Genomic DNA, 55095 nt, shown 5'->3' with positions numbered 1-55095 from the left:
CATTGGCCGCAACCTGGTGATGCCCTTGCTGTCGGAGGGCACCAGGATCATCGAATGCCGGCGATGCTGCGGCTCCTTGTCCGATCCGGTCCTAACCATGACGATATAGATGGCGCAGCGCGGATCGCCGGCGCCCGAGGCCCACCATTTTTCGCCGTTCAGCACATAGTCGCCGCCCTGCCGCTCGCAGCGCATCGAAATATTCGTCGCATCCGAGGAGGCGACGTCCGGCTCGGTCATCAAATAGGCCGAACGGATTTTTCCGTCGAGCAGCGGAGCCAGCCACTCGTCCTTCTGCACCTGCGTGCCGTAGCGCTCCAGCACCTCCATGTTGCCGGTGTCGGGCGCCGAGCAGTTGAAGGTCTCGGCGCCGAGATGCGCCTTGCCCATCTCCTCGGCCAGATAGGCGTATTCGACGGTGGAAAGGCCGTAGCCACGCTTGGAATCGGTCAGCCAGAAGTTCCACAGCCCGCGCTCCCGCGCCGTCTTCTTCAGTCCTTCGAGGATTTCGGTCTGTCTCGTCGTATAGCTCCAGCGGTCGCCGCTCTTGCCGACCTCGGCGAGGAACTCTTCGCCGAGCGGCGCGATCTCGTCGCGCACCATCGCCGCCACCCGCCGGTGGATTGGCTTCAGCCGCTCGGTCATGCCGAGATTCATATCCGCCATCGCTTCCAGCCTTTCCGAAGATAAATCTTTACCCGTGGCAAGGATGACCGTACTTCGGCTAGCCTTGTCAACGCGAGTCCTTGGGCGAGTCCTTGGGCGAGTCCCCGGCCGGGCGGAATGCAGAGGAATGCGATGAGCTATCTGGACAAGCTGTTCTCGGTCACCGGCAAGACCGCGCTGGTGACGGGTGCGGCGACCGGTATCGGCCGCATGGTGGCGACCGGGCTGGTGCGTGCCGGCGCTCATGTGATGATCGCCTCGCGCAAGGGCGAGGATTGCGCAAAAGTCGCCAACGAATTGAATGCGCTCGGCGGCTCCGGCCATGCCGAGGGCTTTGCCGGCGACGTGTCCAGCGAAGCCGGCATCGCGGCACTTGTCGCCGAGGTCAAAGCGCGCACGGAGCGCCTGCACATCCTGGTCAACAATGCCGGCATTTCCTGGGGCGCGCCGCTGCAGGAGTTCCCTTACCACGCCTGGGCCAAGGTGTTCGGCGTCAACGTCACCGCCGTCTTCCACCTGACCAGGGAGCTGCTGCCGCTGCTCGACGCCGCCGCGGGAGACGACGATCCGGCCCGCGTGATCAATCTGGGCTCGGTGATGGGCACCCAGCCGCTGGCCGACGATGCCTATTCCTACGCTGCTTCCAAGGCGGCGGTGCATCATTTGACACGCACGCTGGCGATCGAGTTCGCCGCTCGCCGCATCACCGTCAACGCCTTTGCCCCGGGTCCTTTCCAGAGCCGGATGACGGCGTTTGCCACCGCGACCGAGGAGCAGGCGAAACATGTCGGTAACCATGTTCCGCTCGGCCGCATCGGCGTGGCGGATGACATTGCCGGCGCAACGCTTTATTTGTGCAGCCGTGCCGGCAGCTATGTCACCGGCGCCATCCTGCCGATCGACGGCGGCCAGTCGGTGCAGCATGGAATGACTTTGTTCAAGGAATAAGGCGCCCGATTCAAGGAATGCAATCCGGGCGGGGTGCGGAGGACATCAGCGTGGAACCGATCAGTCTCGATACGCTTCTGGCAAGCGTCGGCAAGGAGGTCGGCGTCTCGCCCTGGCGAACGGTGACGCAGCGCATGATCGACCAGTTCGCCGATGCGACCGACGACCACCAGTTCATCCATTGCGATCCGGAGCGCGCCGAGCGCGAGACGCCGTTCGGCGGCACCATCGCGCACGGTTTCCTGTCGCTGTCGCTTCTGTCGGCGATGACCTTCGAGACCATGCCGCCACTCGAAAACACCAAGATGGGCGTCAACCACGGCTTCGATACGCTGCGTTTCCTGGCGCCGGTGAAGACCGGTTCGCGCATCCGCACCCGTTTCGTGCTGGCGGACGTCAAGGTGAGGCCGTCCGGCTGGGTGCAGACGGCGCATGACGTGACCATCGAGATCGAAGGATCGAAGAAGCCGGCGCTGACCGCGCGCTGGCTGACCCTGACGCTGATCGAGCGCCAGCCCGAGACCGCATGAGCGGCGACGCCAATATCCTGGATCCAGAGACGCTTGCGCCGTATCTCGAAGCGCATATCCCGGGTTTTGCCGGGCTGTCCGGGATCGAGAAATTCAAGTCCGGACAATCCAATCCGACTTATCTGCTCACCGCCAAAAGCGGTCGCTATGTGCTGCGCGCCAAGCCACCGGGGCAGCTGTTGAAATCCGCTCATCAGGTCGACCGCGAGTTCCGGGTGATGCAAGCGCTTGCCGGAACCGCTGTTCCGGTGCCGCGCATGCTGCATCTGTCAGGCGAGGAATCGCCGATCGGCCGCATGTTCTATGTCATGGAGTATCTCGACGGCCGCATCTTCTGGGATCCCTCGCTACCGGACGCCTCCGGCAATGACGAGCGCGCCGCGATCTACGATGCCATGAATGCCACGCTTGCCGCCTTGCACGACGTCGATGTGGACACCGTCGGCCTTGGCGATTTCGGCAGGCCCGGCAGCTATTTCGAGCGCCAGCTCGCCCGCTGGACCAGCCAGTACCGTGCTTCGGAAACCGAAACCATCGCCGGCATGGACCGGCTGATTGCTTGGCTCGAAACGCATATGCCGGCCGATGACGGCCGCGTCTCGCTGGTGCATGGCGACTACCGGCTGGACAACATGATGTTCGCGCCGGACGCGCCGAAAGTCATCGCGGTGCTCGACTGGGAGTTGTCGACACTCGGCCACCCCTTCGCCGACCTCGCCTATCAATGCATGCAATGGCGTCTGCCGCATGCCTCAGGCTTTCGCGGCCTCGGCGGTGTCGATCGCGCTGCCGCCGGCTTGCCTTCCGAGCAGGCTTATGTCGCCGCCTACTGCCGAAGGCGCGGCATCGAGGAGATTGGCAACTGGACCTTCTTCCTGGCTTTCTCCTTCTTCCGGCTGGCGGCAATCTGCCAGGGCGTCTATCGCCGCGCGCTGGACGGCAACGCCTCCAATCCGGAAAAGGCAAAGACCTACGGCCAGGCGGTAAAACTGCTCGCCGCGCTCGCGGTGGAACTGATCGACAAGAACAGCTGAAGACGGGAGAGCTGAGCGATGGGCCGTTTCGATGGGATGACGGTGCTGATCACCGGTGCGACCGGCGGTCTCGGCAGCGGCGCGGCAAAGGCTTTCGCCGCCGAAGGCGCGCGGTTGGTGCTCTCCGATCTCGACGAGAATGCGCTGAACGCTTTCGCCTCGACGCTTGACACCGAGACGGCGGTGCTTGCCGGCAACATTGCCGAGGAGAAACTCTCCGAGGATCTGGTGAAGCTTGCCGTGGAAAAATTCGGCCGGCTCGATATCGCCGTCAACAATGCCGGCATCGTGCACAGCTTCGTACGCCTGCCGCAGGTGACCTCACAAGAGGCGCGCCGCGTGGTGGAGGTCGACCTGCTCGGCGTCTTCTATGCCATGAAGCACCAGATCCCGCGGATGGAACGCCAGTTCAGGGAAAGCGGCGCGGGCGGCGTCATCGTCAACATCGCCTCGGTCGCCGGCCTCTCGGGCGCACCGAAGCTTTCGGTCTATGCCGCCGCGAAGCACGGCGTCGTCGGGCTGACGCGCTCGGCGGCCGTGGAATATGCCAGCAAAGGGATACGCATCAACGCTGTCTGCCCGGCGCATACACGCACGGCGATGGTCGACGGCTTCGTCCGTTTCACCGGCGCGCCCGAAGCCGAAGCGCTTGCCGAGCTCACGCGCGGCGTGCCGATGAAGCGTGTCGGCGAGGTCGACGAGATCACGACCGGCGTCCTGTTCCTCGCCGACCCGGCCAATTCCTTCATGACCGGCCACACGCTGGCGCTCGACGGCGGCATCGGTGCCATTTGAGCAACTCCAAGAAAAGAGCTGCGTTAAAACAGAGAGTTGGAGCGAACGTAGCGGAACCGGATCGCTCTCTTGTCCGTTTCCGTACAGCGTATATAATTTCGTCAGGCAACCAACGATAAAAGGCAGGCGGACATTGGCGCTGAGCGTTCAGAAACGCCGCGAAAAACAGAAGGCAGAGCTTCGCTCGGAACTGGTCGCCGCAGCTCACAAGCTGGTGCAGGAGGAGGGCTATGAGGGCCTGACCATCCGCAAGCTTGCCAAGCGCGTCGGCTATGCGCCGATGTCGGTTTATTCCTATTTCGCCGACAAGCAGGACATCCTGTTCGCGCTCGCCGAGGACGCCTTCGAGATGCTCGCCCGGCGCATCGAGGAGCATCCCGCCGACGACCCGATCGAGGCGCTGCAGGCAGTGATGACCGAATACGCCGCGTTTGGCCTCGGCAATCCCAACGAATACCGCACCGTCTTCATGACCGAGAAGACCAAGCTGCCGGAGGGGCGCAGCTACGAGGACATGGAAGAGGGCAATCCGGCCATGAAGGTGCTGATCAAACGCGTCGAGGCCTGTGTTGCCGCCGGCAAGCTCAAGGGCGACCCGCGCGCCATCGCCACTATGCTGTGGACCGTCGGCCACGGCACGATCTCGCTCTTGATCACTTTTCCCTTCTACCCGTTCGGCGACGCGCAGGCCTATGTGAAGCGCATGTGCGATTTCACGCTGGCGGGACTGTCGGCGCGCGACGTTCCTCCCCTCACCGGCACACCAATCGACTGCTGATCCCCTTCGCCGGCATTGTGTCGTCGGTCGCTTGATGTGCGAGCCCAAATTCCTACGTTCAAAAAAAGTTGTCGTACGCGTACAAATTTGTTCTTGAATTCCGCCTCCATTAACCGTATCTGTACGTTGTATCGTACATGTACGAAAAAGGTTGACAGGAGACGGAAATGAAGAAGACCATCCTTGCCCTCGCCACCGTGCTGGCTTTCTCGGGCGCTGCTTTCGCCGGTGCGAACCAGTCGGTCAAGCATGCCCCGGCTGCCTGCACCCAGACCAATGTGGTTCTTGATTGCACCGCGACCGGCTCGGTCGAAAAGGCTGACACCGCAAAGACCCAGACCAAGAGCCCACGGCTTGGCATCGACGTCAGCCCGTGGTTCGTGCCCGGTCTCTAAAGTCTTTGATTTGATGCATGTCGTTGTCCCGGAACCGCTGCACACTTCTTGGGCAACATGCAATTAAGTGCTACCGGCAACACCTCGAACGAAAAGGGCGGCACTTGGCCGCCCTTTTCGTTTGCCTGCGGGCCATGAGCGATCCACCCAAGCCTATTTCTTACGCGACTTCATTCCCGGCACGGTTTTGGCCTTGCCGGGCTTTGCCGGTCCGCCGGAAATGGATGTTCCGGTGATCGACACCGGATCGCTGGCCGGGAATGTGTCCTCGAGCCCCTCCTCGAGTTCTTCTTCCTCGATCTCGTGACGCCGCTCCTGCTCCAGCGAGCGGACAGCCGCTGTCTTCTTTGGAGACTTCGGCGCGGATTTGGACGGCATCGGCGTTCTCCTCGCAGACCGCGGAAACGGCGCCGACTGGCGATGGTTCCGGCAGCGCCCTCTCGGACAGTCAGCCGCCGGAAATTCAGTTCGCCGCGTCGCTCGCCGCTTCCGACAGCAAAGTAAAGACATAGTCCGAGAAGGAACGCCAGCACTCCACCCGGAAGGAATCCGCGGCTGTGCGCAACAGCACGATCTCGGATTTGCCCAGAATGGTGCGCGAGGCCGCTCCGACCGGAAATGCGTCGAGCGACAGGTCCTGCGGACAACCCGAATTGACCGTCACCGTAGCCGCTGGTCCCACAACCGAAATCCCGACATTGCGGTGCGAGATGCCGACCGCCGAATGCAGCACTGTCACCTTGGCGCAGTCGGCGAGCGGATCGTTGCCCGCCTCGTCGATGATCATCCATTCGTCCGGCCCGAGCCACAGCGCCGTGCGCCCGTCCTTCGTGGCCGAGCTCTTCGGCTTGACCGGCAGCGTTACGCCGAGCGCCTTGGAAAGCGCTGCGAGCGAAGCCTGCGGCGCGCGCAGCGAAACGCGCTCGGCCGGCGGCAGCATCTCGACTTTCACGCCCGGCGCCGACAGCGTGCGGCCAGCCAGTGCGGGACGCCGCTCGACGGAAGCGGAGGCGACGGCGGCTTTTGTCTTGGCGGCGGCCTTAGCCATTGAGGCGCTCTCCCTTCTCGTCGACGAACACCATGCCGGTGACCTCCACCTCGATCGTGCCGTTCGGCATCGGCACATAGAGCGTCTGGCCCATGCGGTCGCGGCCGCCGGCGACAAGCGCCAGCGCGATCGAGCGGCCGCAATTCTCCGACCAATAGCTGGAGGTGACGTGGCCGATCATCTTCATCGGGATCGCCTGCTTCGGATCCTCGACGATCTGCGCGCCCTCCTCCAGCACCACCTTCGGATCCTTGGTCTTCAAGCCCACGAGCTGCTTGCGGCCCTTGGCCACAAGGTCCGGCCGGGTCAGGCCGCGAATGCCGACAAAGTCGGTCTTCTTCTTGCCGACCGCCCAGTCGAGCCCGGCATCGTTCGGCGTCACCGTGCCGTCGGTGTCCTGGCCGACGATGATGTAGCCCTTCTCGGCGCGCAGCACGTGCATCGACTCGGTGCCGTAGGCGGTCGCGCCATGCTTCTGGCCTTCGGCCCACAGCGCTTCCCAGACAGCCTCGCCATAGTCGGCCGGCACATTGACCTCGAAGCCGCGCTCGCCGGTGAAGGACATGCGGAACAGTCTTGTCGGCACGCCACAGATCTTGCCTTCGCGCACCGACATATGCGGCATCGCCTCGTCCGACATGTCGATGCCTTCGACCAGCGGCGCGATGATCTCGCGCGACTTCGGTCCCTGGACGGCGATGACCGCCCACTGCTCGGTGATCGAAGTCAGCCAGACATTGAGATGCGGGAATTCGGTCTGGAGGTAATCCTCCATGTGGTTCATGACGCGCGGCGCGCCGCCGGTCGTCGTCGTCACATGGAAGCGGTCGGGCGCCAGTCTGCCGACGACGCCGTCGTCATAGATGAAGCCATCCTCGCGCAGCATGATGCCATAGCGGCAGCGGCCGGTTTCCAGCTTCTCCCAGGGATTGGTGTAGAGCAGCTCCATGAACTTCGCCGCGTCCGGCCCGACCACCTCGATCTTGCCGAGCGTCGAGGCATCGAACAGGCCGCCCACTTTTCGCACCGTCACGCATTCGCGGTCGACGGCGGCATGCATGTCCTCGCCGGCCTTGGGGAAATACCAGGCGCGCTTCCAGTGGCCGACATCCTCGAACACAGCACCGTGCGAAGCCGCCCAGCCATGTGTTGCCGTGCGCCGGGTCGGATCGAACAGGGCGCCGCGCGCATGCCCGACGATCGAGCCGAAGGTCACCGGCGTATAGGGCGCGCGGAAGGTGGTGAGGCCGACCTGCGGGATCGGCTTGCCGAGCGTCTCGGCGGCGATCGCGAGGCCGTGCATGTTCGACGTCTTGCCCTGGTCGGTCGCCATGCCGTTGGTGGTGAAGCGCTTGACATGCTCGATCGAGTGCATGCCTTCATGCACCGCCTGGCGGATGTCCTTGGCTGTGACGTCGTTCTGGAAATCGACGAAAGCCTTAACCCTTGTGTCCGGCCCGGCGCCGGGCGCCGCGCCCAGCATGCCGCGCGAACAGCTTTCGCCGGCATCGACCTTCGGCTTCGCGCCCTTGCCGGTCTTGACGCTGGAATCCTTGCCGCCGGCCTCCTTCGCCGCCTTGGCGCCGGCCGCATAAGCCTCGTCGACCGAAGCCGCCAGTCCGTCGGTGCCGTTGCAGGCCCCGACCGAGACGCAGTCCTGCGCATAGGTGCCGGGCACGAAGCGCTTGGTCTCGTCGTTGAAGGCGACCTTGCCGCGCGACTGCGAGAACAGGTGCACCGACGGCGTCCAGCCGGCCGACATCAGGATGGCGTCAACCGGGATGGTCCGTTCGCCGCCGCCATTCTTCGGTTGCACGGTCATCGAGGATACGCGCAGCTTGCCGCCGGCGCTGACCACCGCGCGGCCGAAATTGATCTCGATGCCGAGACCCCTCGCCTCGTCGATCACCGGCCCGGCCGGGTTGTCGCGCAGGTCGATGATGGCCGCGATATTGACGCCGGCCTTCTTGAGGTCGATCGCGGTGGCATAGGCGGAATCGTTGGCCGTGTAGACGCCGACATTCCTGCCGACCGCCACGCCGTAGTGGTTGAGATAGGTGCGCGCCGCCGAAGCGAGCATCACGCCGGGACGATCGTTGTTGGCGAACACCATGTGCCGCTCGATGGCGCCGGTCGCGATGACGACGCGATTGGCGCGGATCTGCCACAGGCGCTCGCGCGCCAGCTCGCGGCCCGGGCTCTTGAGATGGTCGCTGACCCGCTCGACCAGGCCGACAAAATTCTGCGCGTAATAGCCAAAGGCAGTCGTGCGCGAGAGTACGCGCACATTGTCCATCGCCTTGAGCCTCGCGATCGCCGCCTGCGCCCAGGCATAGCCGGTCTCGCCATCGATCCTGGCGCCACTTTCGAAGCGCAGGCTGCCGCCGAATTCGGCCTGCTCATCGGCGAGGATGACCCGCGCGCCCGTTTCGGCCGCGGCAAGTGCGGCCGCGATGCCGGCAGCGCCGCCGCCCAGCACCAGCACCTCGCAATGGGCATAGCGCGCGGCATAGTGATCCGGATCCGGCTTGTCGGGAGAGACGCCAAGACCGGCCGCGGCGCGGATCTTCGGCTCGTAAAGGTTCTTCCAGGCTGACTTCGGCCACATGAAGGTCTTGTAGTAGAAGCCGGCCGAAAACAGCGGCGAGGCGATGTCGTTGACCGCGCCGACGTCGAAGGCGAGCGACGGCCAGCGGTTCTGCGAATTGGCGGTCAGCCCGTCATAAAGCTCCTGGACCGTGGCCCGCACATTGGGCGTCTTGCGTGCATCGTCGCGCACGATCTGCACCAGCGCGTTGGGTTCCTCCGCCCCGGCCGACAAGAAGCCGCGCGGCCGGTGATATTTGAACGAGCGGCCGACCAGGTGCACGCCGTTGGCGAGCAGCGCCGACGCAAGTGTGTCGCCCTCGATGCCGGTATAGGACTTGTCGTCGAAGCTGAACGAAGCGGTCTTCGCCTGGCTGAGGCGACCGGCGCCGGAAATGCGGAACGCGGCGTTCATTTCGAGGCTCCAGGCAACTTCGCGGGCTTCGGCTCGCCGGCCTTGTAGGTCATGACGAACTTGTCGGTGACGGTGTCGCGCACCGCGTTGAAGAAGCGCGCGCAGCCATGGATATGCCGCCAGCGCTCATAGATGACGCCCTTCGGGTTCGCGCGGATGAAGAAGAATTTCTCGAAATCGTCGTCGCTCTCGCCGGCCATGTTGGCCGAGCGCGCGATATGCGCCTCGCCGGCATTGCGGAACTCGAGTTCCGGGCGCTCTTCCTCGCAATAGGGGCAGCGGATGAGAAGCATCTGGGTGATCCTAAAACTTGCCGTGACCGACGCGCGCGCCGGCCGGTTTATCGCAAAGCGGTTGAGCCATCGTCAGTGCGCCACCGCCGCCGCGGCCGCTTCGTCGATAAGACGGCCGGTGCGGAAGCGCTCGAGCGTGAAGGGCGCGTTGATCGGATGCGGCTCGTCCTTCGCGATCGTGTGCGCGAAGACATTGCCCGAGCCGGGCGTCGCCTTGAAGCCGCCGGTGCCCCAGCCGCAATTGACGTAGAGGCCTTGGACCGGCGTCTTCGCCAGGATCGGCGAACGGTCTGGCGTCACGTCGACGATGCCGCCCCAGGAGCGCAGCATCTTCATGCGCGTGAAGATCGGGAACATCTCGCAGATGGCGTCCAGCGTGTGCTGCAATATGTGCAGGCCGCCGGTCTGCGAGTAGGAGACATACTGGTCGGTGCCGGCGCCGATCACCAGTTCGCCCTTGTCCGACTGCGAAATATAGGCGTGCACCGTGTTCGACATCACCACGCAGGGCACGACCGGCTTGACCGGTTCCGACACCAGCGCCTGCAGCGGATAGCTTTCGAGCGGCATGCGCACGCCGGCCATGTTCATGATCACCGAGGAATGGCCGGCCGCAACCACGCCGACCTTCTTGGCGCCGATGAAGCCGCGTGTCGTCTCCACGCCGCTGACCGCGCCATTGGCCGCGCGCTTGATGCCGGTGACCTCGCAATTCTGGATGATGTGCACGCCACGCGCCGAGGCGCCGCGCGCATAGCCCCAGGCGACCGCGTCATGGCGCGCCGTGCCGCCGCGCCGCTGCAATGCCGCGCCCATCACCGGATAGCGCGCTTCCCTGGAAATGTTGAGCGGCGGGCAGAATTCCTTCGCCTGCTCCGGCGTCAGCCATTCATTGTCGATGCCGTTGAGGCGGTTGGCATGGATGTGGCGCTTGAAAACCTGGACGTCATGGACGTTGTGCGCCAGCATCATGACGCCGCGCGGCGAATACATGACATTGTAGTTGAGTTCCTGGCTGAGCCCATCCCAGAGCTTCAGCGCATGGTCGTAGATGCCGGCGCTTTCGTCATAAAGGTAGTTGGAGCGGATGATGGTGGTGTTGCGGCCGGTGTTGCCGCCGCCGAGCCAGCCCTTTTCCAGCACCGCGATGTTGGTGATGCCGTGCTCGCTCGCCAAATAATAGGCCGTCGCCAGGCCATGCCCGCCGGCGCCGACGATGACGACGTCGTATTCCTTCTTCGGCTCGGGCGATGTCCACTGCTCTTCCCAGCCCTTGTGGCCGCGCATCGCCTCTCGGGCAATGGCGAATACCGAGTATTTCTTCACGTTCCAGCCTCGCGCCAATAGCTTTCGCGGATTTGCGGCCGGGCATCCCTGCCCCGGCTTGCGAGGTGTATCACTAGCGAAACCGCGCTGCCATCCTTGCGCTGTTTGCGACGGCGCTTGCCGTTTTGCGCCGCAGTCAAAACGAGGCATCCGGTCTGGCTTCGGTGGCTGTCTTCGGCGACACTCCTGTCGCGTGACGCAAGAGGACAATGATGGGTAACGCCTGGTGGAATCTGACCCTGCGCTTTCTGCTCGAGCTTTCCGCGTTGCTTGGCCTCTGCATGGCCGGCTGGAGCTACCCGGCCGGGTACGGGCGCTGGGCCCTCGCAATCGCCTTGCCGCTCGCTGCGGCTGTGTCGTGGGGCACCTTCGCCGTGCTCAATGATCCGAGCCGATCGGGCCGGGCTCCGGTGCCGGTGCCGGGGGCCGTCAGGCTGGTGCTGGAACTTGTCGTGCTGTTTGGCGGTGCCGCCGGATTCTATCTGGCCGGCCATGCCGCCGCGGGCATTGTCATGGCGCTGCTGATCGCCCTCAGCTACACCTTCTCATGGGACCGACTGGGTTGGCTGTTGCGGCAGTAGACCGACCGCGGTCTTTGCCGGTTTCGGGTGGCCGCGGCCATCGTCATTTGCGACCTCACTTCCAACCGCCGTCGAGTCCGCATGGCGCGGCCGGAAGAGATCGCCCGCTCGGCGCTCTATCTGGCCTCTGACGCGTCGAGCTTCACCACCGGCATGGCGCTGTTTGCCGATGGCGGCGTCTCGATCAACCGGACGTGAACAGATTGGCGGGGCGCCAGCATGCCCGCCAATCCAAAACTTCGCTACGCGGCCTTGCATTCCGGTCGGATTTGACGATCTTGATTGCCCGTCGAAATCGGACCGGAACGATGCTGCTGATCAGAACCTATGTTGCCCAGAGCGCCATCGAGGGCGTCGGCGTCTTCGCCGCCGACCCTGTCCGGAAAGGCGCTTCGATCTGGCGCCTCGATCCCGACTTCGACCGGCTGATCCCGACGGAAAAATATGAAGCCGCAGGCCCGCATCTGAGGGAACTGCTCGACCGCTATGCCTATCCGAGCCCGGACAAGCCCGGCTTCATGGTCTATGAGGTCGACAATGGCCGCTTCATGAACCACTCCGAGCGGCCGAATACGGATTTCTCGCAATATGGCGGCGCCATAGCCATTCGCGACATCGCGGCCGGCGAGGAAATCACCTGCGACTATGGCGAGTTTTTCGAGGACTTTGCGCGCCTCCATTTGGCCACCGCGTAAGGCAAACAAACGTTCAGGCGCAGCCCTCCGGTTTTTGATCGCGCTTTTCCGCAATCGACGGTGGACATCCCAAGCTGATTCTGCTATCAGCCGCCACAATTCGCGGTGCAGCTCGCCGCGGAGGCATGTCAGCTATTGCTGTTTGCCTACGATTTCAAACCCGAAGACAGGATTGCCCGTGCAGGTACTCGTCCGCGACAACAACGTTGATCAGGCGCTTCGCGCGCTGAAGAAGAAGATGCAGCGCGAAGGTATTTTCCGCGAAATGAAGATGCGCGGTCACTACGAGAAGCCGTCGGAGAAGCGTGCCCGCGAGAAGGCGGAAGCCGTGCGCCGCGCCCGCAAGCTGGCCCGCAAGCGCGCCCAGCGCGAAGGCCTGCTGCCGATGACCCCGCGCCCGGCTCCGGCTGGTGCTGCCGGCGCATCGCGCTCGCCGCGCTCATAACGCCTATTTTTCGTCCTTTTCGAAGGATACCGAAGGTGGCGCGATGCGGAATCGCCGCCACCTTTTTGTTTATGCATAGGAGCCGGTTCGGAGAGGGAACGGACTGACGGCGCTGCGGCAGTGAGGACAAAGATGAACGCAATTTCCGTGGAGCGCAGAACCGCTTTTCGCGGCTTCGCCCTGACGGCGGCCCTGCTTTCGGGTCTGACGCTTGCAGCATGCCAGACGGCCCCGACGGGTGAGTTCAACTCGATCGACAAGGCGCAAGGGTCGAGCGAGAACATCTCCTCGCTTTCGGCGGTCATCCAGCGCAATCCGCAGGATCCCGAGGGCTACAACGTGCGCGGCTCGGCCTATGGCCGCGGCGGCCAGTACCAGGCGGCGCTCAAGGATTTCAACCAGGCCATCCAGCTCAACCCGAACTTCTACCAGGCCTATTCCAACCGCGCGCTCATCCAGCGCTTCCTGGGCAATCAGGAAGCCGCTTTAGCCGACTACAACCGGTCGATCCAGATCAACGCCAACTACGACGCAGCCTATATCGGCCGCGGCAATCTCTACCGCAAGGCGGGCCGCACCCAGGATGCCTTCACCGACTTCCAGAAGGCGATCCAGCTCGACACCACGGACGCTCGCGCCTACCACAATCGCGGCCTGATCTATCAGAGCCAGGGTCAGCACAAATTCGCCATCGAGGATTTCTCGACCGCGATCTCGCTGGCGCCGGACGCCGCCGAGCCCTACAACGGCCGCGGCCTCTCGTATCTGGCGACAGGCGACGAGGACAACGCCTTCAGCGACTTCAACATGGCCATCAAGCTCGACGGCAAGAATGCCGAGGCCTGGGCCAACCAGGCGCTGATCTACGAAAAGCGCGGTGACAAGGTAAGGGCCGCCAAGTCCTACCGCGAGGCTGTCCACCTCGACCCGAACTACCAGCCGGCCAAGGACGGCCTGTCGCGCACCGGCAGCAACGCCAGCTGATTGCGAGGCTGATGCCACGAGCGTGTTGCATAACGCTCGGCGGCCGTCGGCAACCGCAGTGTTGCGGTGCGGAGACGCCGATAGCGATCCGTTAACCGCCCAGGGCAATGCATCAACCTTTGCCATGTTCGCGCCAAGTTTTCGGCGGAACGCTCCGCGCACCTCGACCGTTTCAAGCCGGGGCCAAGTTTTCGCGAAAGGACCTTTCCAATGATCAAAACACTTGCCTGTGCCGCTGCCGCTGTTGCCGCCACGGTCCTCGCTTCTCCGGTCAGCGCCGGCAGGCTCCAGCTCGGCACGCTCGATTGCACCATCGACGGCGGCATCGGCTACGTCATCACGTCGAACAAGGGCGTCTCCTGCACCTTCCGCCCGTTTCACCACGGGCCGGACGAGCGGTATACCGGCATGATCTCCAAGCTCGGCGTCGATCTCGGCCAAACGCATCAGGGCCAGCTCGTCTGGGCGGTGCTTGCCGCAACCCCTCATCACGAGGCGGGCGACCTCGCTGGTAGCTATTACGGCGTCAATGCCGAGGCGAGCGTGGTAACCGGCGGCGGCGCCAATCTCCTGGTTGGCGGCCTGAACGGCGCCTTCATGCTGGAGCCGCTCAGCGTCCAGGCGCAGACCGGCGTCAACCTGGCCGTCGCGGTGGCGTCGCTGGATCTGGTCCACTCCTACAAGTAAGGCACGGCCAGCAACGACATCCGCTCCCTATACGCGCGGCCCGGAACAGGACATTGTAGCCGTTCCGGGCCGCATTCTTTTTGGGGGAGCACTATGTCGAGGTTCATCGCCGCAGCCGCCCTCGCGATCGCGGCTCTGGCAGGAGATGCTCGAGCGGAGACCGGTGGTTTCGAGCTCGGTGTGCTGGATTGCGCCATCGGCGGCGGCACCGGTTTCGTCTTCGGCTCCAGCAAGGATCTGAGCTGCACCTTCACGCCCGCCGACAAGACCTTCGCGCCGGAAGCCTATTTCGGCGCCGTCAACAAATACGGCCTCGACATCGGCACCACCACCCAGAGCGTGATGCGCTGGCTGGTGCTGACGCCCATGAACAACATCTATGCCCCAGGCGCGCTGGCCGGAGACTATGTCGGCGCCAGCGCCGAAGTGACCGCCGCGGTCGGCGCCGGCGCCAACCTGCTGGTCGGCGGCACCGGCAACGCCTTCACCCTGCAGCCGCTCAGCGTCCAGACCCAGACTGGTCTCAACATCGCCATCGGCGTCAGCCAGTTCCAGCTGCGCAGCAGCGCAAATTGACTTTTCCACCAGCACCGATCGGCTAGCCCGCCGCGAACACGAAAAAGCCTCTTGAGCTCAACCGCTCTTGAGGTTCTACAAGCCCTGCCGAACTGGATCTGGCGCCCATTCGCAATGCGGATGAGGCTGCGAATCGCAAGCAGGAGATCGACGTGACGGCAACAGGTGGCGACAAGACGGGCGGCAACAATGTGGCACCGAATAAGGTAGATTGGCGGGCGCTATGGGCCAGCGGCGACCTGGCGCGGTTCTGCTTCATCAGCCTCGGCATCTTGCTCCACGCCACCAACGAAACGATGATCGCAACCGTCATGCCGGCGATGGTCGGCGACCTTGCCGGCGTCCAGTTCGTCGGCTGGTCGCTGGCCGTCTACGAACTCGGCGCCATCGTCGCGGGTGCCGCCGCCGGCCGGCTGGTCAGCTACGTCGCGCTGCGCACCAACATGATGGCGGCTGCCCTGCTTTACGCCGCGGGGGCGCTGGTCTGCGCCACGGCGCCCTCGATGCCGGTCTTCCTAACGGGACGGCTGATCGAAGGCCTGGGTGGCGGCGCGTTGGTGTCGCTCGCTTTCGTTTCGGTCGAGCGGCTGTTCCCGCGCAACATCTGGCCGCAGCTTTTCGGCATCATGTCGGCGATCTGGGGCGTCGCAGCCTTCAGCGGCCCGATGCTCGGCGCGATCATGGTCGACTTTTTGTCCTGGCGCTGGGCCTTCGGCGTCTTCACGCTTGGCGGCGCGGCAATGGCTCTGGCAAGCTTTGCTGTGCTCAGCACGCCACAGGCGAAGCGACCGCAGGTCAGTGCCGGCACGGCGCCGTCCTTTCCCTTCGTCGCGCTGGGCTGCCTTGCAGTCAGCATCGTGCTGATCGCCGCGGCCGGCGTCGACATCGCCCTGCTGCGCTCGTCGCTGTTCATACTGCTCGGCCTTGCCGGTCTTGCGCTGTTCTTCCGCGTCGATGCGCTGAAGCCGCGCTCGCGCTTGTTTCCCTCGCAACTCTTCTCCTGGAACTCACCGCTCGGCAGCGGCATGATCATGGTTGCCGCCTTTTCCGTGGCGACCTGCACCTTCGCCATCTACGGGCCGTTGCTGCTCACCACACTGCACGATATCCCGATCCTGACGACGGGCTACATCATCGCTGCCGAATCGATCGCCTGGTCGATTCTGTCGATAGCCGTCGCCAATGCGCCGCTGGAACGTGAACGACTGATCATCGTCATCGGCGCGCTGATGATCGCCGCCGGCCTTGCCGGCTTCGCCTATGCAATTCCAACCGGTTCGATACCGCTGATCCTGCTCTGCGCTCTGTTGCAGGGCGGCGGCTTCGGTGTGGCCTGGCCGTTCCTGACCCGCGTCATCGTCGCCTCGGCCAGCGACGGCGAGCAGACCATCGCCTCGGCGGCGGTGCCGACCATGCAGCGCATTGGCTATGCGGTGGGCGCAGCACTTGCCGGCATCATCGCCAATGCCTGCGGCTTCTCGGAAGGGCTGACCCGCGAAGCTGCGGCCAATGTCGCCGGCTGGCTGTTCCTGGCTTTCGTGCCGCTTGGAATTGTTGGATGCTTGGCGGCGCTCAGAATCGCGCTGCCGCCGACACGGCCACAGGAAGCTGCCAGTTAAACGACGATCGACTGCAGTCGCTCCACGATGAGCGCGGCGAGCCGCGCCGCCACCTCTTCCTTGTCCATTTCCGGCCATTCCTCGACGCCGGTCCTGGAGACGATGCGCACCTTGTTGCGGTCGCCGCCCATCACACCGGCCGGACCAATGCCGCTTTCGTGCGAAACGTCGTTGGCAACGATGAAGTCGGCGCCCTTTTTCTTGAGCTTCGCCTCGGCATTGGCGATGAGGTCCTGTGTCTCGGCGGCGAAGCCGACAACGAGGCCCGGCCTCTTGGCATGATGGCCAATGCCGGCCAGGATGTCCGGGTTCTCGACCATCTGCAGCGAAGGCGGCCCCTCGCCCGCAACCTTCTTGATCTTCTCGCCGGCGGCGTTCGCCGTGCGCCAGTCGGCGACCGCCGCGACGAACACGGCGGCATCCGCCGGCAGCAGCTTCTCGACCGCTTCCTTCATCTGGGCGGCCGTTTCCACATGAGTGGTCGCGACACCGGCCGGATCGGCGATGGTGACCGGACCGGAGACGAGCAGCACATCGGCGCCGAGCTTTGCAAGTGCGGCCGCGATGGCATGGCCCTGCTTGCCCGAGGAACGGTTGGCAATGTAGCGCACCGGGTCGATCGGCTCATGCGTCGGCCCCGATGTGACGATGATCCTGCGGCCGGCCAACGGCTTCGGCTTCACGTCGAGCATGGCCTCAATCGCGGCGACGATCTCCAGCGGCTCGGCCATGCGGCCCTCGCCCGCCTCGTTGCTTTCGGCCATCTCGCCTTTGGCTGGACCGACAAAGGCGATGCCGTCCTTCTGCAAGGTCGCCCGGTTGCGCCGCGCCGCCGGATGCGACCACATTTTGGGGTTCATCGCCGGCGCCATCAGCACCTTCTTGTCGGTGGCCAGAAGCACGGTCGAGGCAAGGTCGTTGGCATGGCCGTTGGCGAGCTTCGCCATCAGGTCGGCGGTGGCCGGCGCCACGACCAGGAGGTCGGCCTCGCGCGACAGCCTTATATGGCCGACATCGTGCTCGTCACTGCGGTCGAACAGCTCGGTGAAGACATGATCCGCAGAAAGCGCGCCGACCGACAGCGTGGTGACGAATTCTTGCGCGGCAGCCGTCATCACAACCCGAACAGAAGCGCCGCGTTCGCGCAGCCGCCGGATCAGGTCGAGCGCCTTGTAGGCTGCGATGCCGCCACCGATGATGAGCAGGATGCGCTTGCCGGAGAGGGCCATCCCAAAGACCAGTTCCTTGCCCTTTGTCATTCCGACCTCAGCGCCGGCTTGATATCGGTATGGATGAAGTTGTCACCCTTGAAGAGCAGCGGCAGATTGCGCGTCTTGGCCAGCGCGTAGGCGAAACAATCGCCCATATTCAGGGCGGCGCGATGACGAGATCCTCGACCATATCGGGAATAAGCAAGTCGTGCAGCTTCAAGCTGCGTCGAATCGAACGGAACAACGGTAAGCTCGAGGCGGTCGACAAGGACCTGTAGCTCGGCAGCGCTGATCCCACCGCTTGACTGACAGGCGACGCAATGCGCCTCCAAGAGCGTCGCAGCGCTTATCAGCGCGGCAGACGATGTACCGAAGACATCGATAAACTCACCGGCGTCCGCCTCCGCTCCAATGATGGCGATTAGCGCTGACGTATCGACCGCGACCGTCATAGAAGCCCCTCGTCCCACATTTGATCCGTAAGCGCCTTGAGATCGAATGGACGTTCAGGTTTCCGCCCAAGCGCCAGGATTTCGTCACGAGAAGCTTTCAGCCGCCACCCTGCGGTCCGCAGCTTGGCTTGAGGGATAGTTGCCTCACGCAAGACATCTCGGGCCTCCTGTTCCATCGAGACACCGCGTGCCGCGGCGCGCTGGCGCAGGACCTGTTTCACGCCGTCATCTAGATTACGGATTGTGATGGTGCTCATGACGCTGCTCCTTGGCTTTCAATATAGGCAAGGCAATTAATGACTGCAATGCTAGCATTGCAGTCATTGCATGCGGCTAGAGCAACTTCCACGCAATGTAGATCAAAGTCAGCGCGATCACCCACAGAGCCACCCGGCCGGAGCGGGTGTGGCGCGCTTCGGCTTTGCCGATGGCGCGGGCGGTCGCTTCGTCGAAACGCAGGCCTTTCTCTGCCATAAGGTCGATCTCGCGCGACAGCCGGTCGGTGCGGACGGCGAGGTCCGGCGCCTGCCTTGCCAGTGCCAACAACGCCTTGGCGCCGTCGCGCGCATCGGTGAGCAGCCCGCGCGGACCGAGATTGCCGGCGATCCAATCGCCGACCACCGGCTCCGCCGTCTTCCACATGTTGAAGGCCGGATCGAGCGTGCGCGCAACGCCTTCGACGACGACCATGGTCTTCTGCAGCAGGATCAGTTCCGGCCGCGTCGCCATGTCGAAGAGTTCCGTAACCTCGAACAGCAGCGTCAAGAGCTTCGCCATCGAGATGGTCTCGGCCGACTGGCCGTGGATCGGCTCGCCGATGGCGCGGATCGCCTGCGCGAAGGCCGAGACATTGTGCTGGCGCGGCACGTAGCCCGCCTCGAAATGCACCTCGGCGACGCGCAGGTAGTCGCGCACGATGAAGCCGTAGAGTATCTCGGCGAGGAAGCGCCGCTCCTTCTTGCCGAGCCGCCCGGCAATGCCGAGATCGACGGCAACGATGGTGCCGCTCGCCTCGACGAACAGGTTTCCCGGATGCATGTCGGCGTGGAAGAAGCCGTCGCGCAGCGTGTGCCGCAGGAACGACTGGATGAGATTGGCGGCAATTGCCTTGAGGTCGTGACCGGCGGCGGCAAGGCCGGCGAGATCGTTCATCTTGATGCCGTCGATCCACTCCATGGTGAGCACGTCGCGGCCGGTCCGTTCCCAGTCGACCGCGGGCACGCGAAAACCCGGATCGTCCTTGGTGTTCTCGCCTAGTTCCGAAAGCGCCGCCGCCTCGAGCCTCAGATCCATCTCGACCTTGGTGGTCTGCGCCAGCGTCTGGGTCACCTCGACCGGGCGTAGCCGGCGTGACGAGGGGATGTATCTCTCCTGCAGGTGGGCGGCGAGGAAATAGCTTTCGAGATCCTGGAAGAAGCGGCGCCGCACGCCGGGCCGGATGACCTTCACTGCCACGCGCGACGTCGTTCCCTCACAAGCCACATCGGCGCCGTGCACCTGCGCGATCGAGGCGGCGGCAACGGGATCTCCAAAGCTGGCATAGAGATCGTCTATCCTGCGCCCGAGCGAGGCCTCGATCGCGTGAACCGCCTCCGCCTTCGGGAAGGTGTGCATCTTGTCCTGCAAGAGCGCGAGGTCGAGCGCCATGTCGTTGCCGACGACATCGGGCCGCGTTGCCAGGAACTGGCCGAGCTTGACGTAGGAAGGTCCGAGCCGCACCACGGCCCGCGCCAGCCTGTCGCCACGCTGATAGCTCAGCGCCCGGCGGCGGGTAAAAAGCCGCGCCACGCGCCAGCCGAATTTCGGCATGCCGGACAGTTCTTCGCCCGGCAATGCCGCGACGACGCCCTCGCGGACCAGTACCCAACCGGCCCGGGCGAGCCTGAAGGCGGCGCCGACGCTGCTCATTGCCAAGCCTTATTCAAAAGGGCCTGCTTCAAGGGGTCCTGCCTCAAAGCTTCCAGCCGGAATGAAGGGCGGCGATACCGCCCGAATAGTTGCGGAAAGTGACGCGGCCAAAGCCGGCGCGGGTAATCATCGCTGCGAAATTCTGCTGGTTGGGAAACTTGCGGATGGATTCGACGAGATAGGAATAGGGCTCGCCGTCGCCTGTCACCGCCTTGCCGATCTTGGGGATCGCGTTGAACGACCAGGTCTCATAGACCTTGTCGAGCAACGGCATATCGACCTCGGAGAATTCGAGGCATAGCAGCCGCCCGCCGCGCTTCAGCACACGATAGGCTTCGGCAAGCGCGACCTCGATGCGCGGCACGTTGCGGATACCGAACGCGATCGTATAGGCGTCGAAACTACCGTCCTCGAAAGGCAGCGCCTCGGCATTGGCCTCGACGAAGTCGGTGTTTGCCGCAAGGCCCTGCTTGTCGGCGCGGTCGCGGCCGACGGCCAGCATGGAGCCGTTGATGTCGAGCACCGTGGCATGGGCTTGGCGCTGGCTGGCCTCGACGATGCGGAAGGCGATATCGCCGGTGCCGCCGGCGACATCGAGCACCTTCCAGCCCGGACGTTTCGGCGGGTTGAGCCAAGCAACCATCGCGTCCTTCCACAACCGATGCAACCCCGCCGACATCAGATCGTTCATGAGGTCGTATCGATTGGCCACCTTATGGAAGACGTCGTTGACGAGGGGCTGCTTCTCGCCTTCCCCGACCTTCCTGAAACCATAGGAGGTTTCCATGCCGCCCGCGGCCGTGGTTCTCTCAACTGACATTATTTTGATCCGTCATAAAACCGGCGGGACCATAGCCGATCGATGGTGCCGACGCTATTGTCCAGGGCGCGGTTTTCGGCCGCGCTTTCAAAACCCGGTCGAGAAAGGTCCTGCATGATTTTCCGGCCAGAATCTGTGCGAGAGCAGCATACCGGACGAGATGACCGCATGATTTTGAAGGCCGAACTGCACTGCCACATCGAAGGGGCGGCGGCGCCCGAGCTTGTCGTCAGCCAGGCCCGCAGATACGGCAAGGATCCATCGCCCTATATCCGCGACGGCTCTTTCGTCTGGCGCGATTTCACCTCGTTTCTCGCCGCCTACGATTTCGCTTCCGACCTGTTTCGCACGGAAGAGGACTATGCGCGCCTCGCCGACTACTATCTGACCAGCCTCGCTCGTGACGGCGCCATCTATTCCGAGGTCTTCACCTCGCCGGACCATGCGAAAAAGGCCGGCCTGTCGCCGAAAGCCTATACGGATGCGCTGGGCGAAGGCATGGCCCGCGCCAAGGCCAAGACCGGAATCGAGGGCCGTATGATCGTCACCGGCGTGCGCCATGTCGGGGTCGAGGCGATCGAGCAGGCAGCACGCTTTGCGGCGCGTTGCGGGCATCCGCTGGTGACCGGTTTCGGGGTCGCGGGCGATGAGCGCATCGGCGATTTCGAGGATTATGTGCGCGCTTTCGAGATCGCGCGCGAAGCCGGCCTCGGCATCACCATCCATGCCGGCGAGCTGATGGGCTGGGAAAGTGTCAAGGCGGCCCTCGACCACATCCGCCCTTCGCGCATCGGCCATGGCGTTCGCGCCATCGAGAACCCGGACCTCGTCCGCCGCATCGCCGCCGAAGGCGTGGTGCTGGAATGCTGCCCGGGTTCCAACATCGCTCTAAAAGTGTTCGACAGCTTCGCCGACCATCCCTTTCCGGCGCTGCGCGCCGCCGGCTGCAAGGTGACGCTCAACTCCGACGACCCGCCCTATTTCTGGACCTCGCTGAAGCGGGAATACGATATCGCCGCCGAGCATTTTGCGATGAACGACAAGGCGCTCGCCGGGATCACCAGAACGGCCATCGAGGCGGCCTTTGTGGACAAGAGGACCAAGGCGATGCTGCTAGGCCGGTTGGATGCGAAGATGCGGTGAGTGAGTAGGGAGTAGTCGGGAGTCAGTAGTTATGGATTGGCCGAGCGCGCATAGATCGGTTGAAGGCCGGCGCTTTCCCGGGGCGAGGACTCGCAAATCGGCTCACTATTCACTACTCACTACTGACTATTCACTACCCACTGCGAACCAGTCGGAGCACATCATGCAGGGCGTCACCGTCGTCGACCATCCCCTTGTCCAGCACAAGCTGACCATCATGCGCAAGAAGGAGACCTCTACGGCCGGCTTCCGGCGGCTGCTGCGCGAGATTTCACTCCTGCTTGGCTATGAGGTGACCCGCAACCTCGAACTGACCACGACCATGATCGAGACGCCGATCGAGGAGATGGAGGCGCCGACGCTGGAAGGCAAGAAGCTGGTCTTCGCCTCGGTGCTGCGCGCCGGCAACGGCCTGCTCGAAGGCCTGCTCGACCTGGTGCCGGCGGCACGCGTCGCGCATATCGGCCTCTACCGCGACCATGAGACTTTGGAAGCCGTCGAGTATTTCTTCAAGGCTCCGAGCGATCTTGCCGACCGTCTGGTGATCGTCGTCGATCCGATGCTGGCGACCGCCAATTCGGCGATCGCCGCGATCGACAAGCTGAAGGGCCGCGGCGCCACCAACATCCGCTTCCTCTGCCTGCTCGCCGCCCCTGAAGGCATCGAGCGCTTCACCAAGGCGCATCCGGATGTGCCGATCTTCACCGCCTCCATCGACCGCCAGCTGAACGACAAGGGCTACATCATGCCCGGCCTCGGCGACGCCGGCGACCGCATGTACGGGACAAAGTGAGTGCGGCCGTTTACCGCGCGTTTACACAACCGCGCGGTTCCGGCGCACGTTAAAGTTCAAAATACCATGCCGGCCTAAGGATGCAGCCTTCAGGAGCAATTCCAGGAAAAGCGTAAGGCGGTTTCCGTTCGGAATTGCTCCAAAACAAAGAGATAGAGCGGTTCAACGTTTCCTTGAAACGATGAAACGCTCTAAGGGGCATCCATGCTGCGCAAGCTTCTCATCCTGGGCATCTTTGCCGGAACCTCGGCCTCGATTCCGATCGTCTATCAGGCTAACCCGCATCTGGTGGACGGCCTGCTGAAATCCACTGTCGCTACGCAGCCGGCTGCGCCGAAAGCCGAGCCGCAGGTCAATCTCGCTTCGGTGCCGGACAAGCCGGCGCCGCCGATGCCGCTCGGCCGCCAGGTGCTGGTCAATGCCGACGGGCGCGGCCACTTCACATCGCAGTTCAAACTCAACGGCCGGCAGATCGACGGCATGATCGACACCGGCGCGACGCTGGTCGCCATCAACACCTCGACCGCGCGCAGGATCGGCATCTCGCTCAATCCGTCCGATTTCAATCGTCAGGTGAACACCGCCAACGGCACGATCAAGGCCGCCGTGGTGACGGTCGATCACCTGCAGATCGGCAAGATCGCGATCGACAACGTCCAGGCGATGGTGCTCGACGACAGGGCGCTGCAGGTCAATCTGATCGGCATGAGCTTCCTGCAGCGGTTGCAGAAATACCAGGTCCAGGACGGCGCGCTGCTGCTCGTTCAGTAGCGTCCACATAAGCAATTCCAGGAGAAGTGTGCAGCGGTTAGGCTCGGCGCCTTCGCCGTAGCCTTCCGTCCGGAATTGCGTCAAAAGCAAAAGATAGAGCAGTTCACCGTTTCCTCGAAACGATGAACAGCTCTAACGCGGCAATATTCGCCTGAGCACGGTCTTCTCAGCGGGCGGCTTCGACGCGCCGAGCGTGTAGGCGGCACGCACGGCAACCGCTGTCGCTTCGGCTTGCGCGTCGGTGCGGGCATGGACCAGCGCCAATGCCTCGCCTGCGCGCACCTCGGCACCGACCGGCAACAGTCGGGTCAAACCGACGGCGTGATCGATTTTGTCGTCCGGATGGGAACGCCCGCCGCCGAGCGTGACGACGGCAAGCCCGATATCGCGCGTGGCAATGCCGGTCACAAACCCGTCCTGCTCCGCTTTCACGGCCAGTTCGACCGCCGCTTTCGGCAAATACTTTTCCGGATTCTCGATGAAATCGCCCGGGCCGCCAAGCACGGACACCATCCGCGCGAAGACGGCGGCCGCCCGGCCGCCGGCAAGCGCTTCGGTGGCGCGCCTGATACCGTCCTGGTTGGACGAGACGATCCCCGCCGACTGCAGCATCTCGGCGGCCAGCGCCAGCGTCACATCCTCCAGCCGACGGTCGCGATAGCGGCCGGTGAGGAAATCGACGGCATTCTTCACTTCGACCGCGTTGCCGGCGGCCGAAGCCAGCGGCTCGTTCATGCCGGTCACCAGCGCGGACGCGCTCAAGCCGGCGCCATTGGCGACCTCGACCAGGCTGTTCGCCAGGCCGACCGCATCGCGCGACTTTTCCATGAAGGCGCCGTTGCCGACCTTGACGTCGAGCACCAGCGAGCCCAAGCCCGCTGCGAGCTTCTTCGACAGGATCGAGGCGGTGATCAGCGGTATCGATTCGACCGTCCCGGTCACGTCGCGGATCGCGTAGAGCCTGCGATCGGCCGGCGCCAGATCGGCGGTCTGGCCGATGATGGCGCAGCCCGTTTCGAGCACCGTCTTGCGAAAAAGCGCCACGTCCGGCTGGCTGGCATAGCCGGGAATGGCATCCATCTTGTCCAGCGTGCCGCCGGTGTGGCCGAGGCCGCGGCCCGAGATCATCGGCACACAGGCGCCGCAGGCGGCGACGATCGGCGCCAGCATCAGCGAGACATTGTCGCCGACGCCGCCCGTCGAATGCTTGTCGGTGACCGGGCCTGGCAGGTCTGACCAGTCGAGCACATCGCCGGAATCGCGCATGGCGATCGTCAGCGCCACTGCTTCCTCGCGGTTCATGCCGTTGAGGAACACGGCCATCGCGAAAGCGCCGACCTGGCTCTCGGAGATGGCGCCCGCCATCAGCCCTTTGACGAAAGCCGCGATCTCGTCGGTCGAGAGCCTGTGGCCGTCGCGCTTGCGGCGGATGATCTCCTGCGGCAGCATCAGTCGGGTAAGCCGTCCTGAAAGACGCGCCGCAGGACCGTCGCCAGCCGCGCGCCGCCGACCGGCGCCATGTCCTTGGTTTCCTGATGCGAGAGCTCCGCTCCGGTCATGCCGGCCGCCAGGTTGGTGATGACCGAGCAGGCGGCGACCTTGAGCCCGAGGAAGCGCGCGAGGATGACTTCCGGCACCGTCGACATGCCGACCGCCGTCGCTCCCATGACGCGCGCCATGCGGATCTCGGCCGGCGTCTCGAAGCATGGTCCGGAGAACCACATATAGACGCCCTGATGCAACGCCGTGCCGGTCGCTTTCGCCGCCTTCTCGATCGCGCCGCGCAAGCCGGCATCGTATGCCTCGGTGAGACCGACGAAGCGGCGGTCGCTCGGCTCGCCGATCAGCGGGTTGGAGCCGGAGAAATTGATGTGGTCGGTGATCAGCATCACCGAGCCCGGCCCCATTTGCGGATCGACCGAGCCGGCGGCATTGGTGAGGATCAGGTGCGAAATGCCGATGCCGGCAAGCACCTCGAGCGCCGGACGCATCGCAGCGGCATTGCCATGCTCGTAATAATGCGCGCGGCCGGACAGCATCAGCACCGGCGTGCCGGCAAAATGTCCGGCAACCACCTCGCCGGCGTGGCCACTGACGCCGCTTCGCGGAAAGCCGGGCAGCTCGGCATAGGAGATGCGCCTGGCATCCTTGACCTGGTCGACCAGCCCGCCAAGGCCCGAACCCAGCACGAGCGCCGCAGTCGGCGCCAACCCGTCCAGCTTCTCGACCAGATGATCCAGCGCTTCCTTCATTTCAGCCCGCTCTTCATTTCAAGATGTCGCCTCTGAAGCCGTAAGGCAGCATGTCGCCCACGGTCACGGTTTCGGCCACGCCGGTGTCGTCGCAAAGATAGAGCTTTGTATCCGGCCGGCAGAATTCCGCCAGCCGCTGCCGGCAGCCGCCGCAAGGCGAGCATTTGGCCATGTGTTCGGCAATCACCGCGATCTCCACGATCTTGCCGCCGCCGCCCATGATGTAGTGGCCGAGCGCCGTCGTCTCGGCGCACCAGCCTTCGGGATAGGACGCCACCTCGATGTTGGCGCCGGTGAAGACGCGCCCGTCCTCGGTGCGCAACGCGGCACCCACCGGAAACTTCGAATAGGGCGCATAGGCCTTGGCCATCGCCGTCTTCGCCGCTTCGAACAGATCATGCGACATCCGGTTCTTCTCTCCCACGATCTTGTTCAAATGCCGGTCGCCGCTAGACGAAAATCCCGCCTTAGCGTTCCTTCACGTAAGGCACGCCGCCGGCGCGCGGCGGAATAGCCTTGCCGATGAAGCCCGCGAGCAGGATGACGGTCAGCACATAGGGCAGCGCCTGCATGAATTGCACCGGCACCTTGCCGATGACCGGCAGCGGCGAGCCCTGCAGGCGGATCGCCGCCGCATCGAGGAAGCCGAACAGAAGGCAGGCGAACATGGCGTTGACGGGCTTCCACTTGGCGAAGATCAGCGCGGCCAGCGCGATATAGCCCTTGCCGGCGGTCATGTCCTTCACGAAGCCGCCATTCTGGACCATGGAGAGGTACGCTCCGGCAACGCCGGTGAGGATGCCGGTGCATATGAGCGCGCGATAGCGCAGCCAGGCGACCGAGATGCCGGCGGTGTCGACGGCGGCCGGATTTTCGCCGACGGCGCGCATCCTGAGCCCGAAGCGGGTGCGAAACAGCACCCACCAGGTGAACGGCACCATGGCGAAGGCGAAATAGACCAGGATCGAGTGGCCGGAAATCAGCTCGGCGTAGATCGGGCCGATGATCGGCACATCTTTTATCGCGTCGGCGCCGGGCCAGGTGATCGCCTCGAACCGCTCGCCAGGCTGCAGCGCCGGCGTGCGCCCGCCTTGGCTGAACCAGGCCTGGCCAAGGATGATGGTCGATCCGGCGGCGACGAAATTGATCGCCACGCCGGACACGATCTGGTTGCCGCGATGGGTGATCGAGGCAAAGCCATGCACCAGGGCGAACGCGACCGAGATCAGGATCGCCGTGCCGAGGCCGATCAGCGCCGAATGGAAGACGGCGGCCGCGGAAGCACCGGCAAAGGCGCCGACCAGCATCTTGCCTTCCAGCCCGATGTCGAAGATGCCGGCCCGCTCCGAATAAAGGCCCGCCAGGCAGGCGAGCAGCAACGGCACCGAAAGGCGGATGGTCGAATCCAGCACCTGGATGATTGCGTAGAAAATGTCCATCTCAGGCCCCCGTCCCCTTGACCGCCTGCATGCCGACCGACTTCGGGCTGAACGAGGCGAAAAGCGTCTGGATGTATGGCCTGAACATATGCTCCAGCGCGCCGGCGAAGAGAATGACCAGGCCTTGGATGATGACGATCATGTCGCGGCTGATTGCCGGCATCTCGAAGGCAAGTTCGGCGCCGCCCTGGTAGAGCATGCCGAACAGGATCGCCGCCAGCACGATGCCGATCGGATGCAGCCTGCCCATCAGCGCGACCGCGATGCCGACATAGCCGGCGCCGGAAACGAAATCGATCGCTACATTGTGCTGGTCGCCCATCACCGGGTTGAGCGCCATCATGCCGGCCAATGCTCCTGAGATCATCATCGCGGTGATGATGATGCGGGTTTCCGAAATGCCGGCGTAACGCGCCGCCTTCGGGCTGTGGCCGTAGGTGCGCATTTCGTAACCAAGCCTGGTGCGCCAGATCAAAAGCCAGACCAGGAAGGCCATGACCAGCGCCAGCAGGAAGCAGATGTTGAGCGGCGCCGAGCGGATCTTGGCGCCGAACAATTCGATCACCCAGTTGAGCTTCGGCAGTTCCGCGCCGGCGAGGAAATTGCGCGTCTGCGGCGCCTGCGACCCGGCCGGCTTCAGCGGACCGACCAGCAGATAGACCATCACCGAGGCGGCGATGAAGTTGAACATGATGGTGGTGATGACGATGTGCGAGCCGCGCTTGGCCTGCAGATAGGCCGGGATCAGGCCCCAAAGCGCGCCGAACGCCGCCGCGGCGACGATCGCGATTGGAAAGATCGCCCACCAGGGCAGCACGCTGTCGAAGCTCAGGCAAACGAGCGCGATGCCGAGGCCGCCTATATAGGCCTGGCCCTCGGTGCCGATGTTGAACAGGCTGCAATGCGCCGCCACCGCCACCGACAGCCCGGTGAAGATGAAGGTCGTGGCATAGAACAGGGTGAAGGCGATGCCCGTGCCCTTGCCGAAGGCGCCCTCGACCAGGATGACGGCGGCGCGGAACGGGTTTTCCCCGACCAGCATGACGACGAAGCCGGCGACGATGAAGGCAACCGACAGGTTGATCAGCGGGATCAGTCCATAATCGGCCCAGGCCGGCAGCTTGGCATAGGGCGTGCTCATTGCGCGGCCTCCTGGTGCTCGACGCCGGCCATCAGGAGGCCGAGCTCGCCTTCGGTCGCGTCCGGGCTGCGCTCGCCGACGACACGGCCGGCAAACATCACCAGGATGCGATCGGACAGCGAGCGGATCTCGTCGAGCTCGACCGATACCACCAGCACGGCCTTGCCCTGGTCGCGCATGGCGATCAGCCGCTTGTGGATGAATTCGATGGCGCCGACATCGACGCCGCGCGTCGGCTGGCCGACGATCAGCACGCCGGGGTCTTGTTCCATTTCCCGCGCCAGCACGATCTTCTGCTGGTTGCCGCCGGAGAAATTGGCGGTCTTGAGGCGCGGATTGCCGGGGCGGATGTCGTATTTCTCGATCTTGTCCTTCGCGTCGGCCATGATGGCATCGACGTTGAGGAACGGCCCCTTCAGGTAGCGCTCGTCGTCGTGATAGCCGAGGATCGAATTCTCGTTCTCCTCGAAGGCGAGCACCAGCCCGACATGGTGGCGATCCTCGGGCACATGGGCAAGTCCGCGGTCGCGCAATTCGCCGGGATCGGCCTTGCCGGTGAGATCGACCGGCTTGCCTTCGAGCATCACCTCGCCGGAAACCGCGTGCCTGATGCCGGAGATCGCCTCCAGCAGCTCGGACTGGCCATTACCGGCAACGCCGGCGATACCGACGATCTCACCGCTGCGCACGTCGAAGGAGACGTTGTCGACCATGGTGACGCCGCGGGAATCCTTGACCGTCAGGTTCTTGACCGAGAGTTTTATCGCGCCGGCTTCGGACTCGCCCTTCTCGACCCGCAGAAGCACGCGCCGGCCGACCATCAGTTCGGCCAATTCGCCGACCGTGGTTTCCTTTGTCGTCCTGGTGGCCACCATCGTGCCTTGGCGCATCACCGACACCGTATCGGTGATGGCCATGATCTCGCGCAGCTTGTGCGTGATCAGGACAATCGTTTTTCCCTGGTCCTTCAGTTGCTTGAGGATGCGGAAGAGATGATCGGCCTCGGCCGGCGTCAGCACGCCCGTCGGCTCGTCGAGGATCAGTATCTCGGCGCCGCGATAGAGCGCCTTGAGGATTTCGACGCGCTGCTGCAGGCCAACCGCCAGTTCCTCGATGATGGCATCGGGTTCGACCTCGAGGCCGTATTCGCGCTCCAGCCGGTCGAGCTCCGAGCGCGCCTTGGCGATGCTGCTCTTCAGCAGCGCATCGCTTTCGGCGCCGAGGATGATGTTCTCCAGCACCGTGAAATTGTCGACCAGCATGAAGTGCTGGTGCACCATGCCGATCCCGAGCGCGATGGCATCATTGGAAGTGTGGATGGTAACCGGCTTGCCGCCGACGCGGATTTCGCCGCTGTCGGCCTGGTAGAAGCCGTAGAGAATCGACATCAGCGTCGACTTGCCGGCGCCATTCTCGCCGACAATGCCATGGATAGTGCCGCGGGCAACTTCCAGGTTGATGTCACGGTTGGCGCGCACGGCGCCAAAGCTCTTGTTGATGCCTATGAGCTCGATTGCGGCTTGCGCCATGCAGCCTGTTCCCACTGTTATTTTTTTATCGCTTGGTCAAAATGCCTAGCATGATGCCCCGCTTATGCCAATCGGCCGTTCACTCTCGACAAATCCCCGCACGCTTGTCAATTTCGAACGTGGCCGGGAGCTTCACATTCGCTAAAGCGCGTCGCATCCGAAGGTCTCATGCGACGCGCTTTAGGTTGTTGTTTTATGCATGTCATTGGCCCAAAACCGCTGCGCATTTTTGGGCGACATGCATTAATATGGCGAAGCTGCAATTCGCATCATGGCGCTGGGAGCGAGCACTCGGATGAATACGCCCGCCGACCGGTTGACGACGCTGGAAATCCGCGCCGCCGAGCAGGAAAAGACCATAGAGGAGCTGTCCGGCCAGATCGCCGAGCAGTGGAAGGTGATCGAGCGCATGGAGCGTAAGCTCGCAGCGCTCACCGACCGGTTCCTGGAATTGGAGGAGCAGGCCGCCCCCGACGTGCCGGTGACCAAGCCGCCGCACTGGTGAGGAGCATGGGAGACGATAGCCATGTCCAGTGAAGCGACCGTGTCGCCAGGGCCGGCAATTATGTCTTCGGCCTGATGAACGACAGGGAACGCGCCCGCGCCGAGCGCGACCTCGAGATCGATCCCGCCTTTCGCGACACGGTGCTGCGGCTCGCCGAGCGCTTGCGCGCCCTTGATCCCGCGGCGCCCGAAGGACACGACAATCGCTGGGGGTTGATCACGCAACGCCTTGCCGAATTACCGCAGATGCAGACGCGCCTTGCCGGCATTGCCGCCCCCGAGGCCGAACCGCCGCCGTTGATGATCCACCGGCTCGAGCGCAGGCCCTATGGCCTCGGCCTGCATTCGCTCGGCGGCAGGCTTGGTTTTGTCATCGCGCTTGCCCTGCTGGCCGCGTTTGCGCTCGGCTATATCGCCGGCACGCTATAGGTCACGCGACATCAGAAGCATCGGCCCGCCGTCCTGCTCGAAAGTCTCGACTGCCGACCAGCCAAGCGCCTCGTAGAACCCGCGCGCTTGCCATGTGTAGAGGTAGAGTGTGCCGACACCAGCCGAGACGGCTTGGGCTTCGACGGTTCTGACCAGCGCCGAGCCGACACCGCCGCCGCGATGTGCTTGCTCGACGATCAGCCCGGCCAGCCATGGCGTCAGACTGTGCGGCGAATTGATTTCCTTGCGGACGAGAAGGCAGCTCCCGATCGGCTGGCCACGGTCGCGGGCGACGAAGGCTGCCTCAAATCCATCGCCGGCAACCAGTTCGCGAAGCCCGGCCATGTCTTCGTCGAGTGTCCGGCCAGTGCCTTCGAAGAAGGCCTCTAGGCGAAGCCGCGCGATCACCTCGATGTCGCCTTCGGCCATGGCTTCGATTGTCGGCCGCATCCCGTCTCCAAAACAAAACCGCCGGGCGTTGGCCCGGCGGTTCAAACTTTGCTTCAGCTGCCGATCAATAGCGGCAAGCCCGATCAATAGGGGCAGGCATTGTCGGTAGTGTAGTCGTGCACCTGGACCTTGCCGGAGATGATGTCGGCCTTGGCCTTTTCGACGGCCGCCTTCATGTCGTCGGTCACCAGCGCCTTGTTGTTGTCGTCCATTGCGTAGTCGACGCCGCCTTCCTTGAGGCCCAGATTCTGGACGCCGCCCTTGAAGGTGCCATTCTTGCCGTCCATGAAGGCGTTGTAGACGGCGACGTCGACGCGTTTCATCATCGAGGTCAGCACCTTGCCGGGCTGCAGGCCGTTCTGGTTGGAATCGACGCCGATGCCGAGCTTGCCGGCATCCGCGGCAGCCTGCAGCACGCCGACGCCGGTGCCGCCGGCGGCCGCGTAGACCACGTCGGAGCCCTGGTCGATCTGCGTCTTGGCGATCTCGCCGCCCTTGGCCGGGTCGTTCCAGGCGGCCGGCGTGTCACCGGTCATGTTCTGGATGACGTCCGTAGCGCCTGCCGACTTGGCGCCGCCGACATAGCCGCACTCGAACTTGCGGATCAGCGGGATGTCCATGCCGCCAACGAAGCTCACCTTCTTCGATTTCGAGGCCATCGCCGCCATGATGCCGACGAGGTAGGAGCCTTCGTTCTCCTTGAATACCAGCGAGCGGACATTGGGCAGGTCGACGGCATCGTCGATGATGGCGAAGTTGAGGTCGGTATACTCGGCCGCGACCTTCTTCAGCGCATCCTCCCAGGCAAAGCCCGCCATGACGATCGGATTGCGGCCGTCCTCGGCGAAGCGGCGCAGCGCCTGTTCGCGCTGCGAGGCGTTGGAGACTTCGAATTCGACGTAACCCACGCCGGTTTCGGTCTTGAATTTCTCGGCGCCGTGATAGGCAGCCTCGTTGAAGGATTTGTCGAACTTGCCGCCCAGATCATAAAGGATGGCCGGTTGCACATCCGCGGCGAAAGCCGGAAGAACCATTGCGGTTGCGGCCAGAAGGCCGAGAACGATACGTTTCATGTGATCCACACCCTGTCGGTTATTTTTCCGTTTTGCGTCGCCTGCCTGCCCGGTTCTCCGGCGGGCTTGCGACGCCAGGCAGGAAGTGTTTGCCCCTCCCGCTCGCGGTCAATCTGGCACGGCGCGAAACAAAATTCACGTGGAATTTTGACCTGTTGGAAAAAGCGGTTACTGGCAGTCCGGCCCCTCTCTGCCCGGCTGCTTCAGGGACTTGGAGCGAATTCCGCGCCGCGTCGCTTGCGCCGGTAGCCGACGGCGTAGAGCAGGAAGGCAAGCACCGCGAACACAGCAAAACCGGGTTGCGCAAGCACCCAGGCGACGGCGCCGTCCCAGACCAGAGGGCTTGCCTTGGCGCGCACGAAGGTCTCGAAGGCTGCGCGGGTATCCGGCGAGACCGCCAGCCAGCTTGCGTTGAGCGGCGTCATCACCAGCGACGAGGCGGCGACCGAGCGTGTCGTGTCGGTCACCGCCATGACAACGGAAATCGACAGCGCAACCATGGCTGCCAGCCGAAAGATGAAACGCAACATCGTCGCTCTCCCCGGGAAAGCTCCCGCAATCGACATAGAGTGTGCATAGTTCCCGCGCAATCGCGACCGATGAAATTAACCGGTCCGCGCAGGTCTGCGCCGGTTGACCCGCCAGATGGCGAAAATGCCGCCGGCGATCGCGCCGACGACCAGGCCTCCCAGGCCGACGAAAGCCGCGAAAAATCCGCAGGCGCCCTCGAAGCAGCTCATATGGGTCAGATCCGCGATCAGCGAGCCGGCGAAGAATCCGGCGCAGGCGCCGATCGCGCCGCCAAGGATGATGCCGAGCAGCGCGGCAAGGATCGAGACGAAGACCGGCGGCCGTTCGGTCTCCGGATTGGCGTAAACCGTCTCGGCGCCGGCGCCGCGACGCAGGAGATAGATACAGAGCAGGCCGATGGCGATCTCGGCGATGGTGAAACCCAGCCCCTCGGCCGAGAAGACGAAGTCGGACATGAGCAACACATAGGCCTGGCGCACGAGGAGCCAGATGATGATGGCGATTTGCCAGACCGTGTAATGGCGCGGGAAGCGGACGGACCGGTTGAAGGCAAGACCAAGCAGGTATAGCCCCCACAGAATGATGATGACGCCGCCGGTCAGGCCGCCATAGATCAGGAAGAAGACGTTATCGGGCAGGCTGAAATCGCCGATCAGCCGCCAGTTCGAGATCAGGCCATATGCCGACAGGCCCATGACGATGACGAGCCACGCCACCGGGACGAAGGAAAGCCCGCTATCCGGCCGCCCCGCGGGTTGCTGGTCGATCGACGCCATGCCAGGACGATGCCCCTTGCCCAAGCAATTCCAGGAAAGCGCGTAGCGGCTTTCCGTCAGGAATTGCAAAAACTGAACCGTCAATTCCAGGGAAAGCTCGCAACCGTTCCAACCGGGATTGCATGAAAACAAAGATTTACGGCAGTCGACAGCCGGGCGGAGCCGAAGTCAAGCATGGTCAGCCGGAGGCGTCCGGCCTGTGCACATCATTCGAACGCATCGGCCTCGCCGGAGCCCCGCCTTTGCGCCATCCGCGGCAAAAGCCGCCGCAATGCCATTATGGCTTGGCATTCGCTTTCGGATCGACTAGATGAGCCCCGCGACTGTTTGCCTAGACGGCTAGCGGTGCAGGGAAGGGTTGCCCACCGGTTGAAGGCACACCAGATAGTCCGTTGAGGACTTCCCATGGGAGCATCTCCCCAACCCGCGCGGCAAAACCGGCCGACGCGCGATGCAAGCGACGGAGAGGTGGCCGAGTGGTTGAAGGCGCACGCCTGGAAAGTGTGTTTACGGGAAACCGTAACGCGGGTTCGAATCCCGCTCTCTCCGCCAGCTATCTTCCATAAAAACCATTAGTTTTCAAAAACTTCCTTGCGGCCCTTGACCGCCAGATATCGAAACATATCTCATTCTGTGTAACAAACTGTGTAACATTAGAGTGAGCTAATGCGGCGATCTACAGCGCCACGCCCGCATAAGCGGGATGGTATCTGGTATCTCGTGCGCCGGGTGCCTAAGGAATTTGCGTCGTTCGACCGCCGCGGCTTGGTGCGCATTTCAACCGGGGTGGCAGTTGCTGACGATCCGCGTGGTGTAAGGGCTCGCGATGCGGTGCGAAGTCTCGGCGCGGAACTCGAGACTTATTGGCGCAAACTGGGTGACGGCCAGTCCGCAGAGGCAGCTCTGCGTTTCGAGGCAGCGAGGAAGCGCGCACGATCGTTCGGGCTGGCTTATCGAACCAATGAGGAGCTGGCGGCGGGGCCGCTGGACGAACTCATAGCCCGCATGAAGCTGCTTCTCGATAGAAATGCCATCGACAACGCAGCGGACGTCGCGGCGGTCATGGGCGGCGTGCAGCGGCCGGCACTGCGCCTGAGCGGGCTCCTCAAGGAGTTCGAGGCAATCGAGCAACAGAACCTGCTGGCGATGTCTCCAAACCAGATAAAGAAGTGGCGGAATCCCAAGAAGCGGGCGATCGCAAACTTGATCGGCGTCATCGGCGATAAGGAGATCGCTCGCATGACGCGAGAGGATGCGGTTGCCTTCCGTGAATGGTGGCAGAAGCGCGTCGTTGGAGGGGGCCTCGACATCGGCACGGCCAATAAGGACATCGGCCACATCTCCAAGATGCTGCGTGTTGTCGACCTCACGCACCAGCTCAAACTGGAGCCAGTTTTCCACCACCTTCGCCTTTCCGGGGCCGTCGCAGCCCAGCGCGCAGCGTTCAGCGAGCAGTTCGTGCAGGAAAAGATTCTCGCCGAAGGGGCGCTTGACGGGCTGAATGACGAGGCCCGCCACCTTGTCTATCTAATTGCCGATACCGGACTGAGGCTTTCCGAAGCGGCTAATCTCACCGCAGAGACTATCCACCTCGACCACGAAATTCCGCACGTCCAGGTGCGCCCCAATGGCCGCCGTCTGAAGACCGATCATTCCGCACGCGATATCCCCCTGGTCGGCTGCGCGCTTGACGTGATGAAGCTGCATCCGAATGGCTTTCCGCGATACCGCGATAAGGCGGCTTCGCTGTCGGCGCTCGTCAACAAAGTGCTTGGCAAAAAGAAGCTGCTGCCTACCTCGGAGCATAGCCTCTATAGTCTGAGACACACTTTCGAGGACCGGCTAACGGCTGTCGAGGCGCCGGAGAAGGTGACCGCTTCCCTGATGGGGCACAAATGGATCCGGCCGAAGTATGGCGCCGGACCGTCCCTGATGCAGAAGCACGAGTGGCTTCAAAAGATTGCTTTCAAGCCGCCAAAAGGCTAGCGGCGCCCGTTCTCTCGGGACCGCCCAACGGGAGCGCTTAGGCTCGCGGCATTCCACTGTCGCGGAAATCGCTTCGTCTCAGGCGATCCTTTGCTCAAGCTGTACGACGTTTGTGTCGTTACGCAGGCCCGTTGCGACGACCGACACCCGGAACTTCCCTGCTAATGCGTGGTCGAAGATGGCGCCGACGATAATGTTGGCGTCCGCATCGACTTCTTCCCGTATCCGTGTCGCTGCCTCGTCGACCTCGAACAGCGTCATGTCCATCCCGCCGCAGATCGATACGAGCAGCCCCCTGGCGCCGGTCATGGAGGCCTCATCAAGGAGCGGATTGGCGATTGCGGCCTCGGCTGCCCCCCTTGCCCGGCCCTCTCCGGAAGCCTCGCCGGTTCCCATCATCGCGCGGCCCATGTCACGCATCACCGACTTCACGTCGGCAAAGTCAAGGTTGATCAGGCCTTCTTTCACCACGAGATCAGTGATGCAGCCGACGCCCGCGTAGAGAACACGGTCGGCCATGGCAAACGCGTCGGCAAACGTGGTCCTGGCGTCGGCGACCCTGAACAGGTTCTGGTTCGGGATGACGATCACCGTGTCAGCGCTTTCACGAAGGCGCTCGATCCCGTCCTCAGCAGCCTGTGTCCTGCGCTTCCCTTCGAAGACGAATGGCTTGGTGACGACGGCCACTGTCAAAATGCCGGCATCGCGCGCGGCACGCGCAATCACGGGCGCAGCACCGGTGCCCGTGCCGCCGCCCATTCCGGCGGTGATGAAACACATATGCGTTCCCATCAGCTGGCCCATTATCTCGTCGAGCGATTCCTCGGCGGCGGCAATTCCGACATGAGGCAAAGACCCGGCGCCGAGGCCTTGGGTGACATGCGCACCCAACTGGATCAATCGAGACGCTTTTGACATGGTGAGCGCCTGGGCATCAGTGTTGGCGACGACGAACTCGACGCCTTGCAGGCCTTCGGCGATCATGTTGTTGACGGCGTTTCCGCCGGCGCCGCCGACCCCAATGACGGTAATCTTAGGCCTCATCTCGAGGATTTCCGGCTTGGCTGCCATTGAGGTTTCTCCCTACAAAGGCGCCGGCTACACTGCCGAGCGCACCACACGGAGCCAGGTCAGCGAGCAGGCGAATCAGGCGATCCCAACCACGATCAGGGAATCAGAGGAGGCGCCTGACTTCAAGGTCGAGCTTAAGACGATCAGGTGTCCTAGCGTCCTCATATTCGGCGCCTTTCTGCATCAGTTCCGCCAGCACGCGGCGAGCCCGGTCTTGGTTTCCGAGCCGCCGTCGCATCTCCTCAAGCTCTTGCTCTAGCCGTTCGAAGGTCGGGGTGTAGGATTCGCCATGACGAACGACCAAATAGGCGGCGACAGCGAGAAACCGCTCCAGTTCCGCCAGAGGCGGTGGAGAACTGGGAAATGCTGCGGAGCGCCGCATGGCCGGTTTGACCTATCTCGGCTTCGACTACTCGGAACCGGAACCCGGCAGGCGTCGCGACTTTTCTGTGGCTGGGAAGCCTTCCCTTCTGGCCTTCGCGAAAGCTCGGTCGCCCTCCAGGAACTCGACCAGCATGAACGGAATGAGCTCACCTACTGCCTCGGACTCGCCGTAGGTTTGACGGTATAGTGTCGCATAGTCCTTAAGGGCTTGGCTCAGGTCCGCGCTGATGGTGATGGTGATTTTCGAAGGTGTTCGGTCAGGGAGCTTTCCCAGCTTCAGCTTTGACATCACCTACTCCTGCGAGCTTGGATAGGGCCGAAGCACGAGATCCTTGTGCACGATGACGCGGAGCGGCCAGCCGGGGCGCACCGTGATTGTCGGCTGAATGTTTAGGTTCTTTTCGGTGATGCGCTGGCCGGCTTGACTGACGTTTTGTTGAGTGGATTCCCGGATCGCCTTGACCAGGTCACTTTCGTTTTCACCAAAACTCAACTCGGTGCCGACACCCAGCAATGTGGCCAGCGCAACTCCCTTGATCAGCTGCCAGGTGTGGAAATCAACCTTGTCCTCAAGCCCTGCGTAGCCGGCGGTGTCTGTGGCGGGCAGATTGTCGATTTCGATGGAGGAGCCGTCTGGCAGCAGAATGCGCTGCCAGACCAGCAGGGCGCGTTTTTGCCCAAAGGCGACGACGCTGTCATAGGTGCCGATCAGGCGTGAGCCTTGGGGGATCAGCAAGATGCTACCGGTGACAGTGTCGTGCACATTCTCGGTGACCTGCGCAACTACCAAACCGGGCAAGTCGGAATTGATGCCGGTGATGAGGCTTGCCGCGATCACGCTGCCAGCCATCAACTGATAGGGCGAAGCCGGCGTCTGCAGTGCATGCGGATTGTAGATTCCGTTTGTGTCCCGCTGACTGATAAAATCGAGCTTGCGCTGTTGGTTGTTCTGGTCGCCATCGGCTGACACAACCGAAGCCGACGCGCGTGTCGCACCGGCTTGCGGAAGCGCCTCAAATGGCTGCTGGGCAGATTGTCCGCCGCCCGCGACATCTGTCTGCTTCGGCCGATTGTCGATCCGGAACATGACTTGCGACTCGCGAGCCTCGATTGCCTGCTGGGCAAAGCGTTGCTCTTCGGCAGAGACTTCCTGCCCCGGCGCGATGCCGAGCTGGCGCTGTCGCTCAAGGATGGGACGGCCGAGATCGCCTGGCAGTGGTGGTCCAAGCATAGGCACCTTTGGCTTGATCGCGGAATAGTCCTTGGGGAGGTTTTCGAGCCCCTCGGCTGTTGGCTTGCGCTCGGTGTTATAGCGGTCCTCTGCCTGGCCCTTGATGCGCCAGGCCGGCCCTTGAAGCGCGAGCATGGTAACGCCGAATATGGCGCCCGATCCGAGCGCGGCGATAGCGATGATCACGCCGCGCCTGAATCGGACGGCGCGTCGCGGCGATGCTCGCAACTGCAGCTGCTCGGGATCAAGCTTCGGCGGAGCGGTGGAATGGGACGTGTCTGTCATGGGCGCTCCCCTCACCTGCCGAGACGAGAAAAAAGCGAGATCCGCCGCGGCGGCTGCCGGCCGTCGGTTCTGGTGATGCGCACCACCTGCTGTTGCTTGGTCCCGAGGCGCAGTTCGGCCGAAGCGAACAGACGATCGACGATGTAGTAGTTGCCCCGCATGCGGTAATTGACGAGCTGGCTACCTCCGTCAGCGTCGACGATGAAGAGCGGCGGCGCCTCGCCCTGGTCGATGCGACGTGGGAATTCGATGTAGACCTTGCTGCCGTCATCGAAGGCACGCCTCGGCCTCCAGGGCGGCGTGTCGCCGGTGATCGAATAGCGGAAGCGAATATTCTCGAGTGCGACGTTCGACGCCATCGGCGTGACAGCTTCAGCTTGAGCATTGCGCTGGCGCAGCGCGATGATCTGGTCCTCGCTATAGGTCCACGAGATGGCCGCCATTGCGGTCTTGTCAGTGCTTTGTAGCTGCAGGTGATACGTCCGACGTTCCGTGGTGATCACCAGGTTGGTGTTAAGCCCCGGCGCGAAGGGTTTGACCAGCACATGCGTGCGCTGGTTGTCACCGGTGCCGCTGACGGTGTCGCCGATCACCCAGCGCACCGTGTCGCCGGCGGACACGGCTGTCAGTTTCTCGCCTGGCTGCAGGGCAATGTCGGTGACGCGCTCCGGCGCGGCGTAGAGTTGATAGAGCGCACCATCGGTAAAGGGATAGACCTGGACCGCGTTGACATAGCCATACTTGGTGGGTTGCTGCGTCGCCGCCTTGTTGGCATCGGCGACACGTTCTTCGGGGTTGCGCTTGTCCTCGGCGACTTTGTCCGGGTCGGGCTGCAACTGGCCGGACAGCGGCAGCGGCTTTGGCACCTCGACGATCTTGACCAGCTTCTCCGGCGGCCTCTCGATTGTCGCCGGTTTGAAGTCGGCAGCATCATACGAAATCTCAGGCGGCGGCACCGGCTTCGACGCGCAGGCGCAGAGGACGACTGCTGACGCGGACAGGACCAGTGCTGTACGGAACGATGGGGCTCTATTTGTCATTGGCGGGCTCCTTCGGAGAAACGGAGGTCGGCGCGGCGCTGTCGAGCTCGCGTGACCAGTCGATGGCGTTGATGAAGACGCCGAGCGGGTTGTTGCGGAGCTGATCGGTATTGCTTGGCGGTCGGATCACGATGGTCAGGATCGCCGTCCATCGCATCGTGCTGGCCAGGCTGCCGCGCTCAAAAACCTGCTCGGTCCATTTGACCTGGAACGAGCTGTCGGAAGCCCTGACCACGCTGGTCACCTGCACTGACACGCTGCGCGTGCCAATCTGACCGAAGGGGTCGTTCGTCTTGGCGTACTCGTTGAGGAAGAGTGCTGCGCGGTCGGTGGCAAAGTCGTAGGCCGCCAGCCAGTTCTGCCGCACCAGCACCGGATCGGTGGAGATCGAACGGACATTTTGAATGAAGCGGCCGAGATGCCAGGCGATCTGAGCGTCAGTGGGCTCATAGTCCCGGATCGCTGGTGCCACGGCGCGCGCCTCACCGAAGCGGTCGACCTCGACGACATAGGGCACAACGCGGCTTTGCATCGACTGCCAAACAAGGCCGCCGGAGAGCCCCGTTGCCAACGCCAGGCAGCCAATGGCTATGAGCCGCCAGTTGCGCGCCTGCACCCGAGATGAACCGATGCGTTCGTCCCAGAGCTGGGCGGCCTTCTGATACGGAGTAACCGGCTCGGGCGTCTTGCCGTAACGTTGAACGGGTCGCTTGAAGAGCATCTAGTCGTCCTTGTCGCTGAGAGAAGGATTGGCGCTGCCGCCAGGCCTGTCGCCCTCACGGACGGCTTGCATGGCGGCGTGGCGGTGGGCACGGGCGGTCTGTTCGGAACGCAGGCGCCTTGCCCAGCCGGGCGCAGCATCCGCGGCCGTGCCGGATGGGTTTCCTGTCATTGACGCAGTCGGCGCGCCCCCGGTCGCGGTCCATGCGGCCTCGCGCCCGGCATCGGCGCTGCGCGCGAACCCTCCCGCGGCAGATCGTGCTGCTCGCATCGCGGCGCCGCCCACGGCACCCGCCACACCGTGCATTCCGGCAGACACACCGGACAGGCCAGTCTCAGCCGAGGTTGCACGTCCCAACTGCCATGCCGAGGAAGCTGCCGAACCCATTGTCGTGCCGGCTCGGATCGCGGCGAGACCGCCGCCTGTTGCCATGCGCGCACCGGCAAAGGCAGCTCCCCCGGCCACGAGCGCTGATCCAGCAGCGGCCGCCGTGGTCCCGAGTGCGGCGCCGGCGCCAAGCTGCGGTGCGCCGGAGACAAGGCCCGAAGCGATCCCCGGGCCGAATATGCCGAGACCAAGCAGCGCCAGCGCGCCGAGCACCTGCGACATGGCGGCCGCCAGATCCGGCTCCTTGCCTTGCAGAGCGGAAGCGAATTCGCCAAAGAGCGTCGAGCCGATGCCGACGATTACGGCGAGCACCATCACCTTGATGCCTGACGAGATCACATTGCCGAGCACACGCTCAGCCAGAAATGCTGACCGGTTCCAGAGCGCGAAGGGCACAAGAACGAAGCCAGCCAGGGTGGTGAGCTTGAACTCCAGGATTGTGATGAAGAGCTGGATCGAAAGAATGAAGAAGGCGATGATGACCAGGAACCACGCCACGAGCAGCACGAAGATGGTGAGCGCGTTGCCGAAGATTTCCGGAAAGCCAAGAAGCTGGCTCGCTTGATCGAGCAGCGGCCAGGCCCCCTCGAAGCCGGTCGCGGCGATGCGCCCAGGATGCAAGAGATTGTCGGCGGAGAGATTGCCGGAGGACGCGTTGATGCCGAGTCCGGCAAAAGACCGATAGATGATATCGGCGAGGTTCTTGAAATTGTTCAGGATGAAGGCGAAGACGCCGACATAAAGCACCTTGCGGATGAGCCGGCCGACAATGTTGGATTCGTCGCCGAGCGCCCAGGCCAAGCCAGCAAGCGTGATGTCGATGCCGATCAGGGTGGTGGTGAGGAAGGCGACGTCGCCTGAAAGCAGGCCGAACCCGCTGTCGATGTAGCGGATGAACGTCTCCATGAAGCGATCGATGACCCCTAGGTCGTTCATGCCGCCTTCCTCGTTGTGAAGAGCTGTTGATCAGTTGCCGGGATAGGCCGTGCCGGTGCCCAGGAAGCGCTTCGTCGTCTGACGGGCGGCCTCCTCGGACTGCGCCTTGCGCGCGGCATCCTCGGCCTCGGCTCGGAACTGCGTGGCAAGCAGCGTCTGGATCTGCATTTGCTGCTTGGTCGACAGCGCAATCAGTTGGTTGGTCGCCTGGCTAGCCTGAAGCGCACCGGCCGCGCCTTGGCTGCGATTGACGAGATCGGCAAGAAGATCGCCGTCGCTGCGGACATTCTCGACGATCTGCGACTGGACGCCCATGGTCTGGCGGAACGCCTGCATGGCGCTCTGCCAGCGTTCACGCGCGGCGCTCGCCACGTCGCTGACCTTGATCGTGGCGTCATAGCTTTCGGGATATTGCTGTCGCCACTGGTCCTGAAGCTTGTCGAGATCGAAGCTCAGGCCGCTCGCCTGGTCCATCAAACCGTCGATCCGTTGGAGCGAACCGGTAAGTTGGCCAACGGAAGAGAAATCCAGGCTCTGGAGGTTGCGCGCCATGTTCTGCAGCATGGTCGCCTGGTTCTGAAGCGACTGGATCTGGTTGTTGATCTGCTCCAGCGAACGCGCCGCTGTCAGCACGTTCTGCGCATAGTTCGAAGGATCGAACACGATGAGTGCATAGGCTGGCCGGACATAGTCAGCCAACGGTTTGGCGATCAGGGAAAGAGTGATCAGGCCGGAGAGAAAACGGCGCCGCATCATGACGATTGCTCCTTGTCTGGTTGAGGGAATTTCCGGAGAAGCTCGGCGGCCCAGTCGAGGCCGCGTGCATTGAGGAAGTTGGAGGCAAAGCCGTCCTGCCCGTGCTTGGACAGCACGCTATCGATTAGGGTCTGGCTGGCAGGATCGGAGGCACCGCAAAGCGCAAGCGCGATCGGGCCGAGGCCGAGCTCGAAGAGTCGGTTCCCACGGCGCGATTGCAGATAGTACTGCCGCTTCGGTGTGGCGCGAGCGACCAGCTCGATCTGCCGCTCGTTCAGACCGAAGCGTTCGTAGGCTGCCTTAGCCTGCGGTTCCACGGCACGATCGTTGGGGAGAAAAATGCGCTGCGGGCAACTCTCAATGATTGCCGGCGCGATCGCAGAGCTGGCGATATCTGCAAGCGACTGCGTGGCGAAGATGACCGACACGTTCTTCTTGCGCAGCACCTTCAACCATTCGCGGATGCGGGCGGCGAAGAGCGGGTTGTCGAGATAGACCCAAGCTTCGTCGAGCATGAGCAGTGTCGGCCGTCCGTCGAACCGCTCTTCCAAACGATGGAAAAGATAAGTGAGCACCGGCAACACAGCGCCTTGGCTGTGCATCAGCTCCTCGGTCTCGAAACACTGCACATTGGACAAGGCCAGCCGATCATGATCGGCATCAAGCAGCCGGCCGAAGGAACCGTCGAGCGTGTAGGGCATCAAAGCGGACTTCAGGGCGTTGGACTGAAGCAGGACCGACAGGCCGGTCAGCGTGCGCTCCTCAACCGGCGCGGTGGCAAGACTGGTGAGCGCCGACCAGACCGCCTCTTTCACCTCTGGCGTGACGGTGACGTTCTCATGGGCAATGAGGCCGGCGATCCATTCGGCCGCCCAACTGCGGGCAGCCTGGTCGCCGATTTCGCGCAGCGGCTGGAACGCAAGCGCGCCGTCCGCACCGAGCGCGTGGTGCTCTCCTCCCATTGCAAGTGTTGTCGCGCGCGCCGAATTGCCCTTGTCGAAGACATAGACCCGCGCGCCGGCGTAGCGTCGGAACTGGAGCGCAATCAGGGCAAGCAGAACCGACTTGCCCGCTCCAGTCGGACCAACGATCAGCATGTGGCCGACATCGTCGACATGGGTGGAAAGCCGGAACGGTGTCGACCCGCTCGTCTCGGCGTAGAGAAGCGGCGGAGCCTCTGCTTCTGTGACCTTTGTGAGATGCTCGTTTGCCGTCGGGCCGGCCCAAACAGATGACAGCGGCATCAGATGGGCCAGGTTCAGCGTGTGAACGAGCGGCTGGCGAACATTCGCATAGACATGGCCTGGCAATGAGCCGAGCCAGGCCTCGACCGCGTTGACGCTTTCACGGATCGTGGTGAAGCCGAGTCCATTAATGATGCGCTCGACCGCGCGAAGTTTTTCCGCGGCAGCTTGCCGGTCCTCGTCCAATACCGTCACGGTCGTAGTCAGATAGCCGAAGCCGACATGATCGCCGCCCAATGCCTGAAGTGCTTCGTCGGCATCGAGCGCCTTGTTGTCGGCATCGCTGTCAACGAGCGGGACGGGTTCGTTGGTGACGACCTCGCGCAAGATCGCGACGATCGATTTGCGCTTTGCAAACCATTGCCGCCGCAACCGGATCAGCGTTTTGGTGCTTTCCGTTTTGTCGAGCGGAATGAAGCGCGTCATCCAGCGATAGGCAAAATCTTGGTGGTTGAGCGCGTCGAGGATTCCCGGCCGGGTGAGGTTCGGGAAGCCGAGGATGGTGAGCGTGCGCAGATGCTGGTCGCCCAGCATAGGCTCCAATCCGCCGGTGAGCGGCCCATCGACCAGAATGCCGTCGAGATAGATTGGCGTTTCCGGCACCGCGACACCATGGCGGCGGGTGGAGATGGTGCCGTGCAGGTAGGTCAACATCTCGGCATCGTCGAGAACGCGCACTTCGGGCATGAAGCCCGACAGGAGATCCAGAACGCGGTTGGTCTCATCTCGAAACCGCGCCAGCTCCTGGCGCCAATCCCTTTCGCTCTGCGAACGATGGGAATCGACGAGCGCGCTTTCCGCCCGAGCGTGGCTGTCCGGCGGCGGCATGAACACCACGGTCAGGTGATACCGGCTTTCGAAATGCGCGACCTTGCCCTCAAAAGCGGCGCGGCGTTCTTCGTCGACCAGCCATGAGGCCGCGTCGGGGAAATGCGAGGCTGGATAGCCAAGCGCTTCGACGCGCTCGGCCTCGAAGAACAGTGCCCAGCCTGAACCGAGCCTTCTCAGGGCATTGTTCGCCCGGGCGCAAATGCCGATGAGTTCGGCTTCCGTCGCGCTTTCGAGATCGGGACCGCGGAACCGCAACGTCCGTTGAAAGCTGCCGTCCTTATTCAGCACGATGCCCGGCGCCACCAATGCAGCCCAGGGCAGATGGTCGGCGAGCCGGTCGGCTTTGCCGCGATATTCCGACAGGTTCAGCATGCAAGCCACCCCCTCAGACGAAGGTGGCGGACAAGCACACTGGCGAAGTCCGGATCGCGGCGGGCCGCGAAGACCGCGAGCGTGTGACCAGCAAGCCAGAGCACCAGTCCAGCAATCCACTGCTGCAAGCCAAGGCCTATCGCCGCGGCGACCGTGCCGTTGAGGATTGCCACCGCTCGTGGCGCACCGCCCAGCAGGATCGGCTCCGTCAATGCCCGGTGGACCGGCACCTCGAAGCCCTCAATATGTTGCTCTCCAGTGCTCATCCGACGACTGCCCCGCCGCCGAAGGAGAAGAAGGAGAGGAAGAAGCTCGACGCAGCGAAGGCGATCGACAGGCCGAAGACGATCTGGATTAGCCGCCGGAAACCGCCTGCCGTGTCGCCGAAGGCGAGGGTCAGACCGGTGGTGATGATGATGATCACCGCGACAATCTTGGCCACCGGTCCCTGCACCGATTCCAGTATCTGCTGCAGCGGCTGTTCCCACGGCATGCCAGAGCCGGCAGCGTATGCTGGAGCCGTAAGACAGAACGCGAGCGCGGCGGACGAAAGAAAGCGAAGCTTCTTGCGCATGAACTGGCCTTTCAGAACTGTTGGAGTTGGGGAAGCGTGAGTTGGGTGACGGCGTAGTCGCCACTGCCGTCGAGACCGGTGACCTCGGCGATCGCGTCGATGCGGCGCGAGGATCCACGCCCGGCGATGAAGACGATCAGATCTATCGCATCGACGATGAGGCGACGGGGAATGGTGACGACGGCTTCCTGAGCGAGTTGCTCGATGCGATAGAGGGCAGAGCGTGCCGAGTTGGCGTGGACGGTGGCGATGCCGCCGGGATGCCCGGTGTTCCAGGCCTTCAGCATGTCGAGCGCTTCCGAGCCTCTGACTTCGCCGACGATGATGCGATCGGGTCGAAGGCGCAGCGTCGAGCGAACGAGATCGGCGAGGGTGACCGAGCCGCGCCTTGTTCTCAAGGCAACGCAGTCCTTGGCCGCACATTGCAATTCGCGCGTATCCTCGATCAGGATTACCCGCTCGTCGCATTCGGCGACTTCGGCCAAGAGCGCATTGGCAAGGGTCGTCTTGCCCGATGACGTGCCGCCAGCGACCAGGATGTTGCGACGCTCGCGTACCGCCTTCGTCAGCACATCGGCCTGCACCTGCAGCATGATCCGGTCTGCGACATAGTTGGCTAACGTGTAGAGCTTTGCGGCCGGCTTGCGGATGGCAAAGCATGGCGCCAGCACCACCGGTGGCAGCAGGCCCTCAAAGCGCTCGCCCGACGGCAGTTCGGCGCTGACGATCGGATTGTCAGCATGCGCCTCGGCGCGCACATGGGAGGCGACCAGACGGATGATGCGCTCCGCTTCCGACGGGTGCATGGACACGCCAGTGTCGATCCGGCCTTCTCCGAGACGGTCGAGCCGCAGCGCACCATCAGGATTGACCATCACCTCGATGACCAACGGATCTGCCAGCGCCTCGGTGATCGCCGGGCCCATTGCGGTGCGCAACATCGCGCGCCGGCGATGGTCGGCTTCGGGATGAGAGCTCATCCTTCGCCTCCCCCGCTATTCCCTTTGCCGAGCGAGCGTTTCCCGGAAGCGATCTGCCGGCCGACCTGCTCGACGAATTTGTCGAAACGCTCCTGGGCAATCGCCTGCGTTGCCTTGTCGGGGACCGGCGTATGAGCATGGAGCGTGATCGAAAAGCGGATGAAGAGCGCCAGGCTCTCCAGGATCATCTCTGCATCGCGCCTGACATGACCAAGGTCGCGGGAAAGACGATCGAGCCTCACACCATAGCGCCGGTCGAGCTCATTCTCGCCCCGCCGCTCGATGAAAGCCTCGACCGCCTTCGCCACGATCGCGGATTTTGTGGTCGAGGGGTCGCGGCTGAGGTTGTCTAGTTTCTCGCTCAACTCGGGTTCGAGCAGAAACTGGTGGCGAATGCGGTGCGGCTTCATGGCGGCTCGTTCCGATTTGCCGGCGGTACGCCGGCGGCGGGAACGAACATCGGCCAGAAGCCCGAAATCGCTTATGGTCGTTATCTACGCTGAGATACGCTTGGCTTTAGGTGGCGTTCAGAAGCCGGGCACGATGTCCTTGTCCTCGCCCCTGCCCTCGTTGATGCCGTAGGCCCGCGCCGCAGTGGAAATCCGGTCCAAGACACGCTTGTCAGCGGCCGTCTCGCTATCGTCGTCAGCGGGATCGAACATATCGCTCTGATCAGGCTCGTTGCCGACGACGGTTTGTTCTTCAGGCAGACCAGGATGGCGCTGCTGCTGAATACCACCCTCATCGTCAATTGCAGCGCCGGCGCTCTCGTCGTCAGCAGCAAGACGGCGGTCGACGCTGCGCAAGTGTCCGGTCCAATCGTCCGGCCGCGACGCAGGGCAATCGGCATAGGGACCTTCACTCAGTGCCGGGGAAGGCAGCAGCCGTTCGGTGAAATTCTGATCCTCGTAGTAGCGTAGCTTCTTCGCACGAATTGGCGGCAACCCGGAAACCAGTACCAGTTCGTCAGAAGGCGGCAGCTGCATTACTTCACCCGGAGTCAACAGCGGTCGCGCCGTCTCCTGGCGGCTCACCATGACGTGCGAAAGCCAGGGCGCGAGCCGATGGCCGGCATAGTTGCGCATGGATCTGAGTTCCGTCGCTGTGCCGAGCGCATCCGAGATGCGTTTGGCCGTGCGCTCGTCGTTGGAGGAAAAAGCAATTCGCACGTGGCAGTTGTCGAGGATGGCGTTGTTCTCGCCGTAGGCCTTTGAGATCTGATTCAAGGATTGCGCGATCAGATAGGCGCGAATGCCGTAACCGGCCATGAAGGCCAGCGCCGTCTCGAAAAAGTCGAGGCGGCCGAGCGCCGGGAATTCGTCCAGCATCATGAGCAGTTGGTGCTTCCGACTCTTCTTCGGATCATCATCCAGGTGCTCGGTCAGCCGCCGGCCGATCTGATTGAGCACCAGTCGCACCAGCGGCTTGGTACGCGAAATGTCCGATGGAGGAACGACGAGATAGAGCGACATTGGCCGTTCGGCATCTATGAGGTCGGCAATGCGCCAGTCGCAGGCCGATGTTACCGCGGCCACAGTCGGATCGCGATAGAGGCCGAGAAAAGACATGGCGGTCGAAAACACGCCTGAACGCTCGTTCTCTGACTTGTTCAGCACCTCGCGCGCCGCCGACGCAACGACCGGATGGACCTGGGGTCTTTCCGCGTTGCCAAGGTGGTTCGTCGTCATCATCCGCTGCAGAGTTGCTGCAAACGAGCGTTGCGGGTCCGACAGGAAAGTGGCGACGCGGGCAAGCGTCTTTTCTTCTTCGGCGTAGAGCACATGCAGGATGGCGCCGACTAGCAGCGAATGACTCGTCTTCTCCCAATGATTGCGCCGTTCGAGCGCGCCTTCCGGATCGACCAAGATGTCGGCAATGTTCTGGGCGTCTCGGACCTCATTCGGGCCCCTGCGCACTTCCAGCAGCGGATTATAGCGCGCCGATCGTGGATCGGTCGGATTGAACAAAAGGCAGTATGAGAACTTCGATCGCCAACCTGAGGTGAGTCGCCAATTCTCGCCCTTGATGTCGTGAATGACGGCCGAGCCGGTCCAGGAAAGAAGCGTTGGGACAACCAATCCGACTCCCTTGCCTGAACGTGTCGGAGCAAAGGCCATCACATGCTCCGGCCCATCATGGCGAAGATACCGATCCTTCAATTTGCCAAGGAAAACTCCGACCGATCGAAACAACCCAGCCTGCTCGATCTCCTGTTTGATGGCCCACCGCGAGGAACCATAGGTCGTGACCAATCCGCGCTGTCGTGCGCGCCAAAGCGAGCCCGCGATTGCTGCCGCGCAGCCAATGAAGCCACTGGCACCGGCAAGCGCACCGGCCTTGTCGAAGACCTCAGGTGCATAGGCGTCGAAATGGAACCACCATTCGAAAAGTTTCCACGGCCTGTAGATCGGCCAGCCGGCCGCGACAAGCCATGGCGCGCCTAGTTGCGGTTGATAGCTCAGCATGTGGGCGCACCATTGCGTTGCCGTCCATACGCCAGCAATGACCATCGCGAACACGACGGCGATCTGCCCGATTAACAGCTTCGTGGGCGTCATTGGCTAGGCTCGCTGGACAACGCAACATAGCATCGCGCGGCCAGGCCCAGTTACGAATGCGCCTCACGTACGATTGGATGCGATGACTCGCTATGTATTGCCGTCAACCGTCATCGGCCGGTCGTTCCAGTGTTGAGTCATGAATGGACACCGCAACGTGATCTCGGTCATGGACGAACTGAATGTCCTGCGGCTTAGTCAGGTTCGACCGCGAGCTACCGCGATGCAGAAGATGGCTTCGACTTGAAGTCGGAGGCTTTGGTGACGCTCTTCAAGGTGATCGCACGGAGTTCCTACGAAGACATCAAGGCGACCGGCGAATTGATTGCAGGCTCCGACCTCGACTGGACTTGGTGCGCATTCCATTCCTCAAGGACGGTCCCGCCGATGGCGGCTTAGCGGTTGGTTCCTACGGCATGAAACTGTCCAGAGGACATCTGGCAAAGTTTCTGTTCGATCAAGTCCCGAGCAGAGCGTTTGTGCGGGCCGCTCCTGGCATTGCCGACCATTTGTAACCCGACATGACGCTAACTCGAAAGCAGGAGCGTCCCCCCGGATCAACATGATACATCCGCAGCGCCGGTGACCTGGAGGCGCGGCGAAGGCGCGTCGCACCTGCCATCGTGCAGGATTGACCAATGTGAAACGACCGATAGGTCGCCAACTGTCGTCTTTGGCACTCGGCCTGAGGTTTTGCCTCCCATGCGACCCCTCTTCAAGTTTGGGGAGAAGCCTTCCCCAGCTGCAACACCGCGCAATCGGGTGCTCTTTGCGGCAACAGCTGTTTAAACAGACTTCAAGCCATAAATATACGTTTCAGTCAAACCTATAGGAGGCCTCTATGAACGTGCCCCACCGCTCCATGCTGTACTTAGCAAGAGCAGGCTGCTTATCAATCTTGCCGACGTCATCGCAGATGCAGTTATAGGTAACATTGCTGTTGTTCTTCGTCCACATTGCCCAGTACCGGGCACCAATGCCGATGCTGAAATTCTTGTTGAAGAAGTAGGATAGTGCTCCTTCGACCTGAACGCCCCCGCCACCTTGCCCCCGCTGATCGTAGAAAGTTGGTCTGGCCCGAAGAAGGTGGTCGTCACGACCACGGAAGTCCGTCCACGGCAGGTAAGCAACATCTGCGCTCACACGCCAGCGCTCAAGCAGCATAGTCTCGGCGTAAAGGCCGATGCGCGGCGCATTCCAATCGGATTCTTGGCGGCCAGTGATCAGAGGCTGTGTTGGCACCTGGCATGGACCGAACGGCGAAGCGATCTGCACGCATCCGATCGAATCCGACTTCTGGCCGTAATAGGTCCATCCGACGAATGCACCCAGTTTATAGGTGCTACCGCGCAGAAAGTTGAAGCCCGCATCAGCCGTATAGTACGCGAACTTTCCATTTGCTTGGCCGTGTAAGGTGTTGCTGTAGGCGAGTTTGTCAATGCTCGAATCTTCGTCGTTCATCCGTCCTTTGTCGAAGCGTCCGGCGCCAATGTTGCCCTTCAAGAATATCCCCCAGGGGCTATCAAGGCGTCCGAAAAATTCGCCCGAAATGCCGTCCAACCCCCTGTACGTCAGCCTAGAGCTGGGGATGCTCTCATCCCCAAGTGTTGGTGGCGCAAGGATGTAATCCCACTGAAATATCCCCCGGCTGAGCCAGGCCCGTGAGCCACCCTCGAAGGACCAATCGCCTGTATATACAATAGGCTTGGCTTCTGTCGCCCCGTCCGAGAGTAGTGTATCATTCCGTCCCATAGATCGCGGGTAAACGCCAAAGTGGTAATTCAGGCCGACCTTTCCCACGTGATAGCTACTTGATAAATTGCTGCTGCTGGTGGAGACGATTCCAAGAGGTGGGTACTGTACGGTCGAAGGAGTCGTTAAACGCGTCCCGCTAAAACCCATATAGTCGTACTCGAATTTGACAGACCAATCAGGCGAGAGCGCTTGCTCAACACCAGCTCCGAGACTCCAACCGAAGCGACCATAATCGAAATGTGTTGTGTGCCGTCCGAACCCAGGGGAGTCCTGCATCAAAAATTCGTTGTTGTTGGCGATCTCGCCACGATTGTTTTGCCAAGCTACGCCTGCCTTGGCGTAGGCCAGCATTTGGCCCTGCGGGCCAAACGTGTACCCGGCACGTGCGGTCGCTGTGAAAAAGGAGTTCGGACCTGCATGGCAGGTGTCTATTACAGCAGTGCCTGAGAAGGCAAAACAGCTGTTTGTGCCGTCGGAGACAGCGTAGCTCGCGTCGAGTTCGGCGCCGAATACCAACCTATCTCTTTGCCAATTGTAGCCGAGCTGGCCTCCGGCCATGAACACCGGAGTGCTGACGACGTCTCCATAAATCGATGGGCCATAAGGATCACTGAAGGACGTGCCGCCATAGCCTCCGCCGCCGTGGACGCCAATATATCCTCCGGTCCAGTCCCAGACCGCCGGTCCCGGCTCGGACATCCTGTTGAGATTGGCCGAATTGGCTGCACCGCATGCGGCGAACGCAACTATTGCCCCGCCCCAAATTAGAACTCCAGATCGCATTTCACCTCACTAAACAAACGACGCATGACGCGATCGGCAACGAAGCTCCCAAGGCTGGCGGTCGTGGCGCCGCTCCAACAACCGCTGGGCAAAACCCGTGCCAGCTTGAGCCACTCGCCTTGCCAGCGCTTTTCGATGGCGATGTCATCTAGGCGACAAATTGGATCGCGTTCGGCAGGCCGAGAAGACGTGCCCGCTTTGGCCATGAACGCGGCTGCGTATTCGGCCTAATCGGCCCGAAGCTGCGATTTTGGCCATGTGGCGGCGATCCGGTACCGCGCCAATGACGCGGCGCCCCAAAAAAAAACAGCGGATGTCTACCCATCAGGATCTGATCCGCTGGTCTATCCAGGATAGTCCGGCGCATCGCCACCAGGCTTGCCCAGCGTCGCATAAAGCACGCCGATGTAATTGCGTGGGCGCCAACCGCCTCCGAAATCAACGCAAACGCATTCGACTGTACAAAATCGACCATATTGCTCGCCGTTTTCGATTGAGGACAGTGGCGCATTGCCTCTCTGCTAGGTCATTTAGACCGTGCCGGTCGTACGGATGACCGTGGTGGTTTCTGCGATCTTCTTCTGCATGGTGCATTCCTTTTCCGTATGAGTACGTGAACTGGTTTGGCGGATGCCACTCCAGTCATGTTGCCGTACGCCAGGCTTCCTGGTGTCAGCACGCTGCAAGGAGGAACAGCAACTTTCGTGCCACATATGTAAAGGGGTTCGAAGAAACTCAGAAGTTCCATAGGGTCCAGTCGCTTATCGATAAATGGCTCTCGCGCACGAGCCTCAACCCACAGGGCGCACAATTGTCGTGTGTGGGACAATTGTTAGGTTTGTCCTGCCGCTGAACTGTCATCCAGGCGATTAGAGCCCTTGGTAATTTCTTCTGCTTCAGCATGGTGATCTGAAGGCCCCGTAAAGTTAACTGACGGCTGATGAAGAATGTGCGTACATGGACGATGTCAGAAAGTTGCTCATGATCCGCTTATCGTCGCCACCGCTTTCCCGCCGAGTTCATTGCGCACGCAGTATGGCTCTACTTTCGCCTTCCGCTCAGCCTGCGCATGGTTGAGGACATGCTGGCGACCCGCGGTATCATCGTCACGCATCACACCATTCGAAGCTGGGCGGAGAAATTCGGACGGCATTTCGCCCGGAGATCAAGCGACGGTCAGCCAACTGCCTGGGCGACAAATGGCATCTCGACGAACGTGTGGTGGCCATCAATGGCAAGAAGCAGTGGCTCATCTCAGATCGGAGGAAGTTTTCCGGCTGTTCGGCGAAATGGCCAACGTCGGTCAGGTGATCTATCTCACCCATGAGCAGCACCTATGCGACATCGCCAAGGCGATCATTCCCAACGTTGCGATCCACGAGCTCGGGTAATTCAAACGGCATTGTGTCGTGCCTCATCTCGGCCGCTGGGTACCCCCGTCGCCACTGCCTGAAGCGAACCTCGACAGGGCTGACTGTTCAAGGTGGCGCGCAGAGACGGAACGTGTGACATTGGATGCGACACGCCCTGGTCGCCGTTTCTAGGCTGGCCGCCTGCCACCCAACAGCGGAGGACGCTATCGCGCGTTGCCCAGGGGCACGTCGACCGAGGCGGACAACCCGCATGTGGTGATCCTCGACCACGCCTATTTCGACAATCTCTCGCCTGTCGTCGTGCAGCAGCTGGCGCTCGGCGGCCTGCCATCTAGCCACGGTGCTCAACGAGACGGTCGCGGCCGAGAAGTAGCCCGGCGGATTGACGCGCTTCCTCGACCAACGCCGAGCGCAGCCGGCATGTGCCAGTTCTACTGAGATTGCGCCGATAGCCGATGCTATGATTTGAAGGTTTTGCTGAACCAACTTCGCGTTTCGTCCCGACAAGGAAGTCGCCGGCACTGAATCGAGTACTTTTCGATGGTGCGCGGCGCAACTGGTGATCAGGATTCCCGGCTCACTTACGGATGAACCAGAAAACGCAATTGAAGGAAACGGCCGGAGCGGCTCGTCAACGGCAACGAGTCCGCCGCGCAACTGTCATCGCCAAATCTGGCGAAGATTGCCACCTCGCTTTGCGCGACACGCGCGAGCGCGTCGAGGTCGGTGTCGGAAATTTCGATGAGCTTGCCGATGCCGACGGATTCGGCGGTGCTCGCCTCATCTTTCGCGTCGCGTACGGTCGATGAGCCGGACCGTCGTCGGGCACCAGTGCCTGGGCCAGGGCCCTTGTCTCGTTGACTGAGGTCTGCAGCTTGGCCGCAATCTTGTCCGCCGCACTAGCAGCTGTCTCACCGTCCACGAATTCGAGGACCGTGCCTTGATGTTGGCGACGTCGACGCCGGCAGCGTCCGCGGCCACGGCATCAACAACCTTCGTCGCCTCCGCGCTCATGGCCGTCGCGACGGCGTCCGGTCCGCGCATGAGCGCCAGCGCTACCTCCGCTCAGGCCGGCGCGCGCGTAATCGCAGCCGTCAGCAGGTTCTGCACGAGCATCAGGCGTACCGTGGAGACGGGGCTCTGCGAATGCCACTCGTTCAGTGCTTCCCGCACTTCGCACCATTCCACCATTGGCGCGTCATGAACCGCAAGCGTGCCACGAGCCAGTCGCGCGCAACGCGGTCCTTTGCCGACGAAGCAGAGGCAAAAGCGTATTATGCGGACGCCGCAAAGGGGGGAACTCCGGCTAGCGCGCTGCCGTTCACTCAGCAAATATAGGCGTCGAGCAGGAATTTCGACACCATCCGCCCAGGATGCCAGATCGCGCGGCATCACGCCTGGCTTGCACCGACTACGATCCAAATAGGATCACCGGCCAGCGGATGATGGTGTCGAGCTCGCGCACGACGCGTAGCCCCGACAGCGAGGTGTCGGCGATCAGCGCCAGACACTCCCACGTATAGCTGATCTACTTGACGGTAGCGACCGAGACTCAACGCCCCGCGTCAGATTGCTCTCTGCTTCTGAAGGAAGCCATTAGCTCGGCTCGGGACTGATCGGAGGCTTGGCTGATCGGCAGTGCGACTCCTGTGTAACAGCCCTATGACCGAGTCGGTGTTGGAGTGCCTCAGGTTGTCGAGGTGCAGCCTGCCTGGCTGCCGCCTTTGCCCCAGTCGCCTGACCAGCACCCGCGTGCCGTCAAGACTCCGCCGGGCGGCTCAACGACCAGCCCGCGGCACAGCTCGCACGACGGCTGGGAGCCCACCTGGAGCCCACCCGTATCACCCAGCAGCAGAACGGCTATAATTGCGATGTCTTTGTGCTCCAACGCCACTTTGGTGTCGCCCAGCAGTACGGCATCGTTGCCCGCAAAGTCCTTCACCAGACCGACCAGCTGCCCGTCCTCAATCCGACCGTTGATTTGGCTCTGGTGGTTCTCGTCAAGCCATTTGCTGAACTTGCGCAGCGCCACTATATCGCCAGCAATCGAGCTTTCACCCACCTTGGCTGTTTTAGCCGCCTCGGCACGGTAGGCGGCAAAAAGCACCTCGTCCGGGTGCTCGCGGCCGCGCTTGCGGCGGCGCGTTTGCTGAACGACGGAAGCCTGGTGCGACGCCTCGGCCGGCGTTGTATGGCGCGCGCCGG

At 62.8% G+C, this 55095-nt stretch carries 60 protein-coding genes, 1 tRNA gene and 3 pseudogenes (1 of these 64 only partly in view); 27 read left to right on the top strand and 37 right to left on the bottom strand.

Annotated features, from left to right (window positions below; translation table 11 throughout):
• Nucleotides 1–666, bottom strand: the 5' portion of a protein-coding gene (locus RFM98_RS15285) for an acyl-CoA dehydrogenase family protein (RefSeq protein WP_320309644.1). Its footprint begins 576 nt before the window's first position; 666 of the gene's 1242 nt are visible here — the first part of the coding sequence; its start codon is at nt 664–666; the stop codon falls past the left edge of the window.
• Between the two features lie 132 nt (nt 667–798).
• On the opposite strand from RFM98_RS15285, the gene RFM98_RS15280 reads away from it, so the two are divergent.
• The 6 genes from RFM98_RS15280 to RFM98_RS15255 all read left to right on the top strand — a co-directional run bounded on the left by RFM98_RS15280 (nt 799) and on the right by RFM98_RS15255 (nt 5146).
• Complete coding sequence (locus RFM98_RS15280) at nt 799–1614, top strand: SDR family oxidoreductase (protein WP_320214734.1); 816 nt, start codon at nt 799–801, stop codon at nt 1612–1614.
• 17 nt (nt 1615–1631) lie between these two features.
• Nucleotides 1632–2144 (top strand): MaoC family dehydratase, encoded by a 513-nt coding sequence (locus RFM98_RS15275; protein ID WP_320214735.1) that lies wholly within the window; start codon nt 1632–1634, stop codon nt 2142–2144.
• Nucleotides 2141–3178, top strand: coding sequence for a phosphotransferase family protein (locus RFM98_RS15270; RefSeq protein ID WP_320309643.1), 1038 nt, complete (start codon nt 2141–2143; stop codon nt 3176–3178). Before RFM98_RS15275 ends, RFM98_RS15270 begins: the two co-directional genes overlap by 4 nt.
• A gap of 18 nt (nt 3179–3196) precedes the next feature.
• Nucleotides 3197–3973, top strand: coding sequence for an SDR family NAD(P)-dependent oxidoreductase (locus RFM98_RS15265; protein ID WP_320309642.1), 777 nt, complete (start codon nt 3197–3199; stop codon nt 3971–3973).
• 133 nt (nt 3974–4106) lie between these two features.
• Nucleotides 4107–4751, top strand: a complete 645-nt coding sequence (locus tag RFM98_RS15260) for a TetR/AcrR family transcriptional regulator (protein ID WP_320309641.1) — start codon at nt 4107–4109, stop codon at nt 4749–4751.
• Between the two features lie 167 nt (nt 4752–4918).
• A complete protein-coding gene (locus RFM98_RS15255; protein WP_320309640.1) occupies nt 4919–5146 on the top strand; it encodes a DUF680 domain-containing protein in 228 nt (75 codons plus the stop codon).
• Between the two features lie 153 nt (nt 5147–5299).
• Here the strand turns inward: RFM98_RS15255 and RFM98_RS15250 are convergent, their stop codons facing one another.
• From RFM98_RS15250 to RFM98_RS15230, 5 genes are all read right to left on the bottom strand, one after another.
• Nucleotides 5300–5524: a hypothetical protein gene (locus RFM98_RS15250; protein WP_320309639.1), complete on the bottom strand. Its 225-nt coding sequence runs from the start codon at nt 5522–5524 to the stop codon at nt 5300–5302.
• Nucleotides 5525–5609: 85 nt separating this feature from the next.
• On the bottom strand, nt 5610–6194 hold the full coding sequence (locus tag RFM98_RS15245; RefSeq protein WP_320309638.1) for a sarcosine oxidase subunit gamma: 585 nt from the start codon (nt 6192–6194) through the stop codon (nt 5610–5612).
• On the bottom strand, nt 6187–9195 hold the full coding sequence (locus RFM98_RS15240; RefSeq protein WP_320309637.1) for a sarcosine oxidase subunit alpha: 3009 nt from the start codon (nt 9193–9195) through the stop codon (nt 6187–6189). Before RFM98_RS15240 ends, RFM98_RS15245 begins: the two co-directional genes overlap by 8 nt.
• A complete protein-coding gene (locus RFM98_RS15235; protein ID WP_320214743.1) occupies nt 9192–9488 on the bottom strand; it encodes a sarcosine oxidase subunit delta in 297 nt (98 codons plus the stop codon). Before RFM98_RS15235 ends, RFM98_RS15240 begins: the two co-directional genes overlap by 4 nt.
• A gap of 72 nt (nt 9489–9560) precedes the next feature.
• Nucleotides 9561–10814 (bottom strand): sarcosine oxidase subunit beta, encoded by a 1254-nt coding sequence (locus RFM98_RS15230; protein ID WP_320309636.1) that lies wholly within the window; start codon nt 10812–10814, stop codon nt 9561–9563.
• 209 nt (nt 10815–11023) lie between these two features.
• On the opposite strand from RFM98_RS15230, the gene RFM98_RS15225 reads away from it, so the two are divergent.
• The 8 genes and pseudogenes from RFM98_RS15225 (at nt 11024) to RFM98_RS15190 (ending at nt 16401) form a co-directional block, all read left to right on the top strand.
• Nucleotides 11024–11395: a DUF2568 domain-containing protein gene (locus RFM98_RS15225; protein WP_320309635.1), complete on the top strand. Its 372-nt coding sequence runs from the start codon at nt 11024–11026 to the stop codon at nt 11393–11395.
• Nucleotides 11396–11473: 78 nt separating this feature from the next.
• Nucleotides 11474–11593: pseudogene (locus RFM98_RS15220) on the top strand (SDR family oxidoreductase); the annotation flags it as partial.
• Nucleotides 11594–11703: 110 nt separating this feature from the next.
• A complete protein-coding gene (locus tag RFM98_RS15215; RefSeq protein WP_320309634.1) occupies nt 11704–12090 on the top strand; it encodes an SET domain-containing protein in 387 nt (128 codons plus the stop codon).
• A 178-nt stretch (nt 12091–12268) separates the two neighbouring features.
• Entirely contained in the window at nt 12269–12535 is a 267-nt protein-coding gene (rpsU, locus tag RFM98_RS15210; RefSeq protein WP_027165252.1) for a 30S ribosomal protein S21, read from the top strand.
• Nucleotides 12536–12667: 132 nt separating this feature from the next.
• On the top strand, nt 12668–13519 hold the full coding sequence (locus RFM98_RS15205) for a tetratricopeptide repeat protein (protein WP_320309633.1): 852 nt from the start codon (nt 12668–12670) through the stop codon (nt 13517–13519).
• 210 nt (nt 13520–13729) lie between these two features.
• Nucleotides 13730–14206, top strand: coding sequence for a DUF992 domain-containing protein (locus RFM98_RS15200; protein WP_320309632.1), 477 nt, complete (start codon nt 13730–13732; stop codon nt 14204–14206).
• A 93-nt stretch (nt 14207–14299) separates the two neighbouring features.
• Complete coding sequence (locus RFM98_RS15195; protein ID WP_320309631.1) at nt 14300–14782, top strand: DUF992 domain-containing protein; 483 nt, start codon at nt 14300–14302, stop codon at nt 14780–14782.
• Nucleotides 14783–14934: 152 nt separating this feature from the next.
• Nucleotides 14935–16401 (top strand): MFS transporter, encoded by a 1467-nt coding sequence (locus RFM98_RS15190; protein WP_320309630.1) that lies wholly within the window; start codon nt 14935–14937, stop codon nt 16399–16401.
• On the opposite strand, the gene coaBC is transcribed toward RFM98_RS15190, so the two are convergent.
• The 5 genes from coaBC to ubiE form a co-directional block, all read right to left on the bottom strand.
• Nucleotides 16398–17630 carry a bifunctional phosphopantothenoylcysteine decarboxylase/phosphopantothenate--cysteine ligase CoaBC gene (gene coaBC / locus RFM98_RS15185; RefSeq protein WP_320309876.1) on the bottom strand — a complete coding sequence of 411 codons (1233 nt, stop codon included), beginning with the start codon at nt 17628–17630 and terminating at the stop codon, nt 16398–16400. The genes RFM98_RS15190 and coaBC overlap by 4 nt on opposite strands.
• A 26-nt stretch (nt 17631–17656) precedes the next feature.
• Nucleotides 17657–18064, bottom strand: coding sequence for a type II toxin-antitoxin system VapC family toxin (locus tag RFM98_RS15180; RefSeq protein WP_320309629.1), 408 nt, complete (start codon nt 18062–18064; stop codon nt 17657–17659).
• A complete protein-coding gene (locus RFM98_RS15175; protein WP_320309628.1) occupies nt 18061–18321 on the bottom strand; it encodes a FitA-like ribbon-helix-helix domain-containing protein in 261 nt (86 codons plus the stop codon). Before RFM98_RS15175 ends, RFM98_RS15180 begins: the two co-directional genes overlap by 4 nt.
• A gap of 76 nt (nt 18322–18397) precedes the next feature.
• Complete coding sequence (gene ubiB, locus RFM98_RS15170) at nt 18398–19972, bottom strand: 2-polyprenylphenol 6-hydroxylase (RefSeq protein WP_320309627.1); 1575 nt, start codon at nt 19970–19972, stop codon at nt 18398–18400.
• Between the two features lie 43 nt (nt 19973–20015).
• Nucleotides 20016–20792, bottom strand: coding sequence for a bifunctional demethylmenaquinone methyltransferase/2-methoxy-6-polyprenyl-1,4-benzoquinol methylase UbiE (gene ubiE / locus RFM98_RS15165; protein WP_320309626.1), 777 nt, complete (start codon nt 20790–20792; stop codon nt 20016–20018).
• A 168-nt stretch (nt 20793–20960) separates the two neighbouring features.
• Here ubiE and RFM98_RS15160 point away from each other — a divergent pair, with 168 nt between their 5' ends.
• The 3 genes from RFM98_RS15160 (at nt 20961) to RFM98_RS15150 (ending at nt 23499) form a co-directional block, all read left to right on the top strand.
• Nucleotides 20961–21935, top strand: a complete 975-nt coding sequence (locus RFM98_RS15160; RefSeq protein WP_320309625.1) for an adenosine deaminase — start codon at nt 20961–20963, stop codon at nt 21933–21935.
• Nucleotides 21936–22098: 163 nt separating this feature from the next.
• Nucleotides 22099–22728 (top strand): uracil phosphoribosyltransferase, encoded by a 630-nt coding sequence (gene upp / locus RFM98_RS15155; protein WP_027165262.1) that lies wholly within the window; start codon nt 22099–22101, stop codon nt 22726–22728.
• A gap of 204 nt (nt 22729–22932) precedes the next feature.
• Complete coding sequence (locus RFM98_RS15150; protein ID WP_320309624.1) at nt 22933–23499, top strand: TIGR02281 family clan AA aspartic protease; 567 nt, start codon at nt 22933–22935, stop codon at nt 23497–23499.
• Between the two features lie 132 nt (nt 23500–23631).
• Here the strand turns inward: RFM98_RS15150 and deoA are convergent, their stop codons facing one another.
• From deoA to RFM98_RS15120, 6 genes are all read right to left on the bottom strand, one after another.
• The gene (deoA, locus tag RFM98_RS15145) at nt 23632–24948 is read right to left on the bottom strand and encodes a thymidine phosphorylase (protein ID WP_320309623.1); all 1317 of its coding nucleotides are present in this window, start codon (nt 24946–24948) and stop codon (nt 23632–23634) included.
• Nucleotides 24948–25751: a purine-nucleoside phosphorylase gene (locus RFM98_RS15140; protein ID WP_320309622.1), complete on the bottom strand. Its 804-nt coding sequence runs from the start codon at nt 25749–25751 to the stop codon at nt 24948–24950. The genes deoA and RFM98_RS15140 overlap by 1 nt, the downstream gene beginning before the upstream one ends.
• A gap of 13 nt (nt 25752–25764) precedes the next feature.
• On the bottom strand, nt 25765–26157 hold the full coding sequence (gene cdd, locus RFM98_RS15135) for a cytidine deaminase (protein ID WP_320309875.1): 393 nt from the start codon (nt 26155–26157) through the stop codon (nt 25765–25767).
• A 61-nt stretch (nt 26158–26218) separates the two neighbouring features.
• Entirely contained in the window at nt 26219–27190 is a 972-nt protein-coding gene (locus RFM98_RS15130) for an ABC transporter permease (protein ID WP_320309621.1), read from the bottom strand.
• Between the two features lies 1 nt (nt 27191).
• Nucleotides 27192–28331, bottom strand: coding sequence for an ABC transporter permease (locus tag RFM98_RS15125; protein WP_320309620.1), 1140 nt, complete (start codon nt 28329–28331; stop codon nt 27192–27194).
• Nucleotides 28328–29860, bottom strand: coding sequence for an ABC transporter ATP-binding protein (locus RFM98_RS15120; RefSeq protein WP_320309619.1), 1533 nt, complete (start codon nt 29858–29860; stop codon nt 28328–28330). Before RFM98_RS15120 ends, RFM98_RS15125 begins: the two co-directional genes overlap by 4 nt.
• Nucleotides 29861–30155: 295 nt before the next feature.
• Here RFM98_RS15120 and RFM98_RS15115 point away from each other — a divergent pair, with 295 nt between their 5' ends.
• Together RFM98_RS15115 and RFM98_RS15110 are read left to right on the top strand one after the other, a co-directional pair.
• Nucleotides 30156–30365 (top strand): SlyX family protein, encoded by a 210-nt coding sequence (locus tag RFM98_RS15115; RefSeq protein ID WP_320214763.1) that lies wholly within the window; start codon nt 30156–30158, stop codon nt 30363–30365.
• A gap of 74 nt (nt 30366–30439) precedes the next feature.
• Nucleotides 30440–30793, top strand: coding sequence for a hypothetical protein (locus RFM98_RS15110; RefSeq protein ID WP_320309618.1), 354 nt, complete (start codon nt 30440–30442; stop codon nt 30791–30793).
• Here the strand turns inward: RFM98_RS15110 and RFM98_RS15105 are convergent.
• The 4 genes from RFM98_RS15105 to RFM98_RS15090 all read right to left on the bottom strand — a co-directional run bounded on the left by RFM98_RS15105 (nt 30788) and on the right by RFM98_RS15090 (nt 33623).
• Nucleotides 30788–31243 (bottom strand): GNAT family N-acetyltransferase, encoded by a 456-nt coding sequence (locus RFM98_RS15105; RefSeq protein WP_320309617.1) that lies wholly within the window; start codon nt 31241–31243, stop codon nt 30788–30790. The genes RFM98_RS15110 and RFM98_RS15105 overlap by 6 nt on opposite strands.
• A gap of 83 nt (nt 31244–31326) precedes the next feature.
• Nucleotides 31327–32316 carry a BMP family lipoprotein gene (locus RFM98_RS15100; RefSeq protein ID WP_320309616.1) on the bottom strand — a complete coding sequence of 330 codons (990 nt, stop codon included), beginning with the start codon at nt 32314–32316 and terminating at the stop codon, nt 31327–31329.
• Between the two features lie 203 nt (nt 32317–32519).
• Nucleotides 32520–32846, bottom strand: a complete 327-nt coding sequence (locus tag RFM98_RS15095; RefSeq protein WP_320309615.1) for a hypothetical protein — start codon at nt 32844–32846, stop codon at nt 32520–32522.
• 75 nt (nt 32847–32921) lie between these two features.
• Nucleotides 32922–33623: a hypothetical protein gene (locus tag RFM98_RS15090; protein WP_320309614.1), complete on the bottom strand. Its 702-nt coding sequence runs from the start codon at nt 33621–33623 to the stop codon at nt 32922–32924.
• A gap of 462 nt (nt 33624–34085) precedes the next feature.
• Between RFM98_RS15090 and RFM98_RS15085 the strand changes: the two genes are divergently transcribed.
• Both RFM98_RS15085 and RFM98_RS15080 read left to right on the top strand, forming a co-directional pair.
• Nucleotides 34086–34175, top strand: a tRNA-Ser gene (locus tag RFM98_RS15085).
• 114 nt (nt 34176–34289) lie between these two features.
• Entirely contained in the window at nt 34290–35609 is a 1320-nt protein-coding gene (locus tag RFM98_RS15080) for an integrase (RefSeq protein ID WP_320265763.1), read from the top strand.
• 78 nt (nt 35610–35687) lie between these two features.
• Here RFM98_RS15080 and ftsZ read toward each other — a convergent pair whose 3' ends face one another.
• Nucleotides 35688–36680, bottom strand: coding sequence for a cell division protein FtsZ (gene ftsZ, locus RFM98_RS15075; protein ID WP_320228086.1), 993 nt, complete (start codon nt 36678–36680; stop codon nt 35688–35690).
• Here ftsZ and RFM98_RS15070 point away from each other — a divergent pair.
• Nucleotides 36670–36939: a hypothetical protein gene (locus tag RFM98_RS15070; RefSeq protein WP_320223725.1), complete on the top strand. Its 270-nt coding sequence runs from the start codon at nt 36670–36672 to the stop codon at nt 36937–36939. The two genes, ftsZ and RFM98_RS15070, sit on opposite strands and share 11 nt — an antisense overlap.
• Nucleotides 36940–37089: 150 nt before the next feature.
• Here RFM98_RS15070 and RFM98_RS15065 read toward each other — a convergent pair whose 3' ends face one another.
• The 12 genes from RFM98_RS15065 to RFM98_RS15010 all read right to left on the bottom strand — a co-directional run bounded on the left by RFM98_RS15065 (nt 37090) and on the right by RFM98_RS15010 (nt 48979).
• On the bottom strand, nt 37090–37353 hold the full coding sequence (locus tag RFM98_RS15065; RefSeq protein ID WP_320228085.1) for a DUF2274 domain-containing protein: 264 nt from the start codon (nt 37351–37353) through the stop codon (nt 37090–37092).
• Between the two features lie 3 nt (nt 37354–37356).
• Nucleotides 37357–38580 carry a TraB/TrbI/VirB10 family type IV secretion system protein gene (locus RFM98_RS15060; RefSeq protein ID WP_320228084.1) on the bottom strand — a complete coding sequence of 408 codons (1224 nt, stop codon included), beginning with the start codon at nt 38578–38580 and terminating at the stop codon, nt 37357–37359.
• Between the two features lie 11 nt (nt 38581–38591).
• On the bottom strand, nt 38592–39620 hold the full coding sequence (trbG, locus tag RFM98_RS15055; RefSeq protein WP_320309613.1) for a P-type conjugative transfer protein TrbG: 1029 nt from the start codon (nt 39618–39620) through the stop codon (nt 38592–38594).
• Nucleotides 39610–40341 carry a conjugal transfer protein TrbF gene (gene trbF, locus RFM98_RS15050; protein WP_320309612.1) on the bottom strand — a complete coding sequence of 244 codons (732 nt, stop codon included), beginning with the start codon at nt 40339–40341 and terminating at the stop codon, nt 39610–39612. The genes trbG and trbF overlap by 11 nt, the downstream gene beginning before the upstream one ends.
• Nucleotides 40342–41664, bottom strand: coding sequence for a P-type conjugative transfer protein TrbL (trbL, locus tag RFM98_RS15045; protein WP_320309611.1), 1323 nt, complete (start codon nt 41662–41664; stop codon nt 40342–40344). It abuts the gene before it with no gap.
• 30 nt (nt 41665–41694) lie between these two features.
• Entirely contained in the window at nt 41695–42420 is a 726-nt protein-coding gene (gene trbJ, locus RFM98_RS15040; RefSeq protein WP_320228080.1) for a P-type conjugative transfer protein TrbJ, read from the bottom strand.
• A complete protein-coding gene (gene trbE / locus RFM98_RS15035) occupies nt 42417–44867 on the bottom strand; it encodes a conjugal transfer protein TrbE (RefSeq protein ID WP_320309610.1) in 2451 nt (816 codons plus the stop codon). Before trbE ends, trbJ begins: the two co-directional genes overlap by 4 nt.
• Complete coding sequence (locus tag RFM98_RS15030; protein ID WP_320223733.1) at nt 44861–45133, bottom strand: VirB3 family type IV secretion system protein; 273 nt, start codon at nt 45131–45133, stop codon at nt 44861–44863. The genes trbE and RFM98_RS15030 overlap by 7 nt, the downstream gene beginning before the upstream one ends.
• On the bottom strand, nt 45130–45441 hold the full coding sequence (locus tag RFM98_RS15025) for a TrbC/VirB2 family type IV secretion system protein (protein WP_320223734.1): 312 nt from the start codon (nt 45439–45441) through the stop codon (nt 45130–45132). Before RFM98_RS15025 ends, RFM98_RS15030 begins: the two co-directional genes overlap by 4 nt.
• An 11-nt stretch (nt 45442–45452) precedes the next feature.
• The gene (gene trbB, locus RFM98_RS15020) at nt 45453–46421 is read right to left on the bottom strand and encodes a P-type conjugative transfer ATPase TrbB (RefSeq protein WP_320309609.1); all 969 of its coding nucleotides are present in this window, start codon (nt 46419–46421) and stop codon (nt 45453–45455) included.
• A complete protein-coding gene (locus RFM98_RS15015) occupies nt 46418–46831 on the bottom strand; it encodes a CopG family transcriptional regulator (protein WP_320309608.1) in 414 nt (137 codons plus the stop codon). Before RFM98_RS15015 ends, trbB begins: the two co-directional genes overlap by 4 nt.
• Before the next feature lie 117 nt (nt 46832–46948).
• Nucleotides 46949–48979 carry a conjugal transfer protein TraG gene (locus RFM98_RS15010; RefSeq protein WP_320309607.1) on the bottom strand — a complete coding sequence of 677 codons (2031 nt, stop codon included), beginning with the start codon at nt 48977–48979 and terminating at the stop codon, nt 46949–46951.
• Between the two features lie 261 nt (nt 48980–49240).
• Here RFM98_RS15010 and RFM98_RS15005 point away from each other — a divergent pair, with 261 nt between their 5' ends.
• Nucleotides 49241–49378, top strand: a complete 138-nt coding sequence (locus RFM98_RS15005) for a hypothetical protein (RefSeq protein WP_320309606.1) — start codon at nt 49241–49243, stop codon at nt 49376–49378.
• Between the two features lie 417 nt (nt 49379–49795).
• Here RFM98_RS15005 and RFM98_RS15000 read toward each other — a convergent pair whose 3' ends face one another.
• Together RFM98_RS15000 and RFM98_RS14995 are read right to left on the bottom strand one after the other, a co-directional pair.
• Entirely contained in the window at nt 49796–51517 is a 1722-nt protein-coding gene (locus tag RFM98_RS15000) for an outer membrane protein (RefSeq protein ID WP_320309605.1), read from the bottom strand.
• The gene (locus RFM98_RS14995) at nt 51499–51723 is read right to left on the bottom strand and encodes a hypothetical protein (RefSeq protein WP_320212920.1); all 225 of its coding nucleotides are present in this window, start codon (nt 51721–51723) and stop codon (nt 51499–51501) included. The genes RFM98_RS15000 and RFM98_RS14995 overlap by 19 nt, the downstream gene beginning before the upstream one ends.
• 815 nt (nt 51724–52538) lie before the next feature.
• Between RFM98_RS14995 and RFM98_RS14990 the strand changes: the two are divergent.
• From RFM98_RS14990 to RFM98_RS14975, 4 genes and pseudogenes are all read left to right on the top strand, one after another.
• Nucleotides 52539–52768: pseudogene (locus tag RFM98_RS14990) on the top strand (IS6 family transposase); the annotation flags it as partial.
• Nucleotides 52762–52908 carry a hypothetical protein gene (locus RFM98_RS14985; RefSeq protein WP_320251631.1) on the top strand — a complete coding sequence of 49 codons (147 nt, stop codon included), beginning with the start codon at nt 52762–52764 and terminating at the stop codon, nt 52906–52908. The pseudogene RFM98_RS14990 and the gene RFM98_RS14985, both read left to right, overlap by 7 nt.
• A 195-nt stretch (nt 52909–53103) precedes the next feature.
• Nucleotides 53104–53328, top strand: a complete 225-nt coding sequence (locus RFM98_RS14980) for a hypothetical protein (RefSeq protein WP_320293020.1) — start codon at nt 53104–53106, stop codon at nt 53326–53328.
• Between the two features lie 149 nt (nt 53329–53477).
• On the top strand, nt 53478–53699 hold the full coding sequence (locus RFM98_RS14975) for a hypothetical protein (RefSeq protein WP_320251623.1): 222 nt from the start codon (nt 53478–53480) through the stop codon (nt 53697–53699).
• 878 nt (nt 53700–54577) lie between these two features.
• On the opposite strand, the pseudogene RFM98_RS14970 reads toward RFM98_RS14975, so the two are convergent.
• Nucleotides 54578–55095: pseudogene (locus tag RFM98_RS14970) on the bottom strand (hypothetical protein); the annotation flags it as partial.

The sequence above is a fragment of the Mesorhizobium australafricanum genome, assembly GCF_033977265.1.
GTDB classification, from domain to species: domain Bacteria; phylum Pseudomonadota; class Alphaproteobacteria; order Rhizobiales; family Rhizobiaceae; genus Mesorhizobium; species Mesorhizobium australafricanum.
The sequence above is the reverse complement of the archived record's forward strand: the minus strand, read 5'-3'. Positions and strand labels throughout refer to the sequence as shown.

Coding starts and splice junctions, on each gene's coding strand:
- trbJ (WP_320228080.1), bottom strand. CDS start 42,420: ATGATGCGGCGCCGTTTTCTCTCCGGCCTGATCACTCTTTCCCTGATC.
- RFM98_RS15125 (WP_320309620.1), bottom strand. CDS start 28,331: ATGAGCACGCCCTATGCCAAGCTGCCGGCCTGGGCCGATTATGGACTG.
- RFM98_RS15095 (WP_320309615.1), bottom strand. CDS start 32,846: ATGTTGCGTTTCATCTTTCGGCTGGCAGCCATGGTTGCGCTGTCGATT.
- RFM98_RS15245 (WP_320309638.1), bottom strand. CDS start 6,194: ATGGCTAAGGCCGCCGCCAAGACAAAAGCCGCCGTCGCCTCCGCTTCC.
- ubiE (WP_320309626.1), bottom strand. CDS start 20,792: ATGTCAGTTGAGAGAACCACGGCCGCGGGCGGCATGGAAACCTCCTAT.
- RFM98_RS15130 (WP_320309621.1), bottom strand. CDS start 27,190: ATGGACATTTTCTACGCAATCATCCAGGTGCTGGATTCGACCATCCGC.
- RFM98_RS15140 (WP_320309622.1), bottom strand. CDS start 25,751: ATGAAGGAAGCGCTGGATCATCTGGTCGAGAAGCTGGACGGGTTGGCG.
- RFM98_RS15025 (WP_320223734.1), bottom strand. CDS start 45,441: ATGCGCAAGAAGCTTCGCTTTCTTTCGTCCGCCGCGCTCGCGTTCTGT.
- RFM98_RS15275 (WP_320214735.1), top strand. CDS start 1,632: ATGCAATCCGGGCGGGGTGCGGAGGACATCAGCGTGGAACCGATCAGT.
- RFM98_RS15255 (WP_320309640.1), top strand. CDS start 4,919: ATGAAGAAGACCATCCTTGCCCTCGCCACCGTGCTGGCTTTCTCGGGC.
- RFM98_RS15120 (WP_320309619.1), bottom strand. CDS start 29,860: ATGGCGCAAGCCGCAATCGAGCTCATAGGCATCAACAAGAGCTTTGGC.
- RFM98_RS15215 (WP_320309634.1), top strand. CDS start 11,704: ATGCTGCTGATCAGAACCTATGTTGCCCAGAGCGCCATCGAGGGCGTC.
- RFM98_RS15080 (WP_320265763.1), top strand. CDS start 34,290: ATGCGGCGATCTACAGCGCCACGCCCGCATAAGCGGGATGGTATCTGG.
- RFM98_RS15195 (WP_320309631.1), top strand. CDS start 14,300: ATGTCGAGGTTCATCGCCGCAGCCGCCCTCGCGATCGCGGCTCTGGCA.
- RFM98_RS15265 (WP_320309642.1), top strand. CDS start 3,197: ATGGGCCGTTTCGATGGGATGACGGTGCTGATCACCGGTGCGACCGGC.
- trbG (WP_320309613.1), bottom strand. CDS start 39,620: ATGACAAATAGAGCCCCATCGTTCCGTACAGCACTGGTCCTGTCCGCG.
- RFM98_RS14995 (WP_320212920.1), bottom strand. CDS start 51,723: ATGGCCAAAGCGGGCACGTCTTCTCGGCCTGCCGAACGCGATCCAATT.
- RFM98_RS15015 (WP_320309608.1), bottom strand. CDS start 46,831: ATGAAGCCGCACCGCATTCGCCACCAGTTTCTGCTCGAACCCGAGTTG.
- RFM98_RS15235 (WP_320214743.1), bottom strand. CDS start 9,488: ATGCTTCTCATCCGCTGCCCCTATTGCGAGGAAGAGCGCCCGGAACTC.
- RFM98_RS14975 (WP_320251623.1), top strand. CDS start 53,478: ATGAACCAGAAAACGCAATTGAAGGAAACGGCCGGAGCGGCTCGTCAA.
- RFM98_RS15090 (WP_320309614.1), bottom strand. CDS start 33,623: ATGGCGTCGATCGACCAGCAACCCGCGGGGCGGCCGGATAGCGGGCTT.
- RFM98_RS15000 (WP_320309605.1), bottom strand. CDS start 51,517: ATGCGATCTGGAGTTCTAATTTGGGGCGGGGCAATAGTTGCGTTCGCC.
- RFM98_RS15065 (WP_320228085.1), bottom strand. CDS start 37,353: ATGTCAAAGCTGAAGCTGGGAAAGCTCCCTGACCGAACACCTTCGAAA.
- RFM98_RS15270 (WP_320309643.1), top strand. CDS start 2,141: ATGAGCGGCGACGCCAATATCCTGGATCCAGAGACGCTTGCGCCGTAT.
- RFM98_RS15225 (WP_320309635.1), top strand. CDS start 11,024: ATGATGGGTAACGCCTGGTGGAATCTGACCCTGCGCTTTCTGCTCGAG.
- trbE (WP_320309610.1), bottom strand. CDS start 44,867: ATGCTGAACCTGTCGGAATATCGCGGCAAAGCCGACCGGCTCGCCGAC.
- RFM98_RS15200 (WP_320309632.1), top strand. CDS start 13,730: ATGATCAAAACACTTGCCTGTGCCGCTGCCGCTGTTGCCGCCACGGTC.
- RFM98_RS15205 (WP_320309633.1), top strand. CDS start 12,668: ATGAACGCAATTTCCGTGGAGCGCAGAACCGCTTTTCGCGGCTTCGCC.
- RFM98_RS15100 (WP_320309616.1), bottom strand. CDS start 32,316: ATGAAACGTATCGTTCTCGGCCTTCTGGCCGCAACCGCAATGGTTCTT.
- trbF (WP_320309612.1), bottom strand. CDS start 40,341: ATGCTCTTCAAGCGACCCGTTCAACGTTACGGCAAGACGCCCGAGCCG.
- RFM98_RS15110 (WP_320309618.1), top strand. CDS start 30,440: ATGAACGACAGGGAACGCGCCCGCGCCGAGCGCGACCTCGAGATCGAT.
- ftsZ (WP_320228086.1), bottom strand. CDS start 36,680: ATGGCAGCCAAGCCGGAAATCCTCGAGATGAGGCCTAAGATTACCGTC.
- coaBC (WP_320309876.1), bottom strand. CDS start 17,630: ATGGCCCTCTCCGGCAAGCGCATCCTGCTCATCATCGGTGGCGGCATC.
- RFM98_RS15250 (WP_320309639.1), bottom strand. CDS start 5,524: ATGCCGTCCAAATCCGCGCCGAAGTCTCCAAAGAAGACAGCGGCTGTC.
- RFM98_RS15160 (WP_320309625.1), top strand. CDS start 20,961: ATGATTTTGAAGGCCGAACTGCACTGCCACATCGAAGGGGCGGCGGCG.
- cdd (WP_320309875.1), bottom strand. CDS start 26,157: ATGTCGCATGATCTGTTCGAAGCGGCGAAGACGGCGATGGCCAAGGCC.
- deoA (WP_320309623.1), bottom strand. CDS start 24,948: ATGCTGCCGCAGGAGATCATCCGCCGCAAGCGCGACGGCCACAGGCTC.
- RFM98_RS15030 (WP_320223733.1), bottom strand. CDS start 45,133: ATGAGCACTGGAGAGCAACATATTGAGGGCTTCGAGGTGCCGGTCCAC.
- RFM98_RS15115 (WP_320214763.1), top strand. CDS start 30,156: ATGAATACGCCCGCCGACCGGTTGACGACGCTGGAAATCCGCGCCGCC.
- ubiB (WP_320309627.1), bottom strand. CDS start 19,972: ATGAGCAGCGTCGGCGCCGCCTTCAGGCTCGCCCGGGCCGGTTGGGTA.
- trbL (WP_320309611.1), bottom strand. CDS start 41,664: ATGAACGACCTAGGGGTCATCGATCGCTTCATGGAGACGTTCATCCGC.
- upp (WP_027165262.1), top strand. CDS start 22,099: ATGCAGGGCGTCACCGTCGTCGACCATCCCCTTGTCCAGCACAAGCTG.
- RFM98_RS15240 (WP_320309637.1), bottom strand. CDS start 9,195: ATGAACGCCGCGTTCCGCATTTCCGGCGCCGGTCGCCTCAGCCAGGCG.
- RFM98_RS15280 (WP_320214734.1), top strand. CDS start 799: ATGAGCTATCTGGACAAGCTGTTCTCGGTCACCGGCAAGACCGCGCTG.
- RFM98_RS15105 (WP_320309617.1), bottom strand. CDS start 31,243: ATGCGGCCGACAATCGAAGCCATGGCCGAAGGCGACATCGAGGTGATC.
- RFM98_RS15180 (WP_320309629.1), bottom strand. CDS start 18,064: ATGACGGTCGCGGTCGATACGTCAGCGCTAATCGCCATCATTGGAGCG.
- RFM98_RS15175 (WP_320309628.1), bottom strand. CDS start 18,321: ATGAGCACCATCACAATCCGTAATCTAGATGACGGCGTGAAACAGGTC.
- RFM98_RS15150 (WP_320309624.1), top strand. CDS start 22,933: ATGCTGCGCAAGCTTCTCATCCTGGGCATCTTTGCCGGAACCTCGGCC.
- trbB (WP_320309609.1), bottom strand. CDS start 46,421: ATGAGCTCTCATCCCGAAGCCGACCATCGCCGGCGCGCGATGTTGCGC.
- RFM98_RS15010 (WP_320309607.1), bottom strand. CDS start 48,979: ATGACGCCCACGAAGCTGTTAATCGGGCAGATCGCCGTCGTGTTCGCG.
- RFM98_RS15060 (WP_320228084.1), bottom strand. CDS start 38,580: ATGACAGACACGTCCCATTCCACCGCTCCGCCGAAGCTTGATCCCGAG.